Annotated in this window: 79 protein-coding genes and 1 pseudogene (2 of these 80 only partly in view); 62 read left to right on the forward strand and 18 right to left on the reverse strand. The window is 48.7% G+C overall.

Annotated elements, in window-relative coordinates; all coding sequences use genetic code 11:
* The 26 genes from HMPREF2865_RS10010 to HMPREF2865_RS12410 form a co-directional block, all read left to right on the forward strand.
* On the forward strand, positions 1-157 hold the 3' portion of the coding sequence (locus tag HMPREF2865_RS10010; RefSeq protein WP_049322374.1) for a helix-turn-helix domain-containing protein. 122 nt of this gene lie to the left of the window's left edge; the window shows 157 of its 279 coding nt (coding positions 123-279); its start codon lies off the left edge, out of view; the stop codon is at positions 155-157.
* Between the two features lie 35 nt (positions 158-192).
* Positions 193-1029: a hypothetical protein gene (locus HMPREF2865_RS10015; protein ID WP_070646921.1), complete on the forward strand. Its 837-nt coding sequence runs from the start codon at positions 193-195 to the stop codon at positions 1027-1029.
* A gap of 3 nt (positions 1030-1032) precedes the next feature.
* Positions 1033-2811, forward strand: a complete 1779-nt coding sequence (locus HMPREF2865_RS10020; protein WP_141752542.1) for a DDE-type integrase/transposase/recombinase — start codon at positions 1033-1035, stop codon at positions 2809-2811.
* Between the two features lie 40 nt (positions 2812-2851).
* Positions 2852-3046, forward strand: coding sequence for a hypothetical protein (locus tag HMPREF2865_RS10025; protein WP_070646923.1), 195 nt, complete (start codon positions 2852-2854; stop codon positions 3044-3046).
* Entirely contained in the window at positions 3030-4175 is a 1146-nt protein-coding gene (locus HMPREF2865_RS10030; RefSeq protein WP_070646925.1) for an ExeA family protein, read from the forward strand. Before HMPREF2865_RS10025 ends, HMPREF2865_RS10030 begins: the two co-directional genes overlap by 17 nt.
* A 1-nt stretch (position 4176) precedes the next feature.
* On the forward strand, positions 4177-4386 hold the full coding sequence (locus tag HMPREF2865_RS10035; protein ID WP_070646927.1) for a hypothetical protein: 210 nt from the start codon (positions 4177-4179) through the stop codon (positions 4384-4386).
* Positions 4383-4577, forward strand: a complete 195-nt coding sequence (locus HMPREF2865_RS10040) for a hypothetical protein (protein ID WP_070646929.1) — start codon at positions 4383-4385, stop codon at positions 4575-4577. Before HMPREF2865_RS10035 ends, HMPREF2865_RS10040 begins: the two co-directional genes overlap by 4 nt.
* Positions 4574-4861, forward strand: a complete 288-nt coding sequence (locus HMPREF2865_RS10045) for a hypothetical protein (protein WP_049322379.1) — start codon at positions 4574-4576, stop codon at positions 4859-4861. The genes HMPREF2865_RS10040 and HMPREF2865_RS10045 overlap by 4 nt, the downstream gene beginning before the upstream one ends.
* Entirely contained in the window at positions 4858-5358 is a 501-nt protein-coding gene (locus HMPREF2865_RS10050; protein WP_070646931.1) for a hypothetical protein, read from the forward strand. Before HMPREF2865_RS10045 ends, HMPREF2865_RS10050 begins: the two co-directional genes overlap by 4 nt.
* Entirely contained in the window at positions 5342-5794 is a 453-nt protein-coding gene (locus tag HMPREF2865_RS10055) for a hypothetical protein (protein WP_070646933.1), read from the forward strand. The genes HMPREF2865_RS10050 and HMPREF2865_RS10055 overlap by 17 nt, the downstream gene beginning before the upstream one ends.
* Positions 5795-5798: 4 nt before the next feature.
* On the forward strand, positions 5799-6041 hold the full coding sequence (locus HMPREF2865_RS10060; protein WP_070647205.1) for a head morphogeneis protein: 243 nt from the start codon (positions 5799-5801) through the stop codon (positions 6039-6041).
* Between the two features lie 10 nt (positions 6042-6051).
* Positions 6052-6660 (forward strand): DUF3164 family protein, encoded by a 609-nt coding sequence (locus HMPREF2865_RS10065; protein WP_070646934.1) that lies wholly within the window; start codon positions 6052-6054, stop codon positions 6658-6660.
* A 175-nt stretch (positions 6661-6835) separates the two neighbouring features.
* A complete protein-coding gene (locus HMPREF2865_RS10070; protein WP_070646936.1) occupies positions 6836-7111 on the forward strand; it encodes an HU family DNA-binding protein in 276 nt (91 codons plus the stop codon).
* 147 nt (positions 7112-7258) lie between these two features.
* The gene (locus tag HMPREF2865_RS10075; RefSeq protein WP_049322384.1) at positions 7259-7738 is read left to right on the forward strand and encodes a gp16 family protein; all 480 of its coding nucleotides are present in this window, start codon (positions 7259-7261) and stop codon (positions 7736-7738) included.
* Entirely contained in the window at positions 7731-8075 is a 345-nt protein-coding gene (locus HMPREF2865_RS10080; RefSeq protein WP_079453739.1) for a Mor transcription activator family protein, read from the forward strand. Before HMPREF2865_RS10075 ends, HMPREF2865_RS10080 begins: the two co-directional genes overlap by 8 nt.
* A 214-nt stretch (positions 8076-8289) precedes the next feature.
* Positions 8290-9423 carry a 2-oxoacid:acceptor oxidoreductase gene (locus tag HMPREF2865_RS10085; protein ID WP_070646938.1) on the forward strand — a complete coding sequence of 378 codons (1134 nt, stop codon included), beginning with the start codon at positions 8290-8292 and terminating at the stop codon, positions 9421-9423.
* 46 nt (positions 9424-9469) lie between these two features.
* Positions 9470-10405 carry a major capsid protein gene (locus HMPREF2865_RS10090; protein WP_049322386.1) on the forward strand — a complete coding sequence of 312 codons (936 nt, stop codon included), beginning with the start codon at positions 9470-9472 and terminating at the stop codon, positions 10403-10405.
* Positions 10406-10450: 45 nt separating this feature from the next.
* Positions 10451-10717: a Gp49 family protein gene (locus HMPREF2865_RS10095; RefSeq protein WP_070646940.1), complete on the forward strand. Its 267-nt coding sequence runs from the start codon at positions 10451-10453 to the stop codon at positions 10715-10717.
* Complete coding sequence (locus HMPREF2865_RS10100; RefSeq protein ID WP_049332790.1) at positions 10718-11050, forward strand: capsid cement protein; 333 nt, start codon at positions 10718-10720, stop codon at positions 11048-11050. It begins immediately after the preceding gene.
* A 2-nt stretch (positions 11051-11052) separates the two neighbouring features.
* A complete protein-coding gene (locus tag HMPREF2865_RS10105; RefSeq protein WP_070646942.1) occupies positions 11053-11319 on the forward strand; it encodes a hypothetical protein in 267 nt (88 codons plus the stop codon).
* Positions 11319-11747, forward strand: a complete 429-nt coding sequence (locus tag HMPREF2865_RS10110) for a gp436 family protein (protein WP_070646944.1) — start codon at positions 11319-11321, stop codon at positions 11745-11747. Before HMPREF2865_RS10105 ends, HMPREF2865_RS10110 begins: the two co-directional genes overlap by 1 nt.
* 2 nt (positions 11748-11749) lie before the next feature.
* On the forward strand, positions 11750-12253 hold the full coding sequence (locus tag HMPREF2865_RS10115; RefSeq protein ID WP_070646946.1) for a Gp37 family protein: 504 nt from the start codon (positions 11750-11752) through the stop codon (positions 12251-12253).
* Positions 12253-13647: a phage tail sheath family protein gene (locus HMPREF2865_RS10120; protein WP_070646948.1), complete on the forward strand. Its 1395-nt coding sequence runs from the start codon at positions 12253-12255 to the stop codon at positions 13645-13647. Before HMPREF2865_RS10115 ends, HMPREF2865_RS10120 begins: the two co-directional genes overlap by 1 nt.
* Positions 13648-13658: 11 nt before the next feature.
* The gene (locus tag HMPREF2865_RS10125; RefSeq protein ID WP_049322393.1) at positions 13659-14174 is read left to right on the forward strand and encodes a phage major tail tube protein; all 516 of its coding nucleotides are present in this window, start codon (positions 13659-13661) and stop codon (positions 14172-14174) included.
* Positions 14175-14276: 102 nt separating this feature from the next.
* Positions 14277-14573, forward strand: coding sequence for a phage tail assembly protein (locus HMPREF2865_RS10130; protein ID WP_049322394.1), 297 nt, complete (start codon positions 14277-14279; stop codon positions 14571-14573).
* A gap of 22 nt (positions 14574-14595) precedes the next feature.
* Complete coding sequence (locus HMPREF2865_RS12410; RefSeq protein ID WP_232445004.1) at positions 14596-14736, forward strand: GpE family phage tail protein; 141 nt, start codon at positions 14596-14598, stop codon at positions 14734-14736.
* Here HMPREF2865_RS12410 and HMPREF2865_RS10140 read toward each other — a convergent pair.
* A complete protein-coding gene (locus HMPREF2865_RS10140) occupies positions 14733-14939 on the reverse strand; it encodes a hypothetical protein (RefSeq protein WP_049322395.1) in 207 nt (68 codons plus the stop codon). The two genes, HMPREF2865_RS12410 and HMPREF2865_RS10140, sit on opposite strands and share 4 nt — an antisense overlap.
* 37 nt (positions 14940-14976) lie before the next feature.
* On the opposite strand from HMPREF2865_RS10140, the gene HMPREF2865_RS10145 reads away from it, so the two are divergent.
* From HMPREF2865_RS10145 to HMPREF2865_RS10220, 16 genes are all read left to right on the forward strand, one after another.
* Entirely contained in the window at positions 14977-17247 is a 2271-nt protein-coding gene (locus HMPREF2865_RS10145) for a phage tail tape measure protein (RefSeq protein ID WP_049322396.1), read from the forward strand.
* The gene (locus tag HMPREF2865_RS10150) at positions 17247-18143 is read left to right on the forward strand and encodes a phage tail protein (protein WP_070646950.1); all 897 of its coding nucleotides are present in this window, start codon (positions 17247-17249) and stop codon (positions 18141-18143) included. Before HMPREF2865_RS10145 ends, HMPREF2865_RS10150 begins: the two co-directional genes overlap by 1 nt.
* A complete protein-coding gene (locus HMPREF2865_RS10155; protein WP_070646952.1) occupies positions 18140-18358 on the forward strand; it encodes a tail protein X in 219 nt (72 codons plus the stop codon). Before HMPREF2865_RS10150 ends, HMPREF2865_RS10155 begins: the two co-directional genes overlap by 4 nt.
* A 27-nt stretch (positions 18359-18385) precedes the next feature.
* A complete protein-coding gene (locus HMPREF2865_RS10160; RefSeq protein ID WP_070647206.1) occupies positions 18386-19480 on the forward strand; it encodes a phage late control D family protein in 1095 nt (364 codons plus the stop codon).
* Positions 19464-20072, forward strand: coding sequence for a phage baseplate assembly protein V (locus HMPREF2865_RS10165; RefSeq protein ID WP_070646954.1), 609 nt, complete (start codon positions 19464-19466; stop codon positions 20070-20072). The genes HMPREF2865_RS10160 and HMPREF2865_RS10165 overlap by 17 nt, the downstream gene beginning before the upstream one ends.
* 78 nt (positions 20073-20150) lie before the next feature.
* Complete coding sequence (locus HMPREF2865_RS10170) at positions 20151-20528, forward strand: GPW/gp25 family protein (protein ID WP_049322400.1); 378 nt, start codon at positions 20151-20153, stop codon at positions 20526-20528.
* Between the two features lie 41 nt (positions 20529-20569).
* Positions 20570-21685, forward strand: coding sequence for a baseplate assembly protein (locus tag HMPREF2865_RS10175; RefSeq protein ID WP_349267464.1), 1116 nt, complete (start codon positions 20570-20572; stop codon positions 21683-21685).
* Complete coding sequence (locus tag HMPREF2865_RS10180; protein WP_049332806.1) at positions 21678-22256, forward strand: phage tail protein; 579 nt, start codon at positions 21678-21680, stop codon at positions 22254-22256. Before HMPREF2865_RS10175 ends, HMPREF2865_RS10180 begins: the two co-directional genes overlap by 8 nt.
* Before the next feature lie 2 nt (positions 22257-22258).
* Positions 22259-24673 carry a tail fiber domain-containing protein gene (locus HMPREF2865_RS12415; protein WP_239669560.1) on the forward strand — a complete coding sequence of 805 codons (2415 nt, stop codon included), beginning with the start codon at positions 22259-22261 and terminating at the stop codon, positions 24671-24673.
* Positions 24670-25293 carry a hypothetical protein gene (locus tag HMPREF2865_RS10195; protein ID WP_049332808.1) on the forward strand — a complete coding sequence of 208 codons (624 nt, stop codon included), beginning with the start codon at positions 24670-24672 and terminating at the stop codon, positions 25291-25293. Before HMPREF2865_RS12415 ends, HMPREF2865_RS10195 begins: the two co-directional genes overlap by 4 nt.
* Before the next feature lie 2 nt (positions 25294-25295).
* Positions 25296-25763 (forward strand): hypothetical protein, encoded by a 468-nt coding sequence (locus tag HMPREF2865_RS10200; protein WP_049332810.1) that lies wholly within the window; start codon positions 25296-25298, stop codon positions 25761-25763.
* Position 25764: 1 nt separating this feature from the next.
* Complete coding sequence (locus HMPREF2865_RS10205) at positions 25765-26976, forward strand: hypothetical protein (protein ID WP_070646956.1); 1212 nt, start codon at positions 25765-25767, stop codon at positions 26974-26976.
* A gap of 139 nt (positions 26977-27115) precedes the next feature.
* Positions 27116-27223, forward strand: a complete 108-nt coding sequence (locus HMPREF2865_RS12070; RefSeq protein ID WP_107831888.1) for a Com family DNA-binding transcriptional regulator — start codon at positions 27116-27118, stop codon at positions 27221-27223.
* Between the two features lie 51 nt (positions 27224-27274).
* A complete protein-coding gene (locus HMPREF2865_RS10210; RefSeq protein ID WP_070646958.1) occupies positions 27275-28045 on the forward strand; it encodes a DNA adenine methylase in 771 nt (256 codons plus the stop codon).
* A 213-nt stretch (positions 28046-28258) separates the two neighbouring features.
* Positions 28259-28885 carry a phage terminase large subunit family protein gene (locus HMPREF2865_RS10215; protein WP_283120660.1) on the forward strand — a complete coding sequence of 209 codons (627 nt, stop codon included), beginning with the start codon at positions 28259-28261 and terminating at the stop codon, positions 28883-28885.
* A 9-nt stretch (positions 28886-28894) separates the two neighbouring features.
* Positions 28895-29917 carry a phage portal protein gene (locus HMPREF2865_RS10220; RefSeq protein WP_070646960.1) on the forward strand — a complete coding sequence of 341 codons (1023 nt, stop codon included), beginning with the start codon at positions 28895-28897 and terminating at the stop codon, positions 29915-29917.
* Positions 29918-30165: 248 nt separating this feature from the next.
* Here HMPREF2865_RS10220 and HMPREF2865_RS10225 read toward each other — a convergent pair whose 3' ends face one another.
* From HMPREF2865_RS10225 to HMPREF2865_RS10245, 6 genes are all read right to left on the reverse strand, one after another.
* Positions 30166-32520, reverse strand: a complete 2355-nt coding sequence (locus HMPREF2865_RS10225; RefSeq protein WP_070646961.1) for a replication endonuclease — start codon at positions 32518-32520, stop codon at positions 30166-30168.
* 348 nt (positions 32521-32868) lie between these two features.
* Positions 32869-33003 (reverse strand): hypothetical protein, encoded by a 135-nt coding sequence (locus HMPREF2865_RS12420; RefSeq protein WP_283120661.1) that lies wholly within the window; start codon positions 33001-33003, stop codon positions 32869-32871.
* Positions 33000-33194 (reverse strand): hypothetical protein, encoded by a 195-nt coding sequence (locus HMPREF2865_RS10230; protein WP_070646963.1) that lies wholly within the window; start codon positions 33192-33194, stop codon positions 33000-33002. Before HMPREF2865_RS10230 ends, HMPREF2865_RS12420 begins: the two co-directional genes overlap by 4 nt.
* Before the next feature lie 23 nt (positions 33195-33217).
* On the reverse strand, positions 33218-33685 hold the full coding sequence (locus HMPREF2865_RS10235; RefSeq protein WP_070646964.1) for a hypothetical protein: 468 nt from the start codon (positions 33683-33685) through the stop codon (positions 33218-33220).
* A 12-nt stretch (positions 33686-33697) separates the two neighbouring features.
* On the reverse strand, positions 33698-34006 hold the full coding sequence (locus HMPREF2865_RS10240) for an ogr/Delta-like zinc finger family protein (RefSeq protein ID WP_083309598.1): 309 nt from the start codon (positions 34004-34006) through the stop codon (positions 33698-33700).
* Entirely contained in the window at positions 33978-34277 is a 300-nt protein-coding gene (locus tag HMPREF2865_RS10245; RefSeq protein WP_070646968.1) for a hypothetical protein, read from the reverse strand. The genes HMPREF2865_RS10240 and HMPREF2865_RS10245 overlap by 29 nt, the downstream gene beginning before the upstream one ends.
* Before the next feature lie 111 nt (positions 34278-34388).
* Here HMPREF2865_RS10245 and HMPREF2865_RS12205 point away from each other — a divergent pair, with 111 nt between their 5' ends.
* Positions 34389-34559, forward strand: a complete 171-nt coding sequence (locus HMPREF2865_RS12205) for a hypothetical protein (protein ID WP_168163640.1) — start codon at positions 34389-34391, stop codon at positions 34557-34559.
* Between the two features lie 2 nt (positions 34560-34561).
* Here HMPREF2865_RS12205 and HMPREF2865_RS10250 read toward each other — a convergent pair whose 3' ends face one another.
* The 3 genes from HMPREF2865_RS10250 to HMPREF2865_RS10255 are packed head-to-tail and all read right to left on the reverse strand — an operon-like array spanning position 34562 to position 35170.
* Positions 34562-34825 (reverse strand): hypothetical protein, encoded by a 264-nt coding sequence (locus tag HMPREF2865_RS10250; RefSeq protein WP_070646970.1) that lies wholly within the window; start codon positions 34823-34825, stop codon positions 34562-34564.
* A gap of 10 nt (positions 34826-34835) precedes the next feature.
* Positions 34836-34964: a hypothetical protein gene (locus tag HMPREF2865_RS12425; RefSeq protein WP_283120662.1), complete on the reverse strand. Its 129-nt coding sequence runs from the start codon at positions 34962-34964 to the stop codon at positions 34836-34838.
* Positions 34961-35170, reverse strand: a complete 210-nt coding sequence (locus tag HMPREF2865_RS10255) for a Cro/CI family transcriptional regulator (protein ID WP_070646972.1) — start codon at positions 35168-35170, stop codon at positions 34961-34963. Before HMPREF2865_RS10255 ends, HMPREF2865_RS12425 begins: the two co-directional genes overlap by 4 nt.
* Before the next feature lie 360 nt (positions 35171-35530).
* On the opposite strand from HMPREF2865_RS10255, the gene HMPREF2865_RS11800 reads away from it, so the two are divergent.
* From HMPREF2865_RS11800 to HMPREF2865_RS10320, 13 genes are all read left to right on the forward strand, one after another.
* Positions 35531-35995, forward strand: coding sequence for a S24 family peptidase (locus HMPREF2865_RS11800; protein WP_283120663.1), 465 nt, complete (start codon positions 35531-35533; stop codon positions 35993-35995).
* Positions 35996-36096: 101 nt separating this feature from the next.
* A complete protein-coding gene (locus HMPREF2865_RS10265) occupies positions 36097-36642 on the forward strand; it encodes a hypothetical protein (RefSeq protein WP_070646974.1) in 546 nt (181 codons plus the stop codon).
* Positions 36632-36892: a WYL domain-containing protein gene (locus tag HMPREF2865_RS10270; RefSeq protein ID WP_070646976.1), complete on the forward strand. Its 261-nt coding sequence runs from the start codon at positions 36632-36634 to the stop codon at positions 36890-36892. The genes HMPREF2865_RS10265 and HMPREF2865_RS10270 overlap by 11 nt, the downstream gene beginning before the upstream one ends.
* A 21-nt stretch (positions 36893-36913) precedes the next feature.
* Entirely contained in the window at positions 36914-37267 is a 354-nt protein-coding gene (locus HMPREF2865_RS10275) for a TerB family tellurite resistance protein (protein ID WP_070646978.1), read from the forward strand.
* Between the two features lie 223 nt (positions 37268-37490).
* Entirely contained in the window at positions 37491-37865 is a 375-nt protein-coding gene (locus HMPREF2865_RS10280) for a hypothetical protein (protein ID WP_070646980.1), read from the forward strand.
* Between the two features lies 1 nt (position 37866).
* A complete protein-coding gene (locus HMPREF2865_RS10285) occupies positions 37867-38298 on the forward strand; it encodes a helix-turn-helix domain-containing protein (protein WP_070646982.1) in 432 nt (143 codons plus the stop codon).
* Positions 38295-38717, forward strand: a complete 423-nt coding sequence (locus tag HMPREF2865_RS10290; RefSeq protein WP_070646984.1) for a hypothetical protein — start codon at positions 38295-38297, stop codon at positions 38715-38717. The genes HMPREF2865_RS10285 and HMPREF2865_RS10290 overlap by 4 nt, the downstream gene beginning before the upstream one ends.
* 212 nt (positions 38718-38929) lie before the next feature.
* Positions 38930-39886, forward strand: coding sequence for a hypothetical protein (locus HMPREF2865_RS10295; RefSeq protein WP_070646986.1), 957 nt, complete (start codon positions 38930-38932; stop codon positions 39884-39886).
* A 2-nt stretch (positions 39887-39888) separates the two neighbouring features.
* On the forward strand, positions 39889-40233 hold the full coding sequence (locus HMPREF2865_RS10300) for an STAS-like domain-containing protein (protein WP_070646988.1): 345 nt from the start codon (positions 39889-39891) through the stop codon (positions 40231-40233).
* The gene (locus HMPREF2865_RS10305; RefSeq protein WP_070646989.1) at positions 40230-40664 is read left to right on the forward strand and encodes a hypothetical protein; all 435 of its coding nucleotides are present in this window, start codon (positions 40230-40232) and stop codon (positions 40662-40664) included. Before HMPREF2865_RS10300 ends, HMPREF2865_RS10305 begins: the two co-directional genes overlap by 4 nt.
* Before the next feature lie 149 nt (positions 40665-40813).
* Complete coding sequence (locus HMPREF2865_RS10310) at positions 40814-41245, forward strand: hypothetical protein (RefSeq protein ID WP_070646991.1); 432 nt, start codon at positions 40814-40816, stop codon at positions 41243-41245.
* Positions 41220-41714 carry a helix-turn-helix domain-containing protein gene (locus tag HMPREF2865_RS12430; protein WP_223168914.1) on the forward strand — a complete coding sequence of 165 codons (495 nt, stop codon included), beginning with the start codon at positions 41220-41222 and terminating at the stop codon, positions 41712-41714. The genes HMPREF2865_RS10310 and HMPREF2865_RS12430 overlap by 26 nt, the downstream gene beginning before the upstream one ends.
* Positions 41711-42124: a hypothetical protein gene (locus tag HMPREF2865_RS10320; protein WP_070646994.1), complete on the forward strand. Its 414-nt coding sequence runs from the start codon at positions 41711-41713 to the stop codon at positions 42122-42124. The genes HMPREF2865_RS12430 and HMPREF2865_RS10320 overlap by 4 nt, the downstream gene beginning before the upstream one ends.
* 52 nt (positions 42125-42176) lie before the next feature.
* On the opposite strand, the gene HMPREF2865_RS10325 is transcribed toward HMPREF2865_RS10320, so the two are convergent.
* The 4 genes from HMPREF2865_RS10325 to HMPREF2865_RS10340 form a co-directional block, all read right to left on the reverse strand.
* On the reverse strand, positions 42177-43418 hold the full coding sequence (locus HMPREF2865_RS10325; RefSeq protein ID WP_070646996.1) for a contractile injection system protein, VgrG/Pvc8 family: 1242 nt from the start codon (positions 43416-43418) through the stop codon (positions 42177-42179).
* 1 nt (position 43419) lies between these two features.
* Positions 43420-43869, reverse strand: coding sequence for a phage tail protein (locus tag HMPREF2865_RS10330; RefSeq protein ID WP_070646998.1), 450 nt, complete (start codon positions 43867-43869; stop codon positions 43420-43422).
* A 20-nt stretch (positions 43870-43889) separates the two neighbouring features.
* Entirely contained in the window at positions 43890-44357 is a 468-nt protein-coding gene (locus HMPREF2865_RS10335; RefSeq protein WP_070647000.1) for a hypothetical protein, read from the reverse strand.
* Between the two features lie 87 nt (positions 44358-44444).
* Positions 44445-46487, reverse strand: a complete 2043-nt coding sequence (locus HMPREF2865_RS10340) for a phage tail tape measure protein (protein WP_070647001.1) — start codon at positions 46485-46487, stop codon at positions 44445-44447.
* Positions 46488-46514: 27 nt separating this feature from the next.
* Here HMPREF2865_RS10340 and HMPREF2865_RS12435 point away from each other — a divergent pair, with 27 nt between their 5' ends.
* Positions 46515-46637, forward strand: coding sequence for a hypothetical protein (locus HMPREF2865_RS12435; RefSeq protein WP_265511155.1), 123 nt, complete (start codon positions 46515-46517; stop codon positions 46635-46637).
* Between the two features lie 250 nt (positions 46638-46887).
* On the opposite strand, the gene HMPREF2865_RS10345 is transcribed toward HMPREF2865_RS12435, so the two are convergent.
* The 4 genes and pseudogenes from HMPREF2865_RS10345 to HMPREF2865_RS10355 form a co-directional block, all read right to left on the reverse strand.
* Positions 46888-47244 carry a hypothetical protein gene (locus HMPREF2865_RS10345; protein WP_070647002.1) on the reverse strand — a complete coding sequence of 119 codons (357 nt, stop codon included), beginning with the start codon at positions 47242-47244 and terminating at the stop codon, positions 46888-46890.
* A gap of 23 nt (positions 47245-47267) precedes the next feature.
* Entirely contained in the window at positions 47268-47774 is a 507-nt protein-coding gene (locus tag HMPREF2865_RS10350; RefSeq protein WP_063075566.1) for a phage major tail tube protein, read from the reverse strand.
* A gap of 86 nt (positions 47775-47860) precedes the next feature.
* Positions 47861-48226: pseudogene (locus HMPREF2865_RS12440) on the reverse strand (phage tail sheath C-terminal domain-containing protein); the annotation flags it as partial.
* Between the two features lie 30 nt (positions 48227-48256).
* Positions 48257-49033 (reverse strand): phage tail sheath subtilisin-like domain-containing protein, encoded by a 777-nt coding sequence (locus HMPREF2865_RS10355; RefSeq protein WP_283120664.1) that lies wholly within the window; start codon positions 49031-49033, stop codon positions 48257-48259.
* A 200-nt stretch (positions 49034-49233) separates the two neighbouring features.
* On the opposite strand from HMPREF2865_RS10355, the gene HMPREF2865_RS10360 reads away from it, so the two are divergent.
* From HMPREF2865_RS10360 to HMPREF2865_RS10380, 5 genes are all read left to right on the forward strand, one after another.
* Positions 49234-49452 carry a hypothetical protein gene (locus HMPREF2865_RS10360; RefSeq protein ID WP_070647004.1) on the forward strand — a complete coding sequence of 73 codons (219 nt, stop codon included), beginning with the start codon at positions 49234-49236 and terminating at the stop codon, positions 49450-49452.
* Positions 49449-50342 carry a rolling circle replication-associated protein gene (locus tag HMPREF2865_RS10365; RefSeq protein WP_070647006.1) on the forward strand — a complete coding sequence of 298 codons (894 nt, stop codon included), beginning with the start codon at positions 49449-49451 and terminating at the stop codon, positions 50340-50342. The genes HMPREF2865_RS10360 and HMPREF2865_RS10365 overlap by 4 nt, the downstream gene beginning before the upstream one ends.
* Before the next feature lie 159 nt (positions 50343-50501).
* On the forward strand, positions 50502-50771 hold the full coding sequence (locus HMPREF2865_RS10370) for a hypothetical protein (RefSeq protein ID WP_070583833.1): 270 nt from the start codon (positions 50502-50504) through the stop codon (positions 50769-50771).
* 87 nt (positions 50772-50858) lie between these two features.
* On the forward strand, positions 50859-51080 hold the full coding sequence (locus HMPREF2865_RS10375) for a hypothetical protein (protein WP_070647008.1): 222 nt from the start codon (positions 50859-50861) through the stop codon (positions 51078-51080).
* Between the two features lie 8 nt (positions 51081-51088).
* Positions 51089-51285: the 5' portion of a hypothetical protein gene (locus HMPREF2865_RS10380; protein ID WP_070647010.1), read on the forward strand. Its footprint extends 106 nt past the window's final position; only the first 197 of its 303 coding nucleotides appear in the window; the start codon lies at positions 51089-51091; its stop codon lies off the right edge, out of view.

Raw genomic sequence — 51285 nt, forward strand, 5'->3', positions numbered from 1 at the left:
GGACTTGGAAGACCTGATTGCGGAGGGTTTGGTGGTCAAGCTGGATAACGGCAATTTTGCGTACAGCATTAAAACCTTGCAAATCGCGGAACGTTTCAGACAGCAACAAGAACGTTTGACTGCACGTTTGCAGGAAATTGAACAACGAGTTTATTAAATGCGACGACGTCGTCGCATTTGCAGGAGATAAAAATGGAAGTATTAGGACACGCGGTTGGCGCAACGGCAAACGAACTGGCAATACACAGCATGGCTGTTATGGATCGTTTTTCAAATGGCGAGGCTTACAACGAGGCTGTTTGGATTGAACGGGGACGTTTTGCGGTACGCCAAACAATGGAAGGTATGTTTGAGCTTGGCCGCGCACTCATCATCATTAAAGAGCATACACCGCATGGCCGTTTTGCTGAGATTGCCGAGAAAGAGTTTGGCTTAGGCCGACGGGAATCGCAACGCTTAATGAATGCCACGCTGCGCTTTATTGACCCAAAAATGAAACAGGCGCAGCCACAGCTGATGAAACTTGGAAAGTCCAAACTGCTGGAGCTGCTGGTGGAAGATGACGACACCTTGCTGGAGTTTGCCGAAGGCGGCGAAATCAACGGCAATACGCTTGATGATGTCGACCGCATGACTGTTAAGGAACTGCGTGTAGCCTTGCGGGAGAGCCGCGAGACGGCGGAAGCGAAAGACAAAGTCATCGCCGACAAGAACAAAAAGGTCGACGAGCTGGCCGAGAAGCTGGCCAAGAAGCAAACCGGTATAAGAGAGCCGAAGGCGGAGGATGTGGGCAGTGAGTTGACGATGCAGTTATCAAGTCTTGAGGTCGGTATCCGCAGTCAAGTGAGCCGTCTGAAAGATTTGTTCGACCAACTTAATGCGCACAGTGAGGCGCACGGGATTAGTCATCAGGCAAAAATGGTCGGGGCGTTGAATCAGATTATTTTGGATTGCAACGGCATCCGCGAGAGCTACGCTCTACCGATGGAAGCCCCTCAAGATGAGACGCCGGAGTGGTTGGGAGAATAAATCATGAACGCCGGATTGGTAGAAAGACTGACTGAAATCGAGGCTCAAGCCGCTTTGCTTGGACGGGGAGAACGGTCGGAGTATCTGAAACGGTCGGCACAGGATTTAGGGGTATCGCTCGCTACGCTCTATCGGAAATTGGAGTCTGTGAGTGTTAAGCCGAGCCGAAAACGGCGAAGCGATGCCGGTAAAACGGAACTGAAGCTGGAAGAAGCCAAACTGATTTCGGTTGTACTGGTGGAGGCCATGAGGCGCAACGGCAAGCGGTTGATGTCGGTCAAGCAAGCAGTGGAAATGCTGCGAGCCAACGGCAAAATCGAGGCGGCGCGGATTGATGAGGAAACGGGGGAAGTAAGTCCTCTTTCTGAAAACACCATTACCCGGGCTTTACGAGAGTACAAGCTACATCCCGACCAATTACTTCAGCCTGATCCTGTCAGCCGTATGAAATCTGAACATCCGAATCATTGCTGGCAAATCGACCCTAGTTTGTGTGTTTTGTATTACCTGCCGCGACACGGCAAGGATACGGGGCTTAGGGTGATGAAAGAGGAGGAATTCTACAAAAACAAACCTAAAAATGTTGTGAAGATTGAGCAAGACCGCGTGTGGCGTTACACCGGCACCGACCATGCCAGTGGAACGATTGTCGCCCGGTACTACTTCGGTGGCGAGACGAGTGCGAACTTGTGCGATTTCTTCATCTTCATGATGCAAGCCAAGGAGGATGTACATAAGGATCCGATACGCGGTGTGCCGCGCATGGTCATGCTTGACCCGGGAAGTGCGAATACGTCGTCTGCTTTTAAAACACTGTGCAAGTCGCTTGATGTGCATGTGCAGATCAATAAACCCGGCAACCCCCGTGCCAAAGGTCAGGTAGAGAAAGCCAATGACATTGTGGAAACGTCATTTGAAAGCGGTTTGCGCTTTACCGAGGTGCACGATATCGACCAACTGAATGCCCTGGCAGAGCGTTGGATGCGTTACTACAACGGTACACAGATTCACAGCCGTCACGGTATGACCCGCTATCAGGCGTGGAACAAAATCAAACCGGAGCAGCTGATCCTGCCGCCTCCTGCGGAATATTGCCGAGAGCTGGCAATCAGTGCGCCAAAAGAAGCCAAGGTATCGGCTGATTTAGAAATACGCTTCGGCGGTCGTTTCTACAGTGTGAAAGCCATTCAGGGCATATTGGTTGGGCAGAAGGTTTTAGTAGCCAAAAACCCTTGGGAAGAGAACGGAGCGCGAGTAGCAACGTTTGATGCAGACGGCCGCGAAACATGGGTGGCTGTGCCGGAAGTGGTGTTTGACGATATGGGCTTCAGAGCCGATTCGGCAGTCATCGGTGAGGAGTACAAGGCACCGGGCAATACTGCTACCCAGCAACATGCGAAGGAACTCGACAAGATGGCTATGGGTGCGGAAACGCTGGAACAGGCCGCAGCCAATCGAAAAGGCAAGGCTGTACCGTTCGGTGGATCTATAGATCCATTCAAGCACCAAGAAGATACGCTCGCTACACGCAATACGCTCTATTTGGATCGTGGCGGCCAGCAGATGGAATACAACCGGATGGAAGTCGCCGAGCAGGTATTGAGCAAGGTGGAAATAGCGAAGCTGTTGAAGCCGCGTATCGAAGCCGAAGGTGGCGACTGGAAACAGGCTGTTGCGCTCATTACCAAACACTACCCAGGCGGTGTGGCCGCCAGTCAGTTGGAAGCGGTTTTTGACAAGCTGAAAACGGCAGGCCGTCTGAAATTACATAAAACCGGTTAGGCAAATGCGACGACGTCGTCGCATTTGTAGAGGATTAAAAATGGAAGCAATAACTATCTCTAAACATGAGTATGAAAATTTGAAAAAGCTGGCTGAATCTGCACGTGCTTTAAACGACTTTTTCCTGCCGAAAGTGAATTACGGCGCGAGTTTTTTAGATGCGGACGCACTGGCGGCACTGAGTGATTTTTCGGTCGAAATCGGAAAGGCTGCCGGAAATGAAGACAACGTTTAAGCAAATCGGCAAATCCTATGCCGCCGCCGCAGCCGAAATCGGATGCAGCAAGCCGATGCTGGTGGCGGTAGTTAATCACGGGCAATGGCCGAAAAAAAACGCAGCCGAGCTGCGAAGGAAATTGAAACAATTTTTTGAAAAGAATGGTGCGGAAATCCCAGCGAGCCTGAGAAACGAGCCGGAAACCGCACCTGCCCAAGCAACTTACGAAGACAAGGACAATGAGATGTTACTACGAAAAGCAACCCTGAACCAAGCCGCAAAACAGCATTTTGGATTATTCCGCGACCCGTTCAACGATGAAATCCAGTCGGCAGACGATGTGTTTATGACGTCAGATGTGCGTTATGTACGTGAGGCAATGTTTCAGACGGCCTGTCATGGCGGTTTTGTGGCAGTGGTCGGTGAAAGCGGCGCGGGTAAATCTACACTGCGCGAAGACCTGCAAGACCGTATCAACCGCGAAGGTCGTCAGATTGTGTTGATTGAGCCTTATGTGCTGGCAATGGAAGACAACGACCAAAAGGGCAAGACACTCAAAGCGGTACATATCGCTGAGGCAATTTTGGAGGCGGTTGCGCCTGGAACAAGCCCGAAACGCAGTCCGGAGGCTCGTTTTCGCCAAATCCATCGCGCTCTGACTGAAAGCGCAAAAGCCGGTAACAAGCACCTGCTGCTGATTGAAGAGGCTCATGGCCTGCCTCTGCCGACCCTGAAACACTTGAAACGCTTTTTTGAGCTGAAGAACGGTTTTGAACGACTGCTCGGGATTGTCTTAATCGGTCAGACGGAGTTGGCGCAAAAGCTCAGCGAAAACAATCCTGCTGTGCGCGAGGTGGTGCAACGTTGCGAGGTGGTTACCCTCCTGCCTCTGACTGACGGCAAGCTGGAAGGTTATTTGAAACACAAGTTTGCCCGGGTCGGTGCGGATGTTTCAAAAATCTTGAACCAAAGTGCAGTGGATGCAGTAGCGGAACGTTTGACTGTTAAGAGCAGAACGAGCAAAGGGATTGAACAGAACAGCCTGCTCTATCCTCTGGCCGTCAATAATCTTGTGGCTGCGGCAATGAATCAGGCGGCGGAATTGGGTTTCGAGTTTGTTGATGGCGATGTGGTGCGAGGTGTGTGAGATGAGTATGCCTACGAAAATCAAAGTTATCGGTTTGTGCTTTGCAATCGCCTGTCAGGCTTTTTGGTTGGGAACCATTAGCAGTAAATCGGTACAGCCAAACTGCGATAAAGAGGTTGCCGACCAGGTATGGGAGGCGGTGTATGGCGGAATGAGCGATACGGACAAAATGGCAGGCGTGGTTTTGGAACCCATCGGAGCGGAAAAATGAGCAGGGATTACAGCAAAATCAAAGTGTCGGTATGGCGCGAAAAAGGAGGTCATCTTGTCACTGAACTGACGACGCTGTCGGGTAAGTTTGTGATGATGTATGTGTCGTCTCGGCTATCGGATGAAATTGAGGATGTGGTTCAGACGGCATTGCGGTGTTTGAGCCGTAAGGATTTGGAGGCAGCGAGATGACAATTTATCTAAATATCGCCCGTGACGGCATTATCAAGGTTACTCAGGATGCTGCTTTGGGCAACCAAGAAGGCGATACAGATTACCTGAGTAAAGAGCTGAATGAGGGCTGTACGCTTGAAGAAGTTTATGCGGTTGTCGCCGCAAATACATCTTGGAGAAATGGGTTGTTTTATTTCCCTCCGGTGGATGTAGAAGATGGAGATCAGGCATGTGATGCAGCTATTGATTTTTCCGACTTGGTTTATTGCAGCCTCAAAAGTCTGATGGAGGCAAGAACATGAAAGTACGTTGCCCCACCTGCGGCGCGGTGATGAGCTTGGATGTATTAATCGCCCATGACGATGCCCGCGAAGCCCTGATTGCCCTGACCGGCATTTCAGACGAACTTTTTAAGGCGGTATTGAGGTATCTGACGCTTTTTCGCCCCGCCGAAAAGGATTTAAGTTTTAACCGTGTTTCAAAGCTTGTCGGCGAGATTGCGCCGATGATACGGGACGGCAAGATTGTCCGTAACCGTAAAACTTACCCGGCCCCGCGCGAGGCTTGGATTTGGGCTGCAACACGATGCCTTGAGGCACGGGATGCGGGAAAGCTGACACCGCCGCTGACCAGCCACGGTTATTTGTTGGAAAACATTACGTTTTGGTCGCCTGAAAAGACGGCGGGAACGGCGGTTTTTCCCTCTCCCCAACCCTCTCCCGCAGGAGAGGTGGCAAGCACCAAATTGAGGAGCGGGTTGGGCGGTTTGATGGAGTGGTCAAATGGAGGCGAACAATAACTGGCTTAAAAAAGCAATCGCGCAGGGTTTTATGATGCTCGCCGCCCTAAACCTCAAAGGCCGCCCTGCCTCGGCGGATTTGACGGCAGTCGCCGAACTTTGGTTGGGCATACTAAGCGGCCGGTCGTGGCAGCCGGAGCATGACGGGATCAGGATACAGGCAGCCTTTAGGGCTATCGCGGCGTCCTCGTCAGAGTGGCCCAACCCTGTCGACCTTATCAAACACCTGCCGCCGCCCGAAGTCAGAATGGTGCCGAGGCTGGAAAAGAAGCACCACCCGACCGAATACGGCAAAGCGCAGGCCGCCAAACTCAAACAGACACTTAGCCTGCTGGGAAGCTCCCCTTGCATGGACAGGGATTGGATACACGGTCCACGCCACCGGTCGGTGGATGAGTGTAAAAGGATTAATGCCGAAAGGCAGAAAGGTAAATGAAAAAATGGAAAATGGAATTTGGCCGAGTAATCCACGCATATCAGACTTAATCAGGCGATTGGAAGACTTGAAGGCAGAGCATGGCAACTTGCCAATAACTCACGAACCTCTGCGGGGTGGAGTTGTGTATGCCGACATAAGTGAATTTAAAGTTGCCTATGTTAGACCTAAAGAAAAACGTGAACGAACATGGTCTTACCGTATCGGAGCAGCCCAAGAAGGCGATTTGAAAGTAGTAAAAGTTTAAAGGAAAAAAGATGAATATTGATAAAACCCAATACAAACAGGATGCCAAAGGCAATCTCGTGCCGCTGTCCAATATTAAAGAAATCGACCTGCTGCGCGACGAGTTGGTCATGGAGCTGGCAGGAAAGGCTCGGTCGGTACAAGAAAAGATTGTGGATTTTAAACGTGGTGCTGTTGAGGATATTGCGGCCTTTGTACAGCTCTCCGCCGACCGTTACGACGTATCGTTGGGCGGCAAGAAAGGCAATGTCACTCTTCACAGCTTCGACGGGCAATATCGTGTAAATCTTGCTATGCAGGACACACTGGTCTTTGATGAAGGTCTGCTTGCCGCCAAGGCCTTGATCGATGAGTGCATCAATGAGTGGACCGAGGGTAGCCGTACGGAGTTGAAAACACTGATTAACGCGGCCTTCCAAGTGGATAAAGAAGGCAATATCAGCACCGCCCGCGTACTCGGTCTGCGCCGGTTGGCAATTAAAGATGATAAATGGCAACGCGCTATGGATGCTTTGAGCGATAGTTTGCAAGTTCATACAAGCAAGCAATTTGTACGGATTTACGAACGTGGTCAAGACGGCGAGTATCAGTTGATGAACTTGGATATTGCGAAAGTGTGACCATGCTGCTGTTTTTATTTTCTGCCTCAATCTTCGTCTATTGGTTAATCCACTTGGTATTTCGGGTAGACGATTGGAAAGACCAAGATGAAGACAACTGGCTGGACGGAAAAGATTAAAGAGTTTAACCGCGCGGCACGGTCTGCCGCTTTTATTAAATCATTTGGAGTTAATCATGCATAAAACTGAATTGGTGGCCGCATTGGCCGAAAAAGCAAACGTAAGCAAATCTACTGCAGCTGATGTCTTGAATGCCTTTGAGACTGTTGTGACTAACGAGCTGATTGCCGGTGGCGAGGTTCGATTAACCGGTTTCGGTACGTTCTATGTTGTAGACAAGGCAGAACGTCAAGGTCGTAACCCTAAGACCGGCGAGGCATTAGTCATCGCTGCCCATACTACGCCTAAATTTAAAGCCGGTACGGATTTGAAAAAAGCAGTCAATCCATAGCCAGGCTATAAAAAAGGCCGTCTGAAACTTTCAGACGGCCTTTTTTATTTGCCAAATGACTACCGGCAAATGTAGAATCAGGCATAATATATTGATTTATTTAAATATATGAAACAGCGTTTCAGTATGTGAAAAGAAAGGATTAGCATGGAAACGGCAAAAGCGAAAAAACAGCGTTTAATCCGTCTGATTCACGTCGGTAAAACGCAGTTGATGATGGCCGATAGCGAGTACCGTACGCTATTGGCCAATATTTCGCGCGGGAAAACGAGCAGCACTAAGTTGTCGGTCGATGAGTTAGAACTGGTGGTAACGGCTCTGAAGGCGCGTGGTTTTGTAGTAACGACAAAAGCGCAGGCTAAAAGTGACAAGCCGGATATTAAAGTCCGGCCTGCCCATCCTGCGGTTGATGGCCAAATTAAAAAAATACGTGCGTTATGGCTTGAGCTACACGGTATCGGTGCAGTAAGAAATCCGTCCGAGCTGGCTTTGGGCAGGTTTGTAAAGCGTATGGTCGGCGTTGATTATCATGGCTGGCTTGATATTGATAATGCACAGAAGGTCATTGAACACTTGAAACAATGGTTGTTACGCGAGGAAAGAAAACTGGAGGTGCTAAGTGGCTGATGAACGCGTACCCGAACTGGTGACCGATTTGGAAGACCAAATGTCTGCCTGTTTATGTTCTGAGCTGCCGATGTTGGATAAAACTCAGGCGAAGGTGGTAAGTAAGAAGGTGGCAAGATTCATTACGGATAACTGGGGAGGCCAATTGATTTATATTCCGAAGAACCATATCGGCAAGGTATCGGAAAGAGACCAACAGGTATATCGGGAATTTAATGGTAAGAATCATGCAGCGTTAAGTAAGAAATTTGATTTAACTGTTCAACAAATCTATCGCATTGTGAAAGCAGTCGGAGATGCGGAAAGGTCGAAAAGACAGACTGATTTGTTTGGATAAGTCTCGTAATAAAACGGAATGGCGGTCAGGTTTTATCCTGACCGCTTTTATGTTGCGTTTCTCGTCTTGGTCGGGGGTTTGCCTACCCTGAGCCATAAACTCGCTAAAAATGCCGTTTTTGCGCATTTTGAGGAAAACATGTTTTAAACCGCATTAAAAGCCGTTTTAGACGGCCTTTGTCAAAATAGCCTCATCAATCCGATGGGGCTTTTTTGTGAAAAAGTTGTTTGAAATTTTTAAATCCGGCACGCGTACTGACAATAACGGCCGAAAAGTGACGATTACCGATGCGGATGTGGCTCAGGCAGCTGCTGCATATGATCCAAAGCTGCATGAAGCACCACTGGTTATCGGCCATCCGAAGACCGATGCTCCGGCCTATGGCTGGGTGGGCAGTCTGCAAGCCGATGGTGGTGTGCTGTCAGCCGATTTTGCGCAAATGGACGATGATTTTGTCAGTCTTGTACAAAGCGGCCGCTACAAAAAAGTGTCGGCCAGTTTCTATCCGCCCGACAGCCCGAGCAATCCGAAGCCAGGCTCTTGGTATCTGCGCCATGTCGGTTTTCTCGGTGCGCAACCACCTGCGGTAAAAGGTTTATCCGCCATTAATTTTGCTGAAGACGATGAGTATGTCGAGTTTTCCGAATATGCACACCGCCGCACGGCCTCGATTTTCCGCCGTCTGCGTGAGTGGCTGATTGAGCAGTACGATGCGGCCACCGCCGATAAAGTCGTTGCCGATTGGGAAATTCGCGACATTGAAGAATTGGCAGACTGGCAGCCCGAACCGCCCACACCGGCATTTGCCGACCCTGTAACCCCAAACGAATCTCAAACCCATGAAAATAAGGAGACCTCTATGTCGCCCGAAGAACAACTGGCAGCCGAAAAAGCCGCCCGTGAACAAGCCGAAGCTAAGGCAGCCGCTGCGGAAGCAGAGCTGAAACGCTTGCAAGACGAGCAAAACCAAGCCTTGCGTGAAGGTCAACATGATCAGAATGCCGAATTTGCCGAAGCCTTGGTAAAAGAAGGCCGTCTGAAACCCGCTGATAAGGATTTGGTGGTGCAGGTATTGGACTTCGCAGAATACCCCGAACATACCAGCGTCGATTTTGGCGAAGGCAGCACCATTGGCGAAGCGTTGCGCCAATTCTTGCGCAACCTGCCGGAAGTATTGCCAAGCGGCCACTATACCAAAGGGACTACTCCTATGGCTTCCTCCGGACTGCCGGCCGATTTTGCCGAAGCGGCTAATCCTGATGCGCTGAGCCATCACGAACGTGCTGTGGCTTTGGCAGCTAAAGAAGGCATCAGCTACGAAGAAGCGGCACGCCGTACCGCCGTTTAACCCAAAAGCGACGATGTCGTCGCATTTCAATTTGAAAGGATGAACGATGAGTTCTCATTTGCGCCGCCTTCGCGGTCAGGTCGATCCAGTTTTAACCAATCTGGCAGTCGGTTATAAAAACGCGGAATTTATTGCCGAGAAAATTTTCCCTCAAGTATTCACTGATAAAGAAGGCGTACAGGTGCCGGTGTTTGGCAAAGGCTCTTTTGTCGAATACGACACAAAGCGTGCCGTCGGTGCGGCGTCTAATGTGATTACGTTGGATGCGCCGAACTATCTGCCGATTGTGTTGGAAGAACACGATTTAGCGGCTGGTGTGGATTACCGTGAGCAAGCGGAATCGCTGTTTAACGAGCAAGCCAAAGCTACCCGTCGCGCTACCAAGGGTGTGCAACTGCGCCAAGAAATCGAAACGGCTGCTTTGCTGCAGGCGAAATCTGCTTATCAGAGTGGCCACACTAAAGATTTGGCGGCCACGAAAAAGTGGAGTGCCGATAATTCAGACCCGCTGGCCGATATTGAAAGTGCACGTGAAACCGTCCGTGCAGCTTGCGGTGTGCGCCCCGGCGTATTGGTAGTAGGTGCCAGCGTATTGTCTCAACTCAAGCGCAATAAGGCTCTCCTCGCCTCCCTGTCCGCCAATGACCGTAAATCTCTGTTGACTGTCGAGCAGTTGAAAAACCTGCTGGAACTGGATGACATCATTGTCGGTCAGGCTGTTTCATCTGTTGCAACCGGCAAACCCACCAAGGATGTTTGGGGTAAATTTGCCAGCCTGATTGTTCGACCCGATTTGGTTTCAGACGGCAATGACGAAGGCGAACCTGCATTCGGTTATACCTTCCGCCGCCGTGGCATGCCTGTGGTCGACCGTTATGAAGAAGTTGGCGGCAAAGTCGAATACGCCCGTTATACCGATATCCGCAAAGCGGCTGTGGTGGGTAGTGCGTGCGGTTTCTTGTTTGAAAACGCCGTAGATTAATTGACAAGGCCGTCTGGAGTGCCTAGACGGCTAGGGAGAAAAAATATGAGCTTAAAGATTACACCTCAAGAAATCGAAAACAAGATTGATAAGGCTGATTATCACCGTGTGGGTGAGACAACTGCAATCGTTTGCTCGTTGACCCTGAAATCAGGTTTTGTCGTGATTGGTAAGGCGGCTTGTTTTAGCCACGATATTTTTGACGAACAGATGGGCTGTGAATTGGCATACCAAGATGCTATTAGCCATCTGTGGGAATTGGAAGCTTATCGTTTGAAAGAAAATGCAGTTATGCAGAAAGTAGAGGTTTAAATGGCTCAAACCAAACAAGTGGTACTGGTAACTACCATTACCGCAACAGGCGCGATTGTGAAAAACCGCTTTGTTAATTTTAAAGGCGCACAGGCTAAAGCCGGCGAGACCGTTTTGGGTGTCGCTCCATATGATGTTGAAACTGGTGATACTGCTGCAGTCGATGTGGTCGGTATCGCTGTTGTCGAATCAGGTGGCGCAGTGGCTATCGGTGCCGAAGTAGGCGCAGACGCACAAGGCTGTGCAGTATCCGGTGCGGCAAAAATTGCCGGTACTGCTCTGACTGCTGCAACCGCCGCAGGTGAAACTGTTCGTGTATTGTTGAAAGGTTAATCATGGCTAAGGTTTATATCGCAAACACTGCATTGATTCTTGAAGACGAAGCCGGTAAGCAATTTCGCGTGGAAGCAGGCGAAGCTATTGAGCTGACACCTGAACAATACGAATCAGTGGCCGCTCATGTGACGCCGACGACAACTACAGGCGAAGAGCTGGATGCACAACAGGCAGAAGCTCAAGAGAAAACGCCGTCTGAATCTACTGCAACTGAAGAGCCTGAGTCTCAAACCAAAACGCAACGCAAAACAAAGGCGGACGCGTAATGTACTACATCAACGCCGAGAATATGCTCAAGGCTATGAGTAAGCCGGAATTAGTGCAGTTGACCAACGATGAGCCGCGTGCGACTGAGCCGGATATGGCGGTAGTGGATGAAGCCATCCGCTATGCCAGCGACTTGGTTGACGGCTATTTGCGTGGACGCTATCCGCTGCCTCTCAAGTCGGTACCGACGGTGTTGCCGCCATTGTGTATCAACATTGCCCGCCATTTCCTGCACTCGCGCCGCATCAATCGGGCGGATTTCCCGAAGACGTTGGAGACTGCCTACAACGCGACTATGAAAACGTTGGAAGCCATCCGCGACGGCAAAATCCATATCGGCGTTGATACTTTGGACAAAGAGGCGCAGCCGGAGCCAGGTGCGTATCACACGCGTGGCGGTTCGCGTATTGACATGACGGGGTATTGATTGTGAGTGCGACACGTCCTGTTATTGACGCGGTAGTTGAGCATTTGCAGACGGCCATTCCATGGGTCATCGTGGAAGCGTTCCCCGAAAGGCCGTCTGAATACCAGTTTATCCACCCGACCGGTGCGATTTTGGTGGGCTACGGTGGCAGTAAGTTCACTGATTTGGAACATTTGGGCAACATTGCCCAGCAGCGCGACATGACGCTGGTGTTAACCGTTATCGGAAGCAATCTGCACGGCGATGAAGGCACGCTGGCGATTTTAGACGAAGCCCGGTTGGCGATTGTCGGCTTCCGCCCTCCAAACTGTCTGCCGTGTCATTTATTGCAAGAGCGTTTTTTAAACGAAGATGCCGGTGCATGGCAGTATGAGCTGACCGTTCAGACGGAAACTCAACAAGTCGAAGTTTGTAAGCCCAATACCAATCCCTTGCTCATTAAGGTGCATGGCCGCTTGAATGGAAATGCATTAAACCCTGATTTAAAACCTAAGGAGAATTCATAATGGCAGCAACCTATCATCATGGTACGGAGACCATCCGTATTGACGGTGGTTCTAATCCTGTCTATACCGTTGACGGTGCGATTACGGCTATTGTCGGTACTGCACCAGTCGGTGCGGTCAACGAATTGACTGTGTGTCAAACCAAGAAAGACTTTGCACAATTTGGCGGTGAGCTGACCGGTAAAGGCTTTACTTTGCCTGATGCGGCCAATATTTGGACACGTTATGCTGCTGGTGTGGCTTATGTGATTAACGTGTGCGATCCCGCACGCCATAAGACCCAAGTACAGAACGAAGTATTGACCGTCGACAGCAATACCTTGACGGCCTATACCGCCAAACCTGCACTGCTTGCCGGTTATGCCCTGACTGACGGCGCATCCGCACTGACCGAAGGCCAGCACTACACCATCAACACGCTAACCGGCGAGATTGTGTATAAAACCAAACCGACCGCCCCGAAAATCAGTTACAGCTACGTAGACCCGACCAAAGTAACAGAGGCCGACATCATCGGTGCATATGTCGCGGCTACCGGAAAGCGCACGGGCTTGGAGCTGCTCTCAGAAGGCTACAATCGCCAAGGTGCAGATGCCAAAATCATTATTGTGCCGAATTACGACAAAACGGCTACCGTCGCCGCCAAAATGATTACTGTGGCCGACAACCTGAATGCAATTGCCTATATCAACGCACCTGAAGGCACGACCTTGAGCAAAGCTCTCGAAGGCCGTGGACCATTGGGTACGATTAATTTTCAGACATCAAGCGACCGTGCCGAGCTGTTTTTCCCGCATGTGATCGGTCTGTTGGGTATGGAATCACTGGCTACCCACGCTGCCGGTCTGCGCATGAAGACCGATGTTGAGCAGGGTTATTGGTTTAGTAAATCAAACCGCGAACTCTTGGGCGTAACCGGCGTGGAAATCGGTCTGACTGCTCGCGCCGACGACCCGCAGTCCGAAACCAACCGTCTGAATGAAAAAGGCATTACGACTGTCTTCAATTCCTACGGTACAGGCTATCGTATGTGGGGTAACCGCCTTGCCTGTTTCCCAACTACTTCTCACATCAAGAACTTTGAGGTAGCCCAACGTACCGGCGACTTGATTGACGAGTCCATCCGTCGCGCCGAATTGCAATATGTCGACCGCCCGATTGACGAAGCCTTGCTCGACAGCCTGCTGGAAACCGTCCGTACCTACATGAGTACGTTGCCGTCCATCGTCGGCTTCTCTCTGAGTTTGGACTACGACTACGATTTGGTCGACGCATTCAGCAAAGGCCAAGTCCCCATCGTTTATGAATACACGCCGAAAATTCCGGCCGAACGCCTGACCAATACTTCGGTAATGACCCGCAAATATCTGGCCAACTTGGTCAGCGGCAATTAAGGAGCTGAAACATGGCGCAATTAAATGCAATTTACAATGCCAACGTCTATATCGACGGCAACAATCTACTGGGCAAGGCGGCAGAAATTACCGCGCCTGAAGTCGAGTTCACCATGGATGAAGTCACCGGCTTGGGTCTTTTCGGTACGATCAAGCTGCCAAGCGGCATGGAGGCTTTGGAATCCGAAATCACATGGAACAGCTTTTATCCCGAAGTGGCCGCACGCAGCAAGAATCCGTTTAAAGCGGTGCAGCTGATGATTCGTTCTAACCTGCAAACATTCGACGCAGCAGGTTTGCAGAAAGAAGTGCCGATGGTCACTACCATGACCGGCACATTCGGCAAAGATGCGTTGGGTGGCTTTAAACCAAAGGAAAAGGCAGAGTTTTCAAGCACTTTCCATGTAAATGAAGTCCGCCAAGTCGCTGATGGCCGAGAGCTCTTCTACTACAACTCCTTCAATAATATTCTGCGCGTGGACGGCGTAGATGTATTGGCACAGATGCGTAAAAACATCGGCGCATAAGTATTAAAACACATTAAAAGCCGGTTCAGACGGCCTTTGGCAGAATTGCTGTATCTTTCTTGGGTACAGCAATTTTTTATTGATTTTCAAAAGGATTAAATGATGACTGAAGCACAAAAACTGCAAGAAAACTTGGGTGCAACCAAAACTGTAAAGCTGAAATATCCTGTACGTTTGGCGACGGGCGAAAACCTGACCGAACTGAAACTGCGCCGTCCGCGTGTGGGTGATTTGCGTGCTGTGGCGCACTTGAGCAGCGATGCCGAGCAGGAGTTGACGATTTTCGCGCGCATCACAGGTTTGGTGCCTGAAGATTTGGACGAGCTGGATTTGTATGACTACAAACAGGTGCAAGACTGGTTTCGTCGCTCACAAGAAGACGAAGCCGCTGCTGAGTAATAAAGAAGCCGATGAGCAGCTTTTGAATGCTGTTGCTGATTTGGCTTGGTGGTTTGGCTGGAGTGTTCAAGAAGTGTATGCCATGCCGCTTGATGAGTTTGAAGACTGGCAAAAAGAAGCAGCCCGCCAAATCAAGGCGGGCTACAGGAAGTCTTCAATTTAGTTTCGGGTAAAAAATTTATAGAGAATACCCAAAAAGGCGATGAGTAATATTACTGGGATTAAAGTGAGCGGAGCGAAAATGCCGTAAGCAATCCCCATCGCCCAATTTCCTTTAATGCTACCGATTATGAATCCTAGAAGGATTGCTGCTGAAACCAGTTTTTCAGCTGGGAAATCGATAGCAAAATCAAAAAATTTATTCATTTTTAAATCCCTCAATATCTACTTAGGATAATAAATCATGTCCGCAGATTTGGCAATCGGTGTAAAGGTCGGTTTTGCTGCCGGTGCAGCGATTTCAGGTCTGAAAAGTCTTAAAGGTTCAATCAAAAGTCTGAATGACGAACAACAACGCTTGTCTGCACGGCAACGTTTGATTGGTCAGACTTTGCAAAATCCGCTGCGGATGTCACGGCAACGCGTAAATGAATTACGGCGTGAATATACCCAACTTGGCACAGCTATCGATAAAGTTCGTAAAAAACAACTCAAACTTTCCAATATTGATACAAAACTTGGTCATCTGAAAGAACAGCGTGGAAAAATGCGCGAACAGGTAATGTCAGTTGTATCAATTGGTGCGACGGCTGTTGTCCCGGTCAAATTGGCCATGGACTTTGAATCTTCAATGGCTGATGTGAAAAAAGTCGTGGACTTTGATACACCACAGCAATTCAAGCAAATGGGCAATGATATTCTCGCCCTAACCCGCAAAATTCCAATGGCGGCAGAGGAATTGGCCGCTATTGCTGCTTCGGGCGGTCAACTTGGTATAGCTCGGAACGATATTATTGGCTTTACGGAAACGATTGCCAAGATGTCGGTTGCTTTTGATATGTCCGCAGATCAGGCCGGTGAAAGTATGGCTAAGCTGGCCAATGTCTATAAGATTCCTATTGAGCAGATTGGTAAGCTTGGCGATGCAATTAACCATTTATCCAATAATAGCCCCGCAAAAGCTTCAGATATTGTCAATGCATTAGGACGTGTCGGTGGTGTGGCCAAACAGTTTGGATTGACTGAGCTACAGACTGCCTCTTTAGCAAATACTTTTATCAGTTTGGGTAAGTCTCCCGAGGTTGCCGGTACGGCAATTAATGGGATGCTGACCAAGTTGATGACTGCCGACAAACAAGGGAAAAAATTTCAAGCAACCTTGCAGATGATGGGCCTGGAATCAAAAGATTTGAAAAAAGCGATTTCCGAAAATGGGGAACAAGCTTTACAGGATTTTTTGAAGACGTTGAATAAGCTGCCTAAAGAACAACAAATGGGTGCATTGGTTGATTTATTCGGATTAGAGTACGCGGATGACATCGCAGTCTTGGCTGGTAATGTAGATCTTTACGAGAAATCAATCAGAGCTTTAAAGGATACAGGAAAAGATGGCAAGTTGAGTTTCGAAGGTTCGATGAGTAAAGAGTTTGCTGCTCGCTCAGAGACTACAGCTGCCAATTGGGAAATCTTTAAAAACAGCTTGAAAGAGTTGGGGATTGTTATTGGCTCGACATTACTACCAGCGATTAATTCTTTAATGTCATCTATCGCGCCCATTATTCATAGTATTTCTGATTGGGCGGCTGCCAATCCTACATTGACCCGTACACTGATTGGTTTTATAGGTGGTTTGGCCTTATTTAAAACCACGCTCCTTGGTGGTATGTTTATCGTTAATATCTTCCGCACGGGGATTTTACAGATTACCGGCCTGTTCATGCGTTTAGGCATGTTATTGATGGCCAATCCTATTGGTATTGCTATAGGCTTGTTAGCTGTGGCTGCATATTTGCTTTATGACAATTGGTCTGCTGTCGTTGGTGGTGCAAAGGCATTATGGCAAAGCTTGGTAACATTTTTCAGTGGACTTTGGGCAAAAATCACAGCCTTCTTCAGTAGTGGCATAGGCAATATTGCAGAAACCATTCTCAATTTTTCACCACTCGGTTTGTTCTATCAGGCATTTGCTGGTGTGATGAGCTGGTTTGGAGTAACCCTACCGTCAACCTTTTCCGGCTTTGGTCGGATGCTGATTCAGGGATTGATCAATGGCATTAAATCAGCGGCGGCAGCTGTATATAACACAATTGCATCTATCGGTAATTCGATTAAGGCAAAATTCCAGGCGGTAATGGATATCCATTCTCCAAGTCGTGAATTCCGCCGTTTCGGTGGCTTTATCACTCAAGGTTTGGACATCGGTATCCGTCGCACGGCCAGTCGGCCAATCGGTACTATCGGCACATGGGCTGGCCGTCTGAAAGACAGTTTTACGAACCGTGTCGGTCAGTTACGTGCTGATGTCGCTGCGCGTGTATCCGGTCATCGTGCAGATTTCGAGCAGGCGCGACAGGCTGCGTCCGCCCCTGGCGGTGTGACCATCCATTTTAATCCGACCATCAACGCGCCAGGTGGTAACCCTGCACAAATTCAAACGGCCTTGCAAATTGGTTTGCGCGAATTTGAAATGCTGTTTCAACGTATGATGGCCGACCGTGAACGGAGGGCTTTCTGATGTATGCAATGTTGGGCGATGTACGGTTTGAAACCTTGCAAAGTTTTTCCAGCTTGGAAGCGCAGCACTCGGCCAAGTTTGCCAAGCATGAAGTGCTTAAGGGAAGACCACGCCTGCAGGCGATGGAAAATGAGCTGACCACGCTGAGATTTGGGTTAAAGCTGCATTGGATGTTGGGGAATCCCGACACGGCCTACAAGGGCTTACTGGCTGCTCTGGAGGCGCAGCAAGCAGTGTCGTTGGTTTATGGTTCAGGTCGATTTGTCGGTTGGTTTGTAATTGAAAGCCTGACCGAGCGCACGTTGATTCAGGATAGCAAAGGCCGTACCGCCGCGCGTGAGTTGGACGTTGAGTTGACTGAATTTGTCGGCGACCCAAATAACCCACTGCCAACACCAGCGATTATCAGCGGCAAACAAAATCCATTACTATCCCTGCTGCCCGAGTCGGTTCAGGCACAGGCGTCTGAGGTAATCAAAGCGGTTGAGACAGGGGTAAAAATTTATAGGGCTGCAGAAAGTGGCATTGAACAAGTACGAGGCATTATTACAGCGGCGAAAGAGCTAAAAAATGATCCTGCCGGGCTTTTGCACTTGGTCGGTGATGCACTTGGTGTTGCTGCGCCGGTTCTACAAAACTTGAACGGCATTGGAGAAGTGACGGCTATTGTTGGTGACTTGACGAGCGCAACAAAACTGGCAGAGCAGCTCGGTATGGCTGGAAATGCGCTTGGTAATACGGTTGCAAGCCTAAGATCGGGTTATGAGAGCGGTTCAGTCGGAGGTTGGTTGGATGCCGCTGGGTCATCCATTATGACGGCAACAGAGGCGATGGCGAACGGAGCGTCAGCAGTTGAAACTTTGACTGGATGGCTTGCAACACGGAGTGATCAATGAGTGCAGTTTTACGTTATATAACTAAAGACGGTGACCGCTGGGATTTGATTGCCCATAAGCACTACGGCAACGCGCTACTGATTGACGGCCTTATTGCGGCAAATCCGCATTTGCCGTTGGCGGAAGAGTTTGTCAGCGGCTTGACGGTGTTTGTGCCGGTGCTGGAAAGCAAACCAAAAAACAGTCAGGCCGATTTACCGCCTTGGCTGCGTTAAGGCCGTCTGAAAAGGAAGAACATGAATATTTCGTCTTTATTGTCCGGCTTGGCCGTGCAAGGCGGTTCGGGCGGCACACACCCGGTAACCAAGCCGGATTTCACACTGAGCTACGAAAACAAAGACATCACCGGCGACATTGCACCGTATCTGATTTCCTTCGTTTATACAGATTATCTTGAGGGGCAATCTGATGAGCTACAGGTAGAATTTGAAGATACCGACGGCCGCTGGCTGCGTGGCTGGTATCCTGAGCAAGGCGATGCACTTGCGTTGAGTTTGGGCGACCAATTTACCGGTTTGGTGGCATTGGGCAGCTTTGAGATCGCTGAAATTGAGTATAACCATCCTCCATCAACGGTAAGCATGAAGGCTTTGTCTGCAGGTATCAGTAAAGCAAGCCGTACCTTAAAAGGTCGTGCGTATGAAAATACCACGCTTGCAGAGATTGTTCGTCAAGTGGCAGGCCGTTTGAAATTGCAGCTTACCGGGCAAGTTAAAGACATCAAAATAAAACGCGTAACTCAGTATCAGGAACGCGACGTTGAGTTTTTAAGCCGGTTGGCCAAAGAGTATGGCCACACCTTCAAAATTGTCGGGGATAAGCTGGTGTTTACCGATAATGCTGCCCTGAAAGAGCGTGAAGCCGTGGTGGTGTTGAGTCCAGAAGATATGATGAGAATTCGTCTACGTGACTTGATTAAAGGCGTGCCAACCCAGGTTGAGATGCGCGGTTATGACCCGAAAACTAAAAAAACGGTGTCTGCTAAGCGGAAAACAAAACCTTTACGCCCAAATTCTAAACGTGGCCACACTGGTGACACCTTGAAAATAGTGCCGAATAAAGGAGAGAGCCAAGCGCAGCTTAATGCTCGTGCCGATGCCAAACTGGCTGACGCACAAGACGATCAATGTGCCGGAAACATCACGTTGTTCGGCAATGCGCTGCTGGTTGCAGGGCAAACCGTTAGGCTGAAAAACATGGGTAAGTTTTCCGGTAAGTATCTGGTGAAGCAAGCGCGGCATGAATATCGCAGCAACAGTGGCTACACGACAGAGCTGGAGATTAAGATGATTGAGTATATTGATGACGAGGAGCAGCAGGATGCAACAAACCCATGATTTCGGGGCAACCCTACAATTCGGCGTGGTATCGGCGGTAGATGAAGCCGGTCACAATCTGCGCGTCAAAATCCCTGCTCTGGAAGACATGGAAACTGACTGGCTGCCGATGGTTACACCGGCTGCTGGTGGCAATCAGTTTTACAGCCTGCCCGACGAAGGTGAGCAAGTTGTCTGCTTGCTGGACGCTCGCGGCGAAAACGGCTGTGTGATTGGCGCAATTTACAGCACGGCCGACAAGCCTCCTGCAAGCAGTAAAGACAAATGGATACGCCGATTTAAAAATGGCACTGTGATTGAGCATGACCGTTCCAGCGGGGATGTTTCTGTTCAGACTGACGGAGTGGTTAAAATTAAAGCTGGAGCCAAAGTGTCTATCGACACTCCAGAAACGATGGTTAGCGGAAATGCGACAGTCAATGGATTGTTGACTTATACAGCTGGTCTGTCAGCAGTTAATTCAGGTGGTGGTGATGCTGCAAATATTGAGGGTACTATGGTAGTGAATGGTGAGATTATCCTCAATGGGATTTCTTTGTCCCAACATAAACATACCGGGGACTCTGGTGGTAAAACTGGTTTACCTGAATAGTCTTTAATCCGTTTTAAAATCAGTTTTAGACGGCCTTTCATAAAATCCCTGTATTCATTACGGATACAGGGATTTCTTATGCAATTCGACACGCCGATTTCCAAACACTGGCAGCTCGCCCCCGGCGACAGCGGCTTGGCTCAGGGCGTGGACGATATTGATCTGTGTATTCATAACATTTTGTCTACGAGAAAAGGCTCGGATGTAACTCGTCCGGACTTTGGCAGCAACCATTTCGATTACATCGACACGCCGGAAGACGTGTTTGTGCCAAATATCGTACGTGAAGTCGTATTGGCTATTCAGACATGGGAAAAACGCGCCGACGTCGAAGACGTAACCTTTAGCGGCCACGCCCCACACATCACCATGACCGTCCGCTGGCGTGTGGCCGATGATGTATCGGGCGAGGTCTATAGCACGGCTGTGAATTTGGAGAATGCAACGTGGATTTAAGCAATTTAAAGCGTGAAGACGTCAAGGTCGTAGATGATGATTTGCAGACGATTTTGGCCGATACCATTGCTAGATATGAGCGCGACAGTGGCAAAACCTTGCAACCGGCTCATATCGAACGTTTGCTGATTAATGTGTACGCCTACCGTGAAGCATTGACTCGTCAGCAGGTGAATGAAGCCTACCGCCAACAGCACGTGCGCTTTGCGACCGGTTTGATGTTGGATTTATGTGGCGACGATGTGGCCACGCCACGATTGGAGGCACAACCTGCTCTGACAACATTGCGATTTTCGTGTGATGCCAACTTGTCTGCAGAACAGGTTTTTATACCGGTTGGTACTCAAGTTAGCGTAGGTGAACTGACTTTTAAAACGACCACATCGGCAACTTTGTCATCCAGCCGTAATACGGTCGATTTACCGGCGCAATGCACAATAACCGGAACAGCCGGAAATGGCTGGACAATCGGTCAAATCAATACTTTGGTCAAGCCACTGCATGATGAGATTGATGTTGAGGTCAGCAATATTACTGTATCGTCCGGCGGAGTTGTTATTGAGAGTGACGACTCCTACCGAGAGCGTATTTTGCTTGCCTTTGAAGCATTCTCAGTCGGCGGGCCGAGAAAGGCTTACGAGTATTACGCGCGCAGGGTTTCACAAGCGATTGTTGGTGTCCACGTCGGCAACGATGTTGATTCTTCCGGAAACGCGATTGGTGGCACGGTAGCCGTTACGTTGCTGACAACTGACGGACTGCCCGGCCAAGAATTGATTGACAAGGTGTCAGCGGCATTGAGCGATGAGACGGTACGTCCACTCTGTGACACTGTGATCGTACGTGCGCCAGAAGTGGTGGAATACAAAATTGATGCCCGCTTGGTGCTGTTCAAAGGAGCTGATTCAAAATCGGTCTTAGCTGCTGCCAGTGCGGCTTGGTCAGACTATGAAACCGCCCGCTATTCCAAGCTCGGCAAAGATGTTGTGCCTTTGGATATTCAGACGGCCTTGAAGGTAAGCGGCGTGTACAACGTCATTTTGTCCAATCAGTATGGCGAATTGCGCGACAGCGATGTCATTTTGATTGCACCTAATCAATGGGCGCGGTGCGTGTCATTTGGGCTGTCCGTCGATATGGAGCAGCAGGATGGCTAAGCTCAAATATGCCTTAATTATCGACCAAGACCCACGATTTACGCGTTTGGCTAATCTCAGTAATGGTTACAGACGACTCACACTCACTAAGCTCATGCCACGTTTGCTTGAGCAAGTAGATGATAAACACCTTGAGCTGTTGGCCGAGAGCCGAAGCATGGTTGGCTCAGACGGTTATTGGTTGGCCAAAGACAATAAAACCCGTCGCAAGCTCATTAAAGATGCCGTATTTTTGCACCGCCGCAAAGGTACACCTTGGGCGGTGCGTGAAATCTGCCGCCGTTTGGGTTTCGGCGAAATCGGTCTGATTGAAGGGCTTGGTGGCCAAATCTACGACGGCAGTATTAATCACAAAGGCATTTATATGTATGGCGACCACCGTTTGTGGGCGCATTACTCAATTACTTTCAGTCGACCTATTACCAATACAGAAGCCCGTCTGTTGCGGGAAACACTTCCGGCCTTTGCACCAGCACGCTGCGTGTTGGTGCGTTTGGACTATCAGGACACGCCGCTTTATTACAACGGCAAAGTCAATTTTGACGGCGATTACAATTTCGGAGCAGCTTAAAGATGGCAACAATACAAGAAAATAAAGTCACCCCAGAATGGGTGGACGACTTATATCAAATCGAAATGACCGACCCAGTTATGGGAGGGGCAGATGGTGTAGCGAATCGCCAGGCTAAACAGTTGGGGGCGCGAACACAGTGGTTGAAGAAGAAGTATGAAAATCAAGAAGATGAATTTAATGAATATAAAAAATCCGTTGAATCAGCTACAGAGCTCAAGGCAGGGATTACTAAACTAACTTCTGACATCGTGAAACATAAGGATGATGGTGGTTATGCAGTCACTCCTAAAGCTATTGTGGATTATCTCGCTTCCCAAAGTGTATCAGTCAAAGATGTAAATGAATTAAGAAACTACGAAAGTAACGGTTTATATGTCAATGTGAGTGGTTATTACGCGTCTACCCCTGGTATTGGTGGTGGGCTGTTTGTCGCAGCCCCAAATGACAAAACCAGTGTCGACAATGGCGGTACCATTATCGTTGCCTCCAACGGTATGCGTTGGCACCGTCTGCATTTTGGTGTCTTAAGTTTACGTGATTTTGGATATGACTCCAACCGCAACAATGAAGTTGCTGCATTTAACGCTGCTGATACTGCTGGTTTAAATGTAGTGATGGATTGTTTAGGATTAACTATTGATGTTGGCAATAACTATCCGCATGGCAATAAATATACAAACGGAAAATTTAACATCAACGGAAAAATTGTTGATGTGCAATATCAGACACCCCGCACGGGCATTGGCCGTTTTATTACTGGTTCTGGTGCAGCAGCCAACCTCAAATCGAATGAATGGACCGGTGCAGGTTTAATCGCTATTGGCGAAGGCGCAATGGGGCAGATGGAAAAATGTGTTTCCGCAATCGCTATTGGTGACCGTGCGCAGGGCTTTTCTAAAGTAAGCAGGGACAATATTGCTATTGGGGCTGACAGCTTAATCAACGTACAAGCTGAAACAGAATGGTATGACCAGTCAAAAATAGCTGGCACGCGCAACATCGGCATTGGCGGCAATGCAGGCCGTGGAATCACAAGTGGCTTTTCAAATGTCGCAATTGGGCGAAATGCCGGGCAAGGATTGAGTACAGGGATATCAAATATTGCACTTGGCGCAGCTGCGATGGCTGGTACTGCCCCAGTCGGTTTGACTGGCGACATCGAAGTTTTTTGGCCATCCCCAACCTCAAAAACAATCGCAATCGGCGAATCCGTACTGCAATACTATCAAGGCCGTTCAGCTCAAACTGCCATTGGCGGGGGTGCTGCGCGAAATACAAAAACAGCCGAAAAAGTTACCGCAATCGGCGCGGCGGCAATGGAGAACCTGGAAAGAAACCGCGCCCCAAATGGCGGAGATGTTGTCTGGACGGGAACGGAATCAGGCACCTACGCCCAATCTGGAAAAAACATCACGCTTACATTTCCAAACATTCACGGTGCACAAGCGACTTATTGGGTGGGCATACGCCTTACATCAGGCACAGCGCAAACCTTACAAAACGACGTCGTACCGGCTCAGGTCGTATCGGTGAATGGCAATACATTAATCATCCAAAGCCCAAAAGAGCTGACCGCCACCGGTGCGGCCGAACTGAAATACGTTTATTCTGCAAATTCAACCGCTACTAAAAACGAAGAGTTGACCATCATCGGCTCGAACGCGATGAATAAGGCATTGACCGCAGGATACTCAACTATCATCGGCGCAGATGCCGCGTTGTTTGGAGACAATTATCTAAAAACGACCGCAATCGGGGCGTCATCATTGCGAACTGGCACCCATATTTCAACCACCGCTATTGGGTATTGGGCACTGACCGGGGCAAGTAGTGAGCAATGCGTTGTTATTGGTGATAGCGCTGGCTATCGAAACGTTCAAGGCAACTTTTTAACCGGAAAAATAACAAACTCCATCGCAATCGGATATGGAGCACGAATAAATGGCGACAACGAAATTCAAATCGGCACGACGGGGCAAACTTTATATGCTCCGACCTCGGTGAACATCCGTTCTGACGGCCGCGACAAAGCAGATGTTAAGCCGTTGATGAACGGTTTAGATTTTGTAATGAAGCTCAAGCCGATGACTGGCTACTACGACCGCCGGGATTCCTACGTTGACGAATTATTCAAAGACTTGGCGGCAGACGAACGAGCGGCCAAAGTCCGCGAATGGTGGGCGAACCCAATCAAAGATGGCAGCCATAAAGAAGATCGTTTGCAGCATTGGTTTATTGCCCAGGACATTGCTGCGCTGGAAGATGAATATGGGCGATTGCCAATGGTAAATAAAACAAACGATACCTACACCATCGAATACGAAACGTTCATCCCCGTTTTGACTAGAGCCATTCAGGAAATGGCCGCAAGAATTGAAACATTAGAAACCGAAATGAAGGAATCGAAAAAATGACAAGATGCGTGATTGACCAAGACGGTTTGTTCGTAGAGGAGCAATATTTTGATGACGGCCGCCAAAGCATTGAAGCTGAAATTCCTGATCTTGCACAATATCAGGCCGCTCAGTGGGATGGACAAGGTTGGCAGATAATTCCCGACTATCGTGGATGCGTAGTTTTTGCCGGTGGGCAAGAGCAGGTATGGGATAAGTTAGGTGATTTGCCCGATGGCGTCAGCCTGACCCCGCCTGAATCGGCAAATATTGACGGCTTAAAATCCGTAAAACTCGTTGCATTAAATGCTGCAGCTCAGGCTTTTATTAACAAGCACGCCGGTATCGACAGCGTACCTGAATTTGAGTTTGCAAGCTGGTCAATTCAGGCCTCCGAAGCAAAAGCTTGGCAGTTAGATAAAACCGCGCCAACTCCGGTGCTTGACGGCATTGCCACAGCTCGCGGTATCCCTGCTGATACACTTAAGGCTGCTGCGTTGCGTAAAACGCTGGCCTATGAACAACTTGCCGCCCATGTGGCAGGCCAGCGCCAAGCGCTGCAAAGCAAGATTGAAGCTGCTAAGAAACAATCTGATTTAGACAAAATCGAGATTGCATTCTCCTTGCCGGAGGCCGTCTGAAAATGGCAAAAGTCTATTTGGCTTTATATAAAGGCCGCAAGACGATAAAAACGCCCAAGGACTTGGCTTTCCGCATCATCGAATGGGTAATACGCAAAGTTACCGGCGGTCAGTATTCTCACTGTGAAATTGCAGTGCCGGTAGCGTTTTCAGACGGCCTCTTTGATTGCTATTCATCATCTTTTCGTGATGACGGTGTGCGCTGCAAACGTATGCCGTTGCCTGCCGAAAAGTGGGATTTGATTGTGCTGGATAATCAACAAATTGTCATGGAGCGTCTGTTTTCTTTGTGGAGATGCACTAAGGGCAAGCGCTATGATTTATTGGGTGTGTTATGCGTGACATCGTTTTTCCGTCATGTTTTGAGGCAGTCTGCAGATAAATGGTTCTGCTCGGAATGGTGCGGGGAAGTAATGGGAGTAGCCGAGCCGTCATTATGTTCGCCGGTTGACTTGAGAAAGGCCGTCTGAAATGCAGCCAAAAACAAAAAACTTCACTCTTTATCGCGGCGACACGCACTTGTTTAAGGTGAGATTGACCGCTGAATCAACTCCGTTGGATTTGTCTCAAACGCATTTTCAAATGGATATCGTGGCCGGGGATGGTTCGGTAGTTCGTCCTGAAATCAAGGTTGCGGACAATTTGGTTGTATTACTATTTCCGGCCGCCTTAACCCGTAGTTTAACCTGGCTCCGTGCATCTTATGACTTACGTGCGGTTTGCGGAAATGTGGTTAAAACCTATCTGCAAGGCGAGATTCAAGTTAAACCGAGTGTAACGAATGTTGTTGTTGATTTGTCGGATGATGAGCCGGCCGCAGAGACAGTTAATGTTGATGTCAGCGGTCAGGCAATTATTGTGTTGCCGTCAGCTGGTAGCACAACTGATTCTGCGGTTATTGACGGTCTATTGGCCAAGATTCAGCAGCTTGAGGTAGCCGTTAAGGAAGCCGATGAAAGCTCTGAAATCGCAGCATTGTCTGAACAATTGGCCGTTGCTCAAGCGGCAATTAAGTCTGCTGGTTCATTAGAAGGCCGTCTGAAGTTATTGGAAAGTAACAGTGCGAATATTTCTGAACAGGCGGTGGAACTGGCGAAACAAAAGGCTGAGCTGGATAATGCATTGAATAAACTGGTTGAGTCTGATGCAACAGTTTCTGCTTTGAAGAGTCAATTGGAGATCTTGCGTATCCAGTTTGATTCAGCCAAGGGCAGTAATGAGATTGAAGCCCTACATCTGAAAATTTCTAAAGTAATGGCCGACTTGGAAGTTGCAAAGCAGTCCGCCGCCGCAGCTGAAGAAAGTGAGGAGTTGGCTGCGTTACAAAAGAAAATCGAAGACCTACAGACATTATCGGAAACACAGAGCAACATTACTGCTGAAATTGCAGAACTCAGAAGACTTCTCGGTTTACGTAAATGTGAAAAGATTCATTTGACCCAAGATTTATGGGCAGATGGCGGATATACATGGTTGGAGGCTAAGTTCAAGAATACTTACAATGATCCAAAGGTATATCTGGCTCTTGAACATAAAACGATGGTCGTCTTGTTCCTCAATCATAACTTTGGGGCAAAAACTGGCCGTAGCGTCAGAATTCGCACTAATTATGACAAGCCTAAGATTGACGTTGATTACTCTGTCTTCTTATATGTAGAAGAATGGAGCGATTCAACCAGTTAAAAGAGAAACGGCTGCGCGGCGGTGTCCTACCACCGTTCTCCGCGCCAGCCTCAGCAGTCCATACCTGCGTTAGCCTTTTTGACCGTACCTCGCGCGAGGCACGGTGATTCTATCACTAACGATAAGGGAACTGTGAAAAATGAAATGCCGTTGCAAAAATTGTTTTAAACTTTTGGCTGTTGGCCGTGGCTGCTTTGAAATTAAGTGCCCACGCTGCAAATTGCTGAATCAATTTAAAACTGAGTAATTCAAATCTGAGTGCCTTTGAGTACCTATACTTAATATATAAGGAGTAGTTATGACTCAAAAGCCTCTGCCTATCGTTCCATGGATGGGTGGCAAACGCCGTTTGGCAAAACATTTGTTACCCATGTTCCCCGAGCATACTTGCTACGTTGAGCTGTTTGCCGGTGGTGCAGCATTATTCTTTATGCGACCGCAACCAGCAAAGGTTGAAGTATTGAATGACTTGAATGGTCAACTTATCAATCTATATCGTGTTGTACAGCACCATTTTGATGAATTTGTGCGCCAATTCCAATGGACACTAACCAGCCGAGAAGTATTTGCAAGACTCCAATCAACACCTCCTGACTGCATGACTGATATTCAGCGTGCCGCACGTTTTTTCTATCTGCAACATAATGCCTTTGGAGGCAAAATTTGCGATCAGCACTTTGGAACAGCTACAACTGGTAAGGCATGGAATGCAGCTCAAATTGCAGATAAACTTCAAGTTGCTCGTAATCGGTTGAGTGGCGTATATGTGGAAAATGAATCATGGGAGCGTTGTTTTCAACGGTACGACCGAGAGCATACATTTTTCTACGCAGACCCACCGTATTGGCAAACTGCAGGTTATGATCGTTCATTTGGTTGGTCTCAGTATGAGCTGCTGGCCAAAATGATGCGCGAATGCAAGGGTAAAGTCATGCTCTCTATTAACGACCACCCAGATATCCGTGAATTGTTTAAAGGCTTCCGGATAACCGAACTTAACCTGGCATATTCTATTAGCCGAGAAAAGACACAAAAAACAAGTGGAGAACTGGTTATCTGTAATTGGTAAAAAGCGACGGTGTCGTCGCGTATAGGAAAAAATCCTGCCTAAGATTGGCAGGATTTGAAAATAGCTTTCACATTATGAAATAAAACAGCACTTCATTTTTCTCAAAAAATCGTCTTATTTATCTCGGCGCGCTTCAATTATCTGCGCCAGCGCAACTCGCCCGACAAGTTCGCGCAGCTCTTTGAGTGTCAATTTGTCCCGGACGGCGAGGGCGTGTTTCATTTTGCCGACCTTCAGGCCTGCGGCGTCGAATCGTGGGATTGGACTTGGTACAAACCAGACATGATGCGTCCAGCTGGGAATATCCCCGTATGGATAGGCTACGACCCGAGCTATACCGGCGACGCGTCCGGCTTGGTGGTCGCCGTCCCGCCGCAACGCAACGGCGAACCATTCCGAATTTTAGAAACGCACATGATTAATGGGGCGGATTTCGAATCACAGGCCAAAATCATTCGCGGCATGACGGAGAAATTCAACGTTACCAAAATCGTTATCGACGCAAACGGTATCGGCGCGGCGGTGTACGACCTTGTAAAAAAATTCTACCCGCCCGCCATCGGCATGACTTACACGCCCGACATTAAAGGGATGATGGTTTTAAAAACGCAGAACCTGCTCAAAAACAAACGTATCGAGTGGGACGCGGGAAAAATTGATTTGCAGATGGCGTTTTTATCCGTCCGACGCGCAATTACTGCCAGCGGACGGAACATTACTTACGAATCGACGCGCAGCAAAATAGCCAGTCATGGCGATTTGGCTTGGGCTGCGATGATGTTGTTTTATCAAGAGCCGCTGGACAATGTTGTCAGCGGACGTTTTGAGATTGATAGTTAAAGGATTTTTATGTCTGATTTAAATTCGACAGGCAATGAACCACGCACAGATTTAGAGATTTTCAGTTGGGGCTACGACGATCGTTTGTCTTGGCTCGGCGCGGCGTGGGAATGCGCCGACAACGGCCATTATTATGAACTGCCCGTCAATCAGGAGGACTTGATCGGTTTACTCCGAGTAGGCGTACATCATTCGTCTGCGCTGCATTGTAAACTGAACGTCCTAACTTCCACATTCGAACCGACCGCGCTGTTGAGCCGCGCCGAATTCAAAAAGCTGGCATTTAATTTCCTCGTAACCGGCAACGGCTATCTGTCGGCGGAGCGCAACCGATTCGGCAAGGTCTTGGGATTTAAAAACCGACTGTCCGTCTATATGCGCCGCTCTTCGAAAAATTACGACAAAGACGGCTATTTCTACCTGCGCAACCATGTTTTCGAGACTGCAGACTTTATCCCGAAATCGGATATTATTCATTTGATGCAGCCCGATTTGGTGCAGGAGATTTACGGCATCCCCGATTATTTAGCGGGTTTAAGTTCGGCAGAGCTCAACCACTCGGCTACGACATTCAGACGGCGCTACTACGACAACGGCAGCCATGCAGGCTTTATCGTGTATGCAACCGACAACAATATGAATAACGATGACTGGAATAATCTCAAGGACCAATTTAAAAAAGCGCAACGCGAAGGCAATTTCCGCAATGTCTTTTTGCGCTCGCCTGACGGTAAACCTGAAGGTATCAAACTGATTCCGATTTCAGAGGTTGCCGCCAAGGATGAATTTTTAAATATTAAAGGAGTAACCTCCCAAGATATGCTGACGATACACCGCGTGCCTCCTTCATTGATGGGGGTCGTCCCGACGGCGGCGGGCGGCTTGGGCGATGCCCGGACAGCGGCGGAAGTATTCGCCGCGAATGAAATCGAGCCGATACAGGCGGCGTTTCTCGAAGCAAACGACGCATTCGGCGCGGAGGTTTTTAAATTTAAGCCGTACACTTTGGCAACGGCCAAGGTGGATAAATAGGATAAGGCCGTCTGAAAAGTTTCAGACGGCCTTTTTTTATTTGGCGAAGTATTCATCCCTCATTCTGATGACTTCCTCCCGCTTGTAGAGGTTGTCCCGTCCCACCAACTTCGGCTGCGGTATCAGCCCCGCCCGGCGGCGCGCCCAAATGGTTGTCGTGGACGGCGGCTTTTTGCCCGGTATTGTCTATAGTTTCTTCACTTCATCCAACGTGATGTATTCACCCATTTTTGTTCCTTTCTTGTTGGTCAGTTTCGGTTAATCAGTTTGTCATTCATCGCCTGCGACGCTTTAATGGCGGCGCGGGCAGATTCGATGGCGCTTTCAACGGTGTCGTACTGCGGCTTGGTGTAGCGGACGGTTTTGGCGCGGATATTGGCTTCGTTTGCGGCCTTGATGGCGGCGAAGTCAAAAATAGGTTCTTGCGGAGTCAGTCCGCTGACGAGCGGACGGCGTAGTTTTTCAATACTGCGGATGTATTCGCGGTAGTTTCTTTGTTTTTTGCGGGCTGATTCGCTATGGAAGGCATTATCTTTCGCCGCTTTTTCGATTTTTTCGCGGGTTTCACGGCTCATGTATCTCAGCTCTTCGATATTGTCTAAATCGAGCATGTCTTTTTTATATTCTTTCGCCAATTCAGGACTTAAACCTGTCTGAACTAAATCAACGGCGGTTTGTACCGAAAATCCGTGTTTCCAAATAAGCCATTCTACAGGCTCGGTTTTTTCTAGGTCGGCCAGGGTTGCCGCTGCTGGGCGATTGATTAAATTTTGTGCAGATTCGGGGTCGAATTTCATTTTCGTAGAGTTATTGACACAAGTCCAAGCGGCGGCGATGCCGCCGTTTTTTTTCAAAACCCACGAATGGACGCGCGAAATTTCGACGCGTCCGGTTGCTTTTTCATAAACGCCCATGATACGGTCGGCAGGGATTTCACCGTAGCAGTTTGGCTCTTTCGCCTCTTCGCGGTACAGTCCGAGACGGACGTTTTTGCGCGATATGGACTCGCCGCCCAAAAGGACGGTAAAACGCATCCAGTCACCCATGTCGGCAGCCTGTTGGGCGAGCATTAAAAGGTCGTCTGAAGCGTCTGGGTTGATTCGGCGCAGTTCGCGCCAGATGGTAACGGGGCAGCCGCCGATTTGCTGGAACTGGCGGATACCGTGATGACTTGCCCATGCGTCCACGCGGACGGCGGTTTCCGCCATGCTCAACAGTGTGTCAGACTCATAGTCAACGCCCAATCCTTCACCGCTTTGACTTTTGCCGTCGATGTTTTTTGCGATATATTTGGCGATATAACCGGCAGCCGAGCCGCGCACCCAGTTGATGGCTTCAAAGTCAACGCGGGCAGAGGCGGGGCTTTGCTTCCAAAATTTAAAATATTTGGATTCCCAGAATTTCGCCTCGGTTTTCAGACCGGCGCGGATGGTGGCGAGCGTAGGCGCGCTGCCTTGTTTTTCACGGATTTTTGATTGGATTCGGCGGGCTTCCGCGTCCGCTTCTTTCGCAGTCGCCAAGTATTTCAAACCCAGCTCTTCGTGGTTTTCGCGGCAAGCGTGTTTTGCCACGACGCGGTGGAAGGTAAGGCGGTGTTGCTCTTCCATGAAGACAAGGCCGTGCCAGTGCGGCGTGCCGTCGTGATGCGGCTCGGCAACGCGGAAACCGTAGATTTTGATTTTCAGACGACCTAATTCTGCATTGATACGGCCCCATACTTTATTTAAGTATGCCTGCGCCTGCGACGGCGTTTCGCCGCTGAATTTCTCGTTTGGCTTGCCAAAGTGGTGCATACGGTGCATGCGGGAAGGGCAGGTAATCGTAAAAAATTCGCCGACGTGGTTTTTCAGACGGGCGATTTCCTCGAAGCCGCGAATACGCACCATCAATTCGGCGCGACGCAGGGCGGGATTGGATACAGAGACTTCAGACAAGGCCTCAAGCGTAAATTCTTGCCCCAGCTCATTGATGGCAATCATGGTTTGCAACATGGCAAGATTGCGACGCTTTTGAGACAGGCGGCGGAAAACCGCTTCATCAGAGGCATAAAGCCCTGTTTTGCGGGATACAAAGCCGGCCTCGCGGCGGTAGCGTTCGGCAGCGCGCGCGAAAATGCGGCGAAGCTGGCGACGCCAGAATTTAGGGGCTTTCAGGCGGGCTTCTATGGCTTCGGGAATTTTGTCCTTGAATACTTTTTTTGTATCGATGCCGTATTCGGAAGCGGCATAGTGGATCAGACCGGCGAGACTCCAGCCGATACGTTTTTTAAAATAGATGTCCTTGGCTGCGTTATCAGCAAGGACGCGGATGTCGTCGTCCGAAGCGTCCAAACCTGCCGAACGGACGGCAGGCGGCAGAATGGTCAGATTGTCGAGCAGGGTTTTCAGACCGTCTTCGGCGCGGACACGCGCAGCGGCGGGCTGAATGCCACCGTCCAATTGACGGACGACTAAATCGGTAAAGAACGAACGCGCTTTTGACGCCTCGGCAGGTTTCAGGCTTTCAAATCCTTCGCGCAACACAGGCGGAATCAGCAAAAAGGCTTTGGCGGCGTAGTCTTGCTGCGCCGCCTTTGCATTTGCCGTTTGAATTGATATGCCCATGATTTTTCCTAAGTGAAAAGGTCGTCTGAAATACCCGTCTGTCCGGGTGGTAACAAGAAATACTGCTTAAAATTATTCGCTCTCTGCCGGAGGAGGGGTTAAAGCGGTTATCGTCCCGATTGATTGAGTTCGCTTTGGACAAGGGCGCGGATTTAGTGAAATTGCTTGATATATCCGGCGGCCTCTAATCGTTGCCAGGTGGCGAAATCGGATGCTTCCGACTTCGCCCAACTCAATATCAAATTCTTCGATCATACGGTCTGAAACTTCAGGCTCGGATACCATCAGTCGATTATCGGTATCGCACCATATGTACTGGTCAGTTTCATATATCGGCATGGTTTCGTCTCAATAATTAAAATAATCTTGGATTCTTTCTTCGATTTCCGCGTCCAGCTTTTTCTGCTCGATTTTGTAGTCCACATAGAGCCAAGCAGCGAGAGCGGCGGCAAAAACAATGCCGATGATTGCGAAGATACTCATTGCCCCATCTCATGCGGGATTTCAGCGTCTCCGCCCATATGGTCGAAGGTTGGCGATTCGTAAACGCAGACAGGGTCAGTTGCAGGCAGCGTTTGCGGCTGTTCCGCTATGTTTCCGTGGGTCGAACCAAGCATAAAATAAGATGCGGCGAGCATTAGGGCGAGGATGATGTAGCGGATTTTGATTTTCATGATGTTTCCTTGTTTGGTCGGGTTCAGGCAGCTTTAAGGTCGTCTGAAACTGGGTTTACTTTCATTTTTCTGCCGGCATATACCGCGCGGGCTATTTTTTCGTCTATGCCTTCAAGCTGTCGGGCGGCTTCGGAAAGCTGGAGAACAGGCAAGCCCAAGCTGTACACTACGTTTTGCTGATTCAGCATATTGCCCAGTCGGGCGATTTCCTTTATCAACTTCTGACTGTCCTCCAGAGCTTTGCTTTGCTCCGGCGTAACCAGCCAACTTCTGACGACTTCCGTATCGTTGTAAGCCGCCAAAGGTTGACGGCCTGTATTTCGTTCTAAGAGCGCGTCGCGCTCCAAGCCGTTCATGATTTTTGCGTTTTTGGTTTTACTGCTTGCCAACGTTTCGCCGATATTTCGAATTGCATCAGCATGAGCTTTAGTCTTGAAAAGACGCGACTGCCGCCCTGAGAATCCCCATTTCTGGACGATTTCGCCGTTCATTTTGCTTTCCCTTTACAACAAATTTTTCTGACTGCTGCCGCCGTGTTGTTCGATGATTTCGTCTGCCGTCATCTGCGGCGGCACCAAGGCAGGGTTTTGATGCAGCGGGCTGGGTGGGGAAATGGTTTTGATGACTTCCGTTGATGCTACGCCCGACCAACCGCACGAAGCATTCAGGCATTGAATTGAGCTATAACGGAGGCGGTCTGTCATCTTCCGACTTGCCGTAACCTTGCAGCGGCTGCCGCAGCAAGGGCAGGTAATCTGTACCCGCATATTTCCGTATTCCGCCTTACTGATGTTGCGCTGCGCCATTTTCATTTCTCCGTTTCAGGTCTGCCGATGCGTCTTCAAAGGCACGCAGATATATTTCCGCATATTCCAAGGCAGCTTCGGCGGCAAATTCGCTCAATGACTTATTTGCAGCGCAGGCCGCAGATTCCATCAAGTCAAGCTCTTCGCCGAAAAATTTGACCTCGACGGCGGCTGTGGCTAATTCTTCCGGCGCGCTTGTTTTGGGGCAGGGTTCGGCGTGGACGTGTTGTTTGAGAGACAGTCTGCCTTCGATTTTGTGAATACAGTTTTGGCACATGACGTTTCCTTTTTTGGTTGATGCCGACTGTCCGGCGGGTCAAGCGTCTTTCCGCTTTGTCATCGCTCCGTTACAATGTCATTTCCAGTAACCATCAACGGAGTAATTAAAATGGAACTTTCCGAATTTGAAGTTTTTCAACTCGCAGCTACCTTGACTGCTCCTCATGCCAACCGATATATAACTGACGACGAATATGTCAAACATATGTTTGCGATAGCGGCACGCATCAAACAGGAGATCAATTCCCGTCGCCCTCAAAGAGGCGTTGAACTTGACTAGAGTTAGTCCAAATCCTTCAACTTCGTTTCAAGTTGTCGGCGTTTTGGTTTTTCCTCCTTTGGAATCCGACCGAATCGCCGACGATTCAGCCGTTTCAATTCCTTCATGATGACTCGGTTCACAGCTTCGATACCGCCGTATTCCGCCGCATTTGCCGCCATCTCCTCACCCGCGATGCGGACTTGTTCTTTCAGCAGCTCCCAATCAGAGACGGTCAAGATTCCATGCTTGAGCGCGCGTTTTTGCCATTTACTCAATTTCTTCATTTCATATTCCTTATTTAGTTTGGCTTTGCTGGTTTACTGCTGCCAATTCCTCAATAGTCATTGATTTGCCGATTTCGGCAATCATCTTCAATGTCTTTTCCATCTGCCCGCCTCGTGCGGGTTTTTTCATTTCTTTCATTTTTCTGCTCCTTGGTTGGGGTTGATGCCGTCTGAAATTTGTTTGTACTGCACTGGAAACTTTGCTTTTAGAAAATTCATTTGCGCCTTTGGAATACCATTTTTCTGCCACTGAGAAACTGCTCCTCTTGTGATTCCGCAAATATTTGCAACCACCGAAACGCCTCCCAATTCTTTAATGAATTTGACTTGTTGGTCTGTTGTCATTTTTTGTCCTTTTTTAAAGTTTAGTGAACTATACAATCCTAAACTTGTCTAGTCAAGCATACTAAACAATTAATAGTTTAGAATTCTAAATAAACATTGTTTTTACTAAGTATTTTTTAGCTGGGATTTTTAGCGATGGACTTGAAAGGCAGACTTCAAGAATTGATGGATGAATATGGGCTAATTACCCAACAGGACTTAGCAGACTTCGCAGGAGTCTCAAAAGGTCTTGTTGGACAGTGGTTCAATGGCCAAACTGGCTTAGGCAAAAAACCACTCTTAGCATTTGAGAAAAAGACAAACTTTTCTACACGATGGCTTGCAGACGGTTTAGGTGATAAGTACAGAAAAGACTCAGGAATGTATAGAGAGGTTAATTTTTCAGACGACCTTACAGATGACCACATTCGTTTTGAGCGGCTGGACGTGGTTGCCGCGCTTGGAGACGGCTACATCAACAACGAAGCAGTGGAGGTGGTCGATTTCGTCCATGTCGATAAAGCGTGGGCGCGTGAAAAACTCGGCGGCAACCTCTCCCGTATCCAAGTCATCACGGCACGCGGCGATTCCATGCAAGGTACCATCGAGGACGGAGACGTGTTGTTTGTCGATACCTCCGTCCACTCATTCGAAGGAGAGGGTATTTACCTCCTATCCTTCGCAGACGGCCTAAAAGCCAAACGCCTGCAAGCCTCCGTCGGCGGCGGCCTGCTCGTCATCAGCGACAACCCGTTATACAGAACGGAAACCATCGAAGGCAATGGACTGGAAAAATTAACCATCTGCGGCAAAGTGCGCGGCGCATGGCATTTGTCGGGATTTTGATTTGAATTTTGAGAAGCAGCTCAATTCACGGTAAGTTTTGGAAGGTGCGACCGTAGGATTTTTTGGATATTTAGTGATTTTGTTTATTAGGGAAGTGCAATATGGGAAAACAAAGTGGTCAACAGGCTGACAGGCAAGACAGTGTGAAATTGGACTTGCAAGAACTGCATTCATGGCAAATTAAATTAAAGCAGACCGTGCAGGAAAATATCGATGCCGTGCTGGCACTGCTGGCATTGGTCGATATTGAACCGGTAACGTGGACGCGGACTTTGAGATACAACCAAATTATTAAATCCGCGCTCGCCCTGAATGGGATTGATTTGTCAGTAACAGATGACGAAGAGGCAGAAGCAGGAGCTGAATCAGACAAAAATAAAGGCGAATCCCAAACCGCCGCAGACAAACCTGAAAAGGTGTTGTTCAAATTTGGGCGGAAATTTTTGGGCGGTTTAATTCGGAAAGATTTTAAAGAGTCTCTCGCAGCCGCCCGAAACCTCGATCTTGAACGCCGCCTCCATTGGGCAGCCTGTTCGGGCGCGATATTAGTCTACGGGCGGAACGACACGGCCAAACAGAAACTGACACCGTCTGAATTATCTCTCCACGACATGATTAAAAAAGAATGGCTTTACGATGAAAGATAAACCTGTGCTGCTGCCTGTCGGCGGTAGTTTTGAAATTGAATATGTCAATGCTGAAGGAATCGGAAGCAGACGGGTTATCGATGTCCGCAAGTTTGTTGCCAATCTTTCAGACGGTTATGTGCAGGCGTTTTGCCACGTGCGGAAAATGGTCAGGACGTTTAAATATCAGTCAATTATGGGACTGGTGGATTTGGAAACCGGCGAAGTGGTCGAACCTTCGCTTTTCAGACGGCGTTTGCAGGAACGGTAAGAAGAGGCTCCCGAACGGCAGATGGATTTTTTTATTCGGGAGATGAGGCCGATTTTGGATGTGTTGGTCTATATCGCCTATTGCGATGGGAGATATGCGCCGTCTGAACAGCGGTATATTGCACAATGGCTGACGGACAAATCGGAAATGGGCGATGATTTCCTCGCTTATTCGCTTGGCGTCATGAAGTCTTGGCCCATTCCGGATTCTATGGATTTTTCTTTTGCCGTCCGTGCTATTAATCAGCGTTTCCCCGATTGGAGGGAGGCAGTTTTGGAATATGCCGGCGGTGTTGCCAAGGCGGACAGAAAGGTAACTGCGGAGGAAACGGATCATTTGGCAAAATTGGAAAGGTTGTTTGGGGTAGTGGCATGAACATCAACAACAACCCGCTATACCGCACCGAAACCATCGAAAACGACAAACTGGAAAAACTAACCATCTGCGGCAAAGTCCGCGGCGCATGGCATTTGTCGGGATTTTGATTTGAATTTTGTGTTCACGGTAAGTTTTGGAAGGTGCGACCGTAGGATTTTTGGGGTATTTATTATTTGGTAATGGTAAAAAACAATTGTAATTAACTTAAAAGTTAACTATTATGGCGGAATTGATTTATAAGGGTTCGGTGTACGGCTGCGTCCTGTCTGACGAAGCTGTCGAACAAATCGGATTCGACGGGGAAAACCTGCCGGAGCGTATTTGCGATGAAGACTCGGAAGAGCTTTGGGTTCGCATCATCCGTTATTGCGATGGTGTGCCTCTAAAAGAGCCTTTTGAGCTCAACTGCGAAGGACTCCCTTTTTGGGCAGTCAAAACCGCCCGACCCGAAAGCCTGCGGGCTTATTTTTGGCATGACGGAAACAATATGGTCATCAGCCATTTCATCAAGAAAACCACTCAAAAACTCACCCGTGAAGACCATCTTAAAATGCGCTTGATTATGGATTCTTACAATCGTAATGGAGGCTTTTGATATGAATATGCCGATACTCAATAAATTGCTCGGACGTTTCGACTTCCGCAAAAAACATAACCGTACCGACTTGAATATCCAAGCTGTTGACCAGCTGCGCGAAGCTCTGGAAAGCAAAGGAATCAGACAGAAAGATATTGCGGACAAGCTAGGTATTTCTCCCGCTGCTGTATCTAAAACGCTGTCAATGTCTGACAAGAATCTCGAATTGAACACCATCGCGGATTTTGCGACGGCTATGGATATGCGCTTTTCTCTGATCCTTGAACTTGATCCGCATTGCTCCGCTACACCTGCCGCTATCAAAAAAGAGTTTATCAGTTACCGTGAAACAAGAGTGCTTTTTAATACTGTCCTAGATGGTGTCAATGATTTACCCAAATTCGGTGAGTTTAGGGAAATTTCAGTCTCTTTAGAAGCGGAGGGTGTATGAAAATCGTTCTAACCGACATCACGCCGCTGAATCTGAAAATTGATGCTGACGGTTTGCGTTCTGTCCCTGATGCGCCAGCTTTTGATATTGAAGAACGCCTTGAACTTCAGGCAGACGGTTTCAGGGTGGCAGTCAATGCACCGGCCATCGAAGTCAGATGCTTGGCGGTCTATCAATATCTGCTCAAATATGATGAAGTCAGACGACCTTTAATTGATATTAATATGTCTTACCTGGCGGCTTTTGATGTGATTTCCGATCCCCCTGTGGATTTGATTGAAATGGGAAGCAATCCGGAAAAAATGCGGATTTTGCTCGACTTTACCGAACAAGCCGTCCGTTTCAAAATCAGCACTATCCTGAATCAGTTCGGCATCCGCACCCGCTATCCTTTGGCGGCTTTCGAGGTCAATTTATAGTTTCATTCCTAAAACAACAAAAGGTCGTCTGAAATGTTTCAGACGACCTTTCTGATAAGGGTGTACGTTTTAATTTGGGATTTGTCGGGATTTTAGGGGAAGGGGATTTTTTTAGATGGATATGAGATTATGTTTTTGATTTCGTTTGTTATGGCGGCAGCTCATGGCGGCTATCGTGCGACGGACAGATACACAGGTTGGAGGGTGTTTGAATGACGGGATTCTTGACCATACGAGCGCCATCCCTGCTTTGTCTATACGTTAATGCTGCTGAAACTGCTTCTTTTTTCAGACAGCTTTACACGCCTGCAGATGTTCTGACTATCGATTTTTCTGACACGGAAAATATTACCGCCGCCGCTGCTTTAGCTTTGTTTGCCCATGTTAATATGATTCAGAGAAGCAAGGAAAATAACGGATGTTTTAATTTTTTGTGTAAAAAATCTCCGATTTACCGCAAATTTTTCATCAAAACTGGGCTTCTTTCTGCACTAAAGGCGGGTAATAATTTTGTAAATGACAGCCGTCTTTTTAGATTTGGCTGCTCCGACAACTATATCGGCTTGAGACGTGAAATCTTGGACAAAATGACGGAGGAAGAACGCAAACTGATTAAGATAATTCCTGAACGTGCGGAAATGTTGCAGAATTTCTTTTCTTATTCAAGAACGGCATTCAACGAAATTTTACTTAACGTGAAAAATCACGCCTACCCGACATCTCCGGGTAGCAATGGCCGCAATGGCAGCTTCAACCATTATGCAGACAAAGCATGGTGGCAGATGTTTTGGCTTGTGCAATCTCCAGACGGCATCTTTTTGAATGTATTGGTTTATGATTTGGGCGTCGGAATACCTAGCTCCTTATCCCGTCACACAGAAGGCTATTCCAATTTATTTTCAGTTGACCAGATCAAAGACGAAAGCTATTTTATGGATGACGCTCTTAAGGAAGGTGTTTCCCGATTTCGCGGTGGCGGGCGTGGCAACGGCTTGCATAAACTTGTGGAAATCGTGAGCCATTTTGATGGATCCGCCTTTTTTATCTATTCCGGAAAGGGCTTGATTCGCGGCGGGAAAGACGATATTTCTTCTTCAGTAGCCACTACATCATTAAACGGTACTTTGGTAGAATGGACACTACGCCTATCCGATACACAGGAAATTTGAACATGGAAACAGTAATCGATATTTTAGATTTTTCAAACGACCCTTGGGGTCGAACCTATGAAGATAATCCGACCAGCAACGGTAATGCTTTCCGTACAGCCTTTCTCACCGATGCTTTTCGGAAGTACGACAAAGTTACCGTAGATTTTTCCAAATTACGCGACGTTCCCGATTCTGCTTTCTTGGGCGGTGCATTTGTCAATTTAGTCAAAGAAGACGGCTTCACCTATGAAGAGGTGCTGGATAAATTGGTCGTACTCCCTGATGACGGCTATTACCCGAAGTTGATCCGCCGCATTATCGAATTGGCGCGTGATGAAAACAAACGGCTTGGGCTGTCATCATGACATTTTTTGGCGTGAAACTTGATGACATCGAAAAGCTGTTTAACATCGGTTTTGCCATTTTCGGATTCCTTGTTTCTCAGCTATATAATCGATTCAGACGTGAAAAAGAAAAACAAGAAGAGGAACAGGAAAAAAGGAAACAGAAAAAACAACTTGCTATAGATGAAATTGAAACCCGTCTGAAAGAGTGTCTTTCTGTATCCATTATGGCGGAAAAACTGATATTGATGAAATTTTTATCCCAACGTATCCGTGACAACGTAAATCAAATATATAAGGATTTTGGTATTTCTACATCAAACGAGTTCAGTGATGCTTGGATAGATTTTCATATCGTGGCAACTGATAACCAAAAGTTTGATGTGGAAAAACTACAAACCGCGGCGTCAAATTTAATGAAATTAATCATTAGAGATTTGTCAAAAGTTTGACGCGAACACGTTAATAAACAGTTTGAAGGTCGTCTGAATTTTTCAGACGGCCTTTCTGATAAGGGTGTACGTTTTAATTTGGTATTTGTCGGCATTTTGAGACAAGTGGCAGGGTGGCCGCTTGCGGAATATAACTAAAAAGATATATTATGCAACTTATTGTTCACGATCATGCGGAAGCGGATTTAGAACGCCTTTTCGAGAGTAAGGAGGAGGCGGTCGGTTATATCGATAGTGTGATTGCGCTTATCGATGATACGCCTGCGCTTTTTGACAAACTCTTTTCTGAAAAAAACTGTCGCGATTACGATCAGCCCATCGGCCTTTTGGGTATGGAATGCAAACGGGTGGCTGTGTTGTGGCGGGCAGATATACGCGTGATGCGGCTACGGCTTGATGAGGAATCTGCGCTTTCGCTGCGTATTTTGTACTGCGTTCGAAATGAGATGCAGCCGAACCGGACGTTTATCCGGAAAATCTATATTTTGGCGGTTGCCGACAAATCCGAGGGCTTCGATTATCAGCCCGATCATCCGATTATGCGGAGAATCCAAAATGACTATGCAAAAATCGAATATTGAAAATTGGACTGCCTTCGGGGCGGTCTGTCTGTTTACGGCTTCAGCGGTGTCTTTGTCTGTGCCTGCCGCTGCTGCGACTGTCAGAGCTTCTGCGGTATTTGTTGCAGGCGGCCAAGTTTTGCCGCTTTCTGATGCTTCAGACGCTTGCTGCTATGTGGAACGTGTTCGCAAAAATCCTCGCCGTGCGGCGGCGATGGATAGAGCCGCTAAAAAGCTGGCAGCAAGACTTGATGCGGATACTTCGGGGGCAACGTTTGCATCATTGCGTCTGAAACATGGTTTGACGCAATCTTCGCTTGCTGAAAAAACTGGTCTGAAACAGTCTTATCTTTCGCGCATTGAAAACAACCGCTGTACTTTGAGTAATGAAACAGTCGATAAGCTGGCAACGGTTTTCGGTATCGGCCCTCTTGATGTACGGGCGGCTTTTGACCGTCAATGGGATTTTGTGGAAGGACTCAAATCATGATGCCTGTATCGCTGCATATTCAATATTGCGATAGTATTATCCGCCATGCGGACGATTTCCGTTACAGTCTGATTGGCATTTATCCGGGGGTCTGCCCGCTACCGTCGCGTGATTTTGTATTGGCTCAATTAAATCTTTCTCTGAATTTCGAGATTCCGACTTCTAGAAAGGATTTGAGTTTTGCGCCTTTGCGCTTGGAGATTCTTAGGAATGCCGATGTTTTGTCAGTATTCGAAATGCCACCTGTCGATAATGCTCCTGTAGTATCGGAAAATCCTGAAGTATTCAGTGGGCTGGTGCATCATAGTTTGGATCATCTTCCTGTATCGATCGGAGATAAAATTTATGCGCGACTTGTAGTAGGGGATGTTGTGGCAACTGGAAACTCCCTTAAGTTTATCGCTATGTAAGCTGAAATTTTAAAAGGCCGTCTGAATTTTTTCAGACGGCCTTTTGTTTTGGTCAGGATTTTGAAAATGCTGCGGCAAAGTTTGGGCTGACTTCGCCTTCGTAGAGGACAATCGGTACGTCGATCAGGCTTTGTAGCTTGACGGCGGTCGTCAGTCCGTTGCTGTCGAGGGTGTGGACGGTTTCCTTGCCCACCCATTTCTCTGCGTCGATTTCGGGCTTGAATCCTTGCAGGGTTACGGGGCTTTCGGGGGCGACGTCGGGGCGGCCGATGGCTAGGGAAATGTCGAATTCCATTGCGCCGCGTTTTAGTTTTTTGTACGCGGCGCGTGCGCCGGTGGCGGCGGTTTTGGGGCTTTGGTAGGTATGGCGCAGGGTTTTGATTTTTTTGCCGGCAGTATCCACCTGTTTGATTTCGGTTACTTCTTTGGTGGTGGTTTTGTGGGTTTTGCCGTCTTTGCGCTTGGTCTTGTATTTTTTGGTGGTGGTGACGGTTTTTTTGACGGGGTCGTAGTTGTCTTCGGTAATGACGACTTCGTGCTTTTTACCTGTCTGTTTGTCGATGTAGTAGGCGCGGACGGCGTTGTAGCTTTCGGTATTGCTGTATCTGAATGCATATTGGTCGCCACTGTTGCGGGTAATCCTGATTGTGGGCAACGGCTGCCCGCCGGCGGTTGTGGCTTCGCCTGATGAAACAAACAGGAGGCGGCCGTGTTTGACTGTTGCAATGGCGTCGTAGCGCTCGGCAAGGCGTGATAAGAAGGCAGCGTCGGATTCGTTGCTTTGGTCAATGTGGTCGATTTTTTCGTCTTGGTAGGCTTTGCCGATGATTGGTGTGTAGCCGTTGGCGGCGGCAATGGATTCGATGATTTCTTTCAGGCTGGTTTTGTGCCAGCTTTTTTCTTTTGCTTCGGAAAATCGGTCGGATGTGTCGGCGGATTGGGCGGTGATGTGCAGGGTGTCGGGTGCGCCGCTCCAGCTTACTTCGGTTATTTTGTAGCTGCCTTTATCGACAATGCCTGTTTCGATGTAGCCCAGGGCGATGGTTATCTCGGCAGACTTCGGGGGCAGGGCGAGCTTGCCGTCGTGGTCGGACAGGCTGACGGTCAGCTCGTCCGCCTCGAAGCCGCTTTTGTCGGTCAGGCTGATGGAGATGATGCGAGAGAGGGCGTCGGTATTGAACGGCTTACCGTTTATGGACAGCTTGGCGACTGGGGTTAGATGGTTGCCGCCGGTGTCGGTAATGGCGTTGAAGATTTTGACGGCTTGGTCTTTGATTTGGGTAAGTGCGGTCATGTCAGATTCCTGCAATGCTGCGGGCGATGGATACGCCAAGCTGAAGGGCTTTGCCTTTTAGTCCCAGCGGGCTGTCGGATACTTTTTTTAATTCTATGCTGAAGCTGATGGAACGGGCTTTGCCATCGTGCATGAGTTGGCTTCTGTCTTCTTTGATGGATGTGATGACGTATGCGCCCATTATTTGACCTGTGCCGAGGATGAGGTTGTATGGTTTTCCACGCTCTGCCATGAGGTGGAGCATGGACAGGGAAGTGTCTCCTCCTGTGATTTCCGGCCTCATTTCAGCTGACAGGGTCAGGGTGTCACTTTCCGGCCCTAGGTATTGGGTGGGATTAATACCGCCGCCGACGGTGGATTGATTCGGGTGTTTCCAGCCGCTTTGGCGGTTGATGGTTTGAAAAGGGATGGTGCGGATGAGAAAGGGGAAGAATCCTAATGTGGCAAGCATGGTAGTGTCCTTTTTTGGTGTCAGTCATCTGAAAATGCGCTACGGGCACGACGTGCGGCTTGGTCTGCAATCTGCTTAATCTGACGGGCAACTTCGCGGGCGATGTCGGCAGGGCTTTGGCTGCCGCCGTTGATGGTAATGTTGACGGTCATACCACCTGCGTTTGTGTGATTGAACCCTGCCGATACGGGAACTGCTCCGACAAGGGAAGGGCGCGGTTCTTCAGCTGCGGCGGGGATAATGCTCTGCAATGCGCCCAAGCCTGCTTTGCGGATTTTTTCCAGAACACGCCATCCTCCGAAGCGGGCTACATCCTGTTGATTGAAGACAACCTCGCCTTTATGCACGATACCGGCCGCTTGGTTGACACCGCCCACCCCTGTGTAACCACCTGTAGAATATCCTTTGTTGGGAATGTATGCGCCTACGCCATAACCGGCTGCGCTGCCTCCCGGCGCGGTCGGTTTGGTGGAAAAGGCTTTTTTCATCCATTCCCATGCGCTAGTAGCGACGGTTTTGAGGATTTGGAAGTTTTTGATGAGGATACCGATTGGGCCTAGTGCGGCGGAGAGGGCTTAGGATATGGGGTTGTTGCCGCTGAATGTTTTTTTTATCCATCCCCAGCCTGTGATGAGGGCGTTTTTGATGCGGTCCCAGTGTGTGGCCAGTGCAACGATTGCGCCAATCGGTCCGGTCAGTGCGTATAGGATGGGGTTTTGGGCGAATGTTTTTTTAATCCATTCCCAGCCTCTGATGAAGGCGGCAGTCAATGTATCCCAATTGGTGTAAACGAGATAGATGATGCCGATTATGGCAGTCAGCGCAAGGCCTATGGGATTTAATGTCATGAAACGTAGGGCAATGCCTAATACTTTAAGAATACTCATGCCGAATCCGCCAAAGGCAATGCGGGCGGCGGCAAAGGGGACGGCAACTGCGGCAATAACTGCGGCCAGCCCTGCTAAGGCGGTCATTGCTGCGGTTGCATAAAATGCGATTTTTCCAAGTTTGGCGGCGGCCTCTGGATTTTTTGCCGACCATTCGTTGAACTTATCCAATAAGCCTGAAATGACATTCATGCCGTATTCTAAGCCTGAAAACATACTGCGCCCAAAGCCTGATTCGGTATTGAAGAGCTTATTTTTGAACATCTGCCATTTGGACGACATGGCGTTGACACGAATTTCGAACTCTTTGTCGAGGCTGCCTAATGCGTCCGGAGAGGTGGCAAGGCGGATTTGCTCGCGCCAAAGCTCTGTATTAGCGATAAGTTGGGCAAATACGCGGTTATATTCGCCGCCTGCCAAGCCTTTGAGAATGCCTGCTTGTTGCTCTTTCGGCATTTGTTGGACGGCGGCAATGATTTTTTCAAGCGTACCTTGCGCGTCTTCGACCATGCCTTTTTGAACGGATTTTGCGTCTATACCTATGCTTTTCAGGGCTTCCCGTACGGGTTTCATATCAGGTGCGGTACCCAGCCTTGTCATGAGGCTGCCGACCGCTTTGGCAGAGGTGGAAGCATCTACACCTGCGGACATAAGGGCGGAGCCTAGAGCCGCTACATGCTTCTCGTTCATTTTCGCCAAACCCATGCTGCCTGATACTTCGTTCATGTAGCTGATGAGCTGGTCGCCTGCAACCAGTGCGTTGTCATCAAGGTAGTTCATGACGTTGACTAGTTCAGAAGCGGCTTCTTTGGATAATTTGAAGTTTTGGCGAATGCGCCCCAGCTCTTCTGCAAGCGCACCCGGGTCTGCTGCTTCAAAGGCATTTGCAGCTTTGACGGCTTCGGTAACGTAGGCTGCAAGCTCTTGGCGTGGGATATTCATCTTCGCGCCGGCAGTCATCATATTCATGATCTCAACCGTTGCCATGGGCAATTCACCGCTTAGTTTTTGGACTTCGGCGCGGATTTTAGCGATTTCGGCGTGGTTTAGGCTGCCGTCTGTATTTTTGAGGATGCCGACTTGGCGGATCAGTCCCTGCATTGCATCTTCTTCGGACATGGCTGTATTGATGGCATGCCCTGCACCTTGCCTCATGGTGGCAGCCTTGCTACTTGTCCATGATGAGACACCCGATGCAATACCTGCGATGGCGGCGGCCTTGATTCGACTCTGTTGTCGTTTTTCCAGCTTTTCTAAGGCGGTGGACTGCTTTTCGATTTGGGCAGTAGTCTTCTGCATTCGGGCGGCAATCTCTGCCTGCTCTTTTTCAAGGTTTTGTCCGGATACGCCAACTTTTTCCATGTGGTCTTTGTAGCGTTTTAGCTGCGCGGATTGTTTTTCGTATTCGTTATTCAGCCTTTCGCCTTCACGGGTCAGCTTTTTGAGTTCTGCTGCCTGTTTTTTTGTGGCAACGCCCGTTTTGTCGATTTCGGAAGTAAGACGGCTTGTGGCGGCAGAATTACGGATGATTTGCTCATTCAGACGGTTGAAATATTGTTCTGCCTTGCCGATTTTTACCAGTGCGGTTTGGGCGCGCTCGAGATCGCGCATTTCTTTTTTGTTTTTCGCCAATTCGCCCGACAGCCCGCTACTACTTTTTTTAATTCTGTCAAACGTTTTGCTTGCTTTGTCGGCGGCTTTGAGGATAATATTAATTGTCTTGTCTGTCATGGCTCGAGCTTTAAGATGAAACGTAAAATGAAAAATCAAATCTTGGCGGATTCGGTTTTGAATGCAGTCGATTCTGTCATTTGGTGGTATGGCGCATTATTTTGGCTTTTTGTTGCCGTCATTGCCCTTATGGTATGGATGCTTCCTTGATTATTTTGTCGATTGAAAAGGTCGTCTGAATTGATTTCAGACGACCTTTTTTATTGTCCGTCTCCTTGGCGTGCGCGTTGGATTTCGGCGGCTTTGGCAGCCCAGCGGTTAAGGGTAAAAAGATTTAGTCCTGCGAACCAGCCGATACCTCCTTTGAAAGTAATGGTGCAGAGGGCAAGGGCGTCGTCTATTGGGTAAAACGCAGTAACGTCTTCATCTTCTTCAGCCTGCCAGATGTCTGGCGCTGCTTTTATAAGGTCGGCGAACTGGCCGGCTCGGTATCGGAAGCATGGGTATAGCCCAAATCGGCAAAGGCTTCCTGAATCTCTGCTTTCGCCGAAGGTGCGGCTGAAAAAAAATCAATAGCGGCATTGAGGGCTTGTACATCTGCCATACCTAATACGCCATATTGTGCCATGCCGATTTTTGGGGTGCTGATTTTTGAGAGGAGCTTTTGAACAGTTTCGGTGTGTTTGATTTTGATGAGGTCTTGTCCCATGCCTGCCATGTCTTTGGCCAGCGGTTCGCGCAGAGTGTAGGCTTTGCCGTCGGTCAGGGTTACGGTCAGGGTATCGTCGGGGTTGATTTTGATTTTTGGTTCTTGCATTTACTTGTTCCTGTTGTATGTGTTTAGAGGCCTAATGCGGCGCGAATGCCGGCACGAACGTCTTTGCCGCCGATGATGAGTTTGTTCGCCATGAGGTCTGCTTCAAAAACGACTTCTCCATCGACGGTTTCTTTCCAGTAGGTTAGGGCATATTTGAATGTCTGCTCTCCACCTTCGGCCGCTTTGTCTTCGCTGCGTGTGGTTTCGATAATTCGGCCACGCGCTTCGCCGACCAGTGTTTGGTAGGTTTCTTCGTCTTCTTTGTGCAATGCGCCTTGATAGCGTAAGAGGTTGCCATTAATTTTGTGGCTGATGGATTTGAACAGCTCAAGATCGAAACCTTTGCTGGTCAGCTCCAGCTCTAATTTTTCGATGCCATGAATGACGGTAAATTCGCCCATACCGCCGCCCGGGGTATAGTCTTCGGTTTTGAATTTGATGTCTGGGCGTTTGACGGTCATGAGGACGCCGTCTTTGTTGAGTCCATCGGTAAAGACGTTAAAACTTTTCAAGATGCGTGGCAGCTGCATTGGGGTGTCCTTTATTACTTGTGTTTGGGTACCTATCCCTAACCCCTCTCTGTTGGGAGAGGGGAATTATTGGGAGGCAAGGTAGTTTAGACGGTGGTAGGTTTGAGGTTAGATGCGAATTCGATAACTCGGTCGGTCAGGTTGACGATAAAGCGGTCTGATACATGTTGGTTGAGTTCGATATTCTCTAAAGGCGGGGCTACGGTAAATTCGTAGTCGAAGGCAAAGATACCGCCGGCTACGCGTTCTTTTTCGATTTTTTTGGGGTCGATGAAGACTTGCGCGCCCAATAACCAGCCTTGATAGACTTTTTCGGCGAGCTTGGCATTGATGCTGTTGATGATGTCAATCATAAGGCTCGGGTGCATTGGTTTGTCCATTGCCCAGAGAAAGCTTTCGGCGATGGTCTCTTTAATTACGGAAGAGACACGGACTGTCGGTTCGAATGCCCAGGCAGGATCTGCAGAACATGTGCGGTTGCCTCAAACGCGGAAGCCGTTTTCACGGATGAGGGTGGTAATGTTGAGGTTGTTGATGGTATTGGCGTCGCTGTTGATGTCCAGAAGTCCGAAGCTGCGTGGGTATTTAAGGGCGGATACGCCTTGAATTTCGGTATTTGAAATGGATTTGTGCGGACCGATTTTTTGGTCAAGCATGGCGCGTGCGCCGAGGATACGGGCAACGGTAGCGGCAGTTTCTTGGGTTTTGGAAGCGCCGAAGGTCATGAATTCGTTGTCAATCAGCATGAGGTTTTTTTGCCCAAATCCGTTCTTATATTGGGTCAGGGCGGTAATATTTTCTGCGCCGCCGGCGGATGCATATACGAAGCCTTCAAGAGCGTTAGCGGTTACAACCAGCTCGGCGGTTACGTCAGCGTCGTCAAGTTCGGGCGCACCGATGATTTTTGGTTTGTAACCGGTATGTGCGGGAGCTTTCGCCAGGGCTTTGATACCTGCGATAACGTTTGCTTTCTGCTCCGGTGCTTTGGTTGAGCCGGGAACGCGGACTACAACGATTTGGGCATCTGCCTGATCTGCAATTGCGTCTAGGGATTTTGCCAAGGTTCCTTTGCTGCCTGCTTTATCAATCAGGGCAGAGACGGATGTTGAAAATATGGGTTTGGTAGCGGGAAAGACTGTGTCATCAGCGTCGTCTGCGGTGGCAACGATGCCGATAATGTTGGTGGCGATGTCGGAAATATGGCGCGCGCCGTGTGTGAATTCGTTGGCTGTTACGCCGTGCATGCGTTTTGCGGTCATGTGGCTGTCCGTTTCTTTGGGAATGGTCTGATTGTTGCTTTGCTTTTTATCGGTGGCAAGCGGTGGAGGTTTTGAGTGGGATTTTCAGGCCGTCTGAAGTTTTCAGACGGCCTTATATATTGCACTCCGTTAAGGGAGTGTAAATTACAAACCAAACCCCTTGACAAGTTCCGATTAACCGACTTTTCAAGGGGTCTGAAATGTCAACATTTGCCTACTACACAATTACACCGCAACCCGAAAAAAATCCCGTTGCCTACATCTTCCGCCTGTTTTCCGAGACCTGCGGAACCATCGATTGCTTGGAAACCAAAGCTTTTCCTATCCGCAATCCCAACAATCCCCAAATCACTTACGGCGAAGCCGATTTATACGGTCAATTAAGCGTATCCGCACTGATGGCGGAGGTGCAATCATGAATCGTTCAGCTTCTCGCAGCGCGGAACGCGCTGTTCCTTGTCTTAATAGTAACAACTGCATTGAGACCGCAAACAGCGGCGAAATCAAGCAGTTGCCAAGTCAGTATGAAAACCGTAAAGCGGACACGCTGAACGAGTTTTCAACTTCTTACAAAAAATCCACTACCGCCCTAGAAATGAACGTCAAAGCGTTCATCGAAGCCTTTGGCCTGAACAAAGTCGGCTTTCTAACCCTGACTTTTGCCGATGACGTAACCGACCCGAAAGAAGCGCAACGTCGTTTCCATAGCTTAAGAACCAACTTTCTAAAACGCCATTTCCCCGAATACGTCTGCGTATACGAGCGCACGAAGAAAGGCCGTATCCATTTCCACTTAATCGTAAATACTCGTGTCGATATACGGCGCGGCCTGAATTTCCGCGAAATCGCCGCAGGCAGATACAGCTCGGCCAATCCCACATTGCGCCAACTGTGGGCATTGCTCCGCGAAAACGTCCACAAATACGGCTTTGGCCGTACTGAACTGTTGCCGGTCAAAACCAACAGCAAAGGCTTGGCGCGATACGTATCCAAATACATCAGCAAACACATCAACATCCGCCTGCCAGAAGACAAAGGTTATAGGCTCGTGCGTACCAGCATGGATAAAAAATCCGTTTGGAAAGTGGCAAACAGCAATTTTGCTTTTGTGTCCAAAGGTTCGAAAGAGTGGAGACGCAAGCTAAAAAAGTGGGTTGAGCAGGTAGAAAGCTATCTGAACCTCGTGGCCAAATGGAAACACCGCGCAGCCCTGCCCAGAATTACCCAAGACAATTACAACACCGTCTTAGCCTCTGTCCTAAGCCCGAAATGGGCATTTAAAAACCGAGAAACCATCATCAATATGTAGCGAAACCCGTAACCGTTGATTTTGGTTCGGGGGCGGGATGGGCGCGAAACCGCACTTACGAAGTAAGGCGAACGGCGCAAGCCGTGTGTGAGCGCCCCTCCCGTCCCGCCCCCGAACCGTTGAATACCAGTAACCCAGACCTTAAAGAAAGGAAAAAACATGACACAAGAAACAGAACGCCGACAAGGTATGTTTGTTATCGCCTCTTTTGATCGAATGTTCACACGTGAACGCAAAAACCAAGACGGCACATTCAGCAAGACTCACTATGTCGGTCTGATTATCCGTTCAGACACGGAAACCCGCCTTTGCGAAGTTCGCACAAAACACCCTGAAAAGTATGAAGGCTACAAGCCACAGCAAATCGTCTCCATGCAAGTGTTTCCTCGTGCATTTAAAGACAACATCTACTATTCTGACGAATCATAAACCAGTTTCAGGGGTTCGGCGGTGTCCCCTGAATTGACCCCGAAACACCGCCACAACCATTTTTTTAACTCCATAAAGGAAAATATCATGAGTATTAAAACCAAATTTCAAAAAGCAGCCGCATTTGTAACCGTTGCAGCATTGCCGGTATTGGCATTTGCTGACGATAACGGCATGGTCGATGCCGCCAAAACAGAATTGGCTTCATTGAAAACAGGCATTATTGCCGTCGGCGCGGTTGCCGTTGCTTTGGCCGTTGCCGCCGTTTCCATTAGTGTTATCAAATCCGCAGTGAAACGCTCTGCATAAGGTGCAACATGGGTTATCAGGTCGGCAGAATCTGTCATGAAACGGCAGAGCAGGCAACAAACGAAGTGATGACTCAAGTCGTACCGACCATAGACAAAGACGGGGTGTTGCATCACCCCGTTTTTAACGGACAGACTTGGACTTATAACGAACAGACCGTAAAACTTCAATTTCCGCAGTGCGATAGCATGAAATATTACCGTTT

This window comes from Neisseria sp. HMSC073G10 (genome assembly GCF_001812605.1).
In the GTDB taxonomy this organism is placed as follows: domain Bacteria; phylum Pseudomonadota; class Gammaproteobacteria; order Burkholderiales; family Neisseriaceae; genus Neisseria; species Neisseria subflava_A.

Bases quoted from the DNA above. Each gene is read 5' to 3' on its own strand.
- HMPREF2865_RS10090 (WP_049322386.1), top strand. From the start codon at position 9,470: ATGAGTTCTCATTTGCGCCGCCTTCGCGGTCAGGTCGATCCAGTTTTA.
- HMPREF2865_RS10110 (WP_070646944.1), top strand. From the start codon at position 11,319: ATGTACTACATCAACGCCGAGAATATGCTCAAGGCTATGAGTAAGCCG.
- HMPREF2865_RS10310 (WP_070646991.1), top strand. From the start codon at position 40,814: ATGCAACTTATTGTTCACGATCATGCGGAAGCGGATTTAGAACGCCTT.
- HMPREF2865_RS12420 (WP_283120661.1), bottom strand. From the start codon at position 33,003: ATGAGTATCTTCGCAATCATCGGCATTGTTTTTGCCGCCGCTCTCGCT.
- HMPREF2865_RS10095 (WP_070646940.1), top strand. From the start codon at position 10,451: ATGAGCTTAAAGATTACACCTCAAGAAATCGAAAACAAGATTGATAAG.
- HMPREF2865_RS10270 (WP_070646976.1), top strand. From the start codon at position 36,632: ATGAAAGATAAACCTGTGCTGCTGCCTGTCGGCGGTAGTTTTGAAATT.
- HMPREF2865_RS12070 (WP_107831888.1), top strand. From the start codon at position 27,116: ATGAAATGCCGTTGCAAAAATTGTTTTAAACTTTTGGCTGTTGGCCGT.
- HMPREF2865_RS10370 (WP_070583833.1), top strand. From the start codon at position 50,502: ATGACACAAGAAACAGAACGCCGACAAGGTATGTTTGTTATCGCCTCT.
- HMPREF2865_RS10020 (WP_141752542.1), top strand. From the start codon at position 1,033: ATGAACGCCGGATTGGTAGAAAGACTGACTGAAATCGAGGCTCAAGCC.
- HMPREF2865_RS10245 (WP_070646968.1), bottom strand. From the start codon at position 34,277: ATGTGCCAAAACTGTATTCACAAAATCGAAGGCAGACTGTCTCTCAAA.
- HMPREF2865_RS10180 (WP_049332806.1), top strand. From the start codon at position 21,678: ATGGCTAAGCTCAAATATGCCTTAATTATCGACCAAGACCCACGATTT.
- HMPREF2865_RS10265 (WP_070646974.1), top strand. From the start codon at position 36,097: ATGGGAAAACAAAGTGGTCAACAGGCTGACAGGCAAGACAGTGTGAAA.
- HMPREF2865_RS10355 (WP_283120664.1), bottom strand. From the start codon at position 49,033: ATGACCGCAAAACGCATGCACGGCGTAACAGCCAACGAATTCACACAC.
- HMPREF2865_RS10230 (WP_070646963.1), bottom strand. From the start codon at position 33,194: ATGAAAATCAAAATCCGCTACATCATCCTCGCCCTAATGCTCGCCGCA.
- HMPREF2865_RS10045 (WP_049322379.1), top strand. From the start codon at position 4,574: ATGACAATTTATCTAAATATCGCCCGTGACGGCATTATCAAGGTTACT.
- HMPREF2865_RS10030 (WP_070646925.1), top strand. From the start codon at position 3,030: ATGAAGACAACGTTTAAGCAAATCGGCAAATCCTATGCCGCCGCCGCA.
- HMPREF2865_RS12425 (WP_283120662.1), bottom strand. From the start codon at position 34,964: ATGAAAGAAATGAAAAAACCCGCACGAGGCGGGCAGATGGAAAAGACA.
- HMPREF2865_RS10300 (WP_070646988.1), top strand. From the start codon at position 39,889: ATGGAAACAGTAATCGATATTTTAGATTTTTCAAACGACCCTTGGGGT.
- HMPREF2865_RS10240 (WP_083309598.1), bottom strand. From the start codon at position 34,006: ATGAAAATGGCGCAGCGCAACATCAGTAAGGCGGAATACGGAAATATG.
- HMPREF2865_RS10210 (WP_070646958.1), top strand. From the start codon at position 27,275: ATGACTCAAAAGCCTCTGCCTATCGTTCCATGGATGGGTGGCAAACGC.
- HMPREF2865_RS10130 (WP_049322394.1), top strand. From the start codon at position 14,277: ATGACTGAAGCACAAAAACTGCAAGAAAACTTGGGTGCAACCAAAACT.
- HMPREF2865_RS10040 (WP_070646929.1), top strand. From the start codon at position 4,383: ATGAGCAGGGATTACAGCAAAATCAAAGTGTCGGTATGGCGCGAAAAA.
- HMPREF2865_RS10275 (WP_070646978.1), top strand. From the start codon at position 36,914: ATGGATTTTTTTATTCGGGAGATGAGGCCGATTTTGGATGTGTTGGTC.
- HMPREF2865_RS10140 (WP_049322395.1), bottom strand. From the start codon at position 14,939: ATGAATAAATTTTTTGATTTTGCTATCGATTTCCCAGCTGAAAAACTG.
- HMPREF2865_RS10340 (WP_070647001.1), bottom strand. From the start codon at position 46,487: ATGACAGACAAGACAATTAATATTATCCTCAAAGCCGCCGACAAAGCA.
- HMPREF2865_RS10325 (WP_070646996.1), bottom strand. From the start codon at position 43,418: ATGACCGCACTTACCCAAATCAAAGACCAAGCCGTCAAAATCTTCAAC.
- HMPREF2865_RS10250 (WP_070646970.1), bottom strand. From the start codon at position 34,825: ATGAAGAAATTGAGTAAATGGCAAAAACGCGCGCTCAAGCATGGAATC.
- HMPREF2865_RS10360 (WP_070647004.1), top strand. From the start codon at position 49,234: ATGTCAACATTTGCCTACTACACAATTACACCGCAACCCGAAAAAAAT.
- HMPREF2865_RS10305 (WP_070646989.1), top strand. From the start codon at position 40,230: ATGACATTTTTTGGCGTGAAACTTGATGACATCGAAAAGCTGTTTAAC.
- HMPREF2865_RS10290 (WP_070646984.1), top strand. From the start codon at position 38,295: ATGAAAATCGTTCTAACCGACATCACGCCGCTGAATCTGAAAATTGAT.
- HMPREF2865_RS10345 (WP_070647002.1), bottom strand. From the start codon at position 47,244: ATGCAAGAACCAAAAATCAAAATCAACCCCGACGATACCCTGACCGTA.
- HMPREF2865_RS10235 (WP_070646964.1), bottom strand. From the start codon at position 33,685: ATGAACGGCGAAATCGTCCAGAAATGGGGATTCTCAGGGCGGCAGTCG.
- HMPREF2865_RS10225 (WP_070646961.1), bottom strand. From the start codon at position 32,520: ATGGGCATATCAATTCAAACGGCAAATGCAAAGGCGGCGCAGCAAGAC.
- HMPREF2865_RS10335 (WP_070647000.1), bottom strand. From the start codon at position 44,357: ATGAAAAAAGCCTTTTCCACCAAACCGACCGCGCCGGGAGGCAGCGCA.
- HMPREF2865_RS12430 (WP_223168914.1), top strand. From the start codon at position 41,220: ATGACTATGCAAAAATCGAATATTGAAAATTGGACTGCCTTCGGGGCG.
- HMPREF2865_RS10075 (WP_049322384.1), top strand. From the start codon at position 7,259: ATGGAAACGGCAAAAGCGAAAAAACAGCGTTTAATCCGTCTGATTCAC.
- HMPREF2865_RS12205 (WP_168163640.1), top strand. From the start codon at position 34,389: ATGGAACTTTCCGAATTTGAAGTTTTTCAACTCGCAGCTACCTTGACT.
- HMPREF2865_RS10200 (WP_049332810.1), top strand. From the start codon at position 25,296: ATGGCAAAAGTCTATTTGGCTTTATATAAAGGCCGCAAGACGATAAAA.
- HMPREF2865_RS10035 (WP_070646927.1), top strand. From the start codon at position 4,177: ATGAGTATGCCTACGAAAATCAAAGTTATCGGTTTGTGCTTTGCAATC.
- HMPREF2865_RS10320 (WP_070646994.1), top strand. From the start codon at position 41,711: ATGATGCCTGTATCGCTGCATATTCAATATTGCGATAGTATTATCCGC.
- HMPREF2865_RS10070 (WP_070646936.1), top strand. From the start codon at position 6,836: ATGCATAAAACTGAATTGGTGGCCGCATTGGCCGAAAAAGCAAACGTA.
- HMPREF2865_RS10330 (WP_070646998.1), bottom strand. From the start codon at position 43,869: ATGCTTGCCACATTAGGATTCTTCCCCTTTCTCATCCGCACCATCCCT.
- HMPREF2865_RS10280 (WP_070646980.1), top strand. From the start codon at position 37,491: ATGGCGGAATTGATTTATAAGGGTTCGGTGTACGGCTGCGTCCTGTCT.
- HMPREF2865_RS10205 (WP_070646956.1), top strand. From the start codon at position 25,765: ATGCAGCCAAAAACAAAAAACTTCACTCTTTATCGCGGCGACACGCAC.
- HMPREF2865_RS10350 (WP_063075566.1), bottom strand. From the start codon at position 47,774: ATGCAGCTGCCACGCATCTTGAAAAGTTTTAACGTCTTTACCGATGGA.
- HMPREF2865_RS10150 (WP_070646950.1), top strand. From the start codon at position 17,247: ATGTATGCAATGTTGGGCGATGTACGGTTTGAAACCTTGCAAAGTTTT.
- HMPREF2865_RS10375 (WP_070647008.1), top strand. From the start codon at position 50,859: ATGAGTATTAAAACCAAATTTCAAAAAGCAGCCGCATTTGTAACCGTT.
- HMPREF2865_RS10285 (WP_070646982.1), top strand. From the start codon at position 37,867: ATGAATATGCCGATACTCAATAAATTGCTCGGACGTTTCGACTTCCGC.
- HMPREF2865_RS10155 (WP_070646952.1), top strand. From the start codon at position 18,140: ATGAGTGCAGTTTTACGTTATATAACTAAAGACGGTGACCGCTGGGAT.
- HMPREF2865_RS10050 (WP_070646931.1), top strand. From the start codon at position 4,858: ATGAAAGTACGTTGCCCCACCTGCGGCGCGGTGATGAGCTTGGATGTA.
- HMPREF2865_RS10145 (WP_049322396.1), top strand. From the start codon at position 14,977: ATGTCCGCAGATTTGGCAATCGGTGTAAAGGTCGGTTTTGCTGCCGGT.
- HMPREF2865_RS10105 (WP_070646942.1), top strand. From the start codon at position 11,053: ATGGCTAAGGTTTATATCGCAAACACTGCATTGATTCTTGAAGACGAA.
- HMPREF2865_RS10295 (WP_070646986.1), top strand. From the start codon at position 38,930: ATGACGGGATTCTTGACCATACGAGCGCCATCCCTGCTTTGTCTATAC.
- HMPREF2865_RS10255 (WP_070646972.1), bottom strand. From the start codon at position 35,170: ATGACAACAGACCAACAAGTCAAATTCATTAAAGAATTGGGAGGCGTT.
- HMPREF2865_RS10365 (WP_070647006.1), top strand. From the start codon at position 49,449: ATGAATCGTTCAGCTTCTCGCAGCGCGGAACGCGCTGTTCCTTGTCTT.
- HMPREF2865_RS10125 (WP_049322393.1), top strand. From the start codon at position 13,659: ATGGCGCAATTAAATGCAATTTACAATGCCAACGTCTATATCGACGGC.
- HMPREF2865_RS10170 (WP_049322400.1), top strand. From the start codon at position 20,151: ATGCAATTCGACACGCCGATTTCCAAACACTGGCAGCTCGCCCCCGGC.
- HMPREF2865_RS10120 (WP_070646948.1), top strand. From the start codon at position 12,253: ATGGCAGCAACCTATCATCATGGTACGGAGACCATCCGTATTGACGGT.
- HMPREF2865_RS10220 (WP_070646960.1), top strand. From the start codon at position 28,895: ATGTCTGATTTAAATTCGACAGGCAATGAACCACGCACAGATTTAGAG.
- HMPREF2865_RS10065 (WP_070646934.1), top strand. From the start codon at position 6,052: ATGAATATTGATAAAACCCAATACAAACAGGATGCCAAAGGCAATCTC.
- HMPREF2865_RS10060 (WP_070647205.1), top strand. From the start codon at position 5,799: ATGGAAAATGGAATTTGGCCGAGTAATCCACGCATATCAGACTTAATC.
- HMPREF2865_RS10025 (WP_070646923.1), top strand. From the start codon at position 2,852: ATGGAAGCAATAACTATCTCTAAACATGAGTATGAAAATTTGAAAAAG.
- HMPREF2865_RS11800 (WP_283120663.1), top strand. From the start codon at position 35,531: ATGTATAGAGAGGTTAATTTTTCAGACGACCTTACAGATGACCACATT.
- HMPREF2865_RS10195 (WP_049332808.1), top strand. From the start codon at position 24,670: ATGACAAGATGCGTGATTGACCAAGACGGTTTGTTCGTAGAGGAGCAA.
- HMPREF2865_RS10100 (WP_049332790.1), top strand. From the start codon at position 10,718: ATGGCTCAAACCAAACAAGTGGTACTGGTAACTACCATTACCGCAACA.
- HMPREF2865_RS10165 (WP_070646954.1), top strand. From the start codon at position 19,464: ATGCAACAAACCCATGATTTCGGGGCAACCCTACAATTCGGCGTGGTA.
- HMPREF2865_RS12415 (WP_239669560.1), top strand. From the start codon at position 22,259: ATGGCAACAATACAAGAAAATAAAGTCACCCCAGAATGGGTGGACGAC.
- HMPREF2865_RS10015 (WP_070646921.1), top strand. From the start codon at position 193: ATGGAAGTATTAGGACACGCGGTTGGCGCAACGGCAAACGAACTGGCA.
- HMPREF2865_RS10055 (WP_070646933.1), top strand. From the start codon at position 5,342: ATGGAGGCGAACAATAACTGGCTTAAAAAAGCAATCGCGCAGGGTTTT.
- HMPREF2865_RS12435 (WP_265511155.1), top strand. From the start codon at position 46,515: ATGAAAAATCAAATCTTGGCGGATTCGGTTTTGAATGCAGTCGATTCT.